The organism is Nocardia sp. CDC159 (assembly GCF_023740735.1).
GTDB lineage: Bacteria > Actinomycetota > Actinomycetes > Mycobacteriales > Mycobacteriaceae > Nocardia > Nocardia pulmonis.
Genome location: NZ_JAMRXH010000014.1, coordinates 1 through 56,176, shown reverse-complemented (window position 1 = coordinate 56,176; position 56,176 = coordinate 1). Strand labels below are relative to the sequence as shown.

The window sequence follows — 56,176 nt, the reverse complement described above, 5'->3', positions numbered from 1 at the left end:
ATTCGAGGTCTAGACTTGCGTCGACGGGTGCGAGCACCGACCACGGGGACGGATCTGATGACCGACAGCGACGCGCAACCGGAGATCGACCTCACCACAGTGGACTTCGAGCGTGGCTACCGCGACGGCACGCTGGTGGAGGGTGTCGTCATGGAGCGAATGCCCTGGGATACCGGGCAACCGCAGCCGATGCTGGTGGAATACGAAGCGGCGGGCCGGATTTCGGGCGAGGTGCTCGACGTCGGTTGCGGGCCGGGTGACAATGCCGTCTTCCTGGCCGGTCGCGGCTACCGGGTGACCGGACTGGATGCCGCGCCGACCGCCATCGAGATGGCGCGCGCCCGCGCCGCCGAACGTGGTGCGCAGGTCGAATTCGCCGTCGCCGACGCCACCGTGCTCGCCGGTTACGACGGCCGCTTCGACACCGTGGTGAGCAGCATGCTGCTGCACTGCCTGAATCCGGAGCAGCGCCGGGCCAATGTCGCCGCGCTGCACCGGGTGCTGCGCCCGGGCGGGCGGCTGGTGCTGTCCTGCTTCCCCGAGAATTCCATCGCGCGGCTGTATTCGCCGTATCCGGTCGCCGAAACCGAACTGCGCGAACTGTTCTCGGCTCCAGACTGGACGCTGGACGGCCTGCGGGCCGATCGGGTGACGGCCGTCGCCCCGCCCGCCGAGGCCTTGGCGGCGTTCCGGGCCGGCGGTTTCGACCCCGAGGTGAACGAGGCGGGGCAGATGCGGTTGCCGACCTGGGTGCTGGAGGCCACCCGGAACTGAGGGCGCGCCCGACCGGTCGGGTTGTCCATATTCTGGTCGGCATGAGTGTGCAGACCGACGGAATGGCCGGACCGCTGCCGCGCGGCAGGCATCGGCTCAGCCGGGCGGAGGTCGAATCGTCGCAGTATCAACGCCTGTGCGCGGCCGCGCTGGTCGTGGTGGGCGAACTCGGTTACGCCGCCACCACGGTCGCCGATATCGTGGCCCGCGCGCAGGTGGCGCGGCGCACGTTCTATGCCATGTTCGGTGGCAAGGACGATTGTTTCGCCGCCGCCTACGATTTCGGCATCGAGCTCGGCCTGCGACGCGTCGGGGAGACGATCGGTGCTTGGGAGACAAGCGATTTCGCCGCCCGGATCCGGCTGTCCTTCGAGGTCCATCTCGCGATGCTCGCCGCCGATCCTGCCGCGACCCGGGCGCTGTATGTGGAGGCCCTGGCCGCCGGTGGCCCGCTGACCGCGCATCGCGCTCGCGTTCACGACCTGTTCGCCGACTGTCTGATGGGTATCGTCCGCGCGGGCGTCGGCACCGGCGATCTGCCCACGGCCCCCGATCCCGGTCTGGTCGACATGCTGATCGGCGGGATCGACGACCGCATCCGGGCATGCCTGACCGAGCGGGGCGCGGCGGCCCTGCCGGAACTCGCCCCACTGTTCACCCACACCACCCTGGTCCTGTGCCGGGCCGGAGCCGTAGCGCGTTGACGCCGAAGGGGTTTGGCGTGTAACAGTTCTTCCTCGAAGGAGGACGTGACCTTCGATGAAACTCTTCGAACCACGCAATATCGCCGCGCTGCGGGCCACCGCCGCCGCACTCGCCGCCACCGTGTCGCTGACGCTGGTCGGTGGTTCCGCCGCGGCGGAACCACCGAAACCCTCGTCGGTCAGCTCGGTCACCAAACAGGGCCGCAGCTGGCATCTGAAGGTGTACTCGGCGGCCATGGGCACCGAGATCCCGGTGGAGGTGCAGCGCCCGGCGGACGAGTCGGCGCCCGCGCCGAATCTGTACATGCTCAACGGCCTGGACGGCGGTGAGGGCACCGCGAGCTGGAACGGTCAGACCAAGGCGCTGGAGTGGCTGGCGGACAAGCACGTCAACGTCGTGCAGCCGATCGGCGGCCGGGGCAGCTACTACACCGACTGGATCAGGGACGATCCGGCGTTGGGCCGCAACAAGTGGAAGACCTTCTTCACCGAGGAGTTGCCCCCGCTGCTGGACGCGACCCTGAACGCCACCGGACGCAACGCGCTGGTGGGCCTGTCCACCTCGGGCACCTCGGTGCTGCAACTGGCCGAGGCCAAACCGGGCCTGTGGCAGACCGTCGCGGCCTACAGCGGCTGCGCGCAGATCGCCGATCCGATCGGGCAGCAGTTCGTCAAGCTCTCCACCGAGACCTGGGCCGGTGGTGACACCCGGAATATGTACGGCCCGGCCGACAGCCCGCTGTGGGCCGAGAACGATCCGGTGCTCAATGCCGAGAAGCTGCGCGGCACCCTGCTCTACATCTCCAGCGGCAGCGGCATTCCGGTGATGGAGGACGTCAAGTACTACACCACCAACGCCCCGGGTCCCACCGGCGGCGTGAATCTCGCGCTCGGCATGATCATCGAGGCCGCGGTCAACGGCTGCACCGCCAACCTGAAGAACCGGCTCGACTCACTGAACATCCCAGCGACCTATCAGTTCGATCCGGTCGGCACCCACTACTGGCCGTATTGGGAACAGGCGCTGCACAATTCGTGGCCGCTGCTCGCACAGGGCATGGGTCTGACGGGTTAGAGCCGGGCCCGCGGTCGCTCGGCGGCCGCGGGGTCGGACTTGCGATAGGTGCGCGCGACCAGGGCGGCGCGCAGGTACCACAGGCCGCCGGGCTGGGTGGGATCCAGGCCGGTGAGCTGGCCGACGCGCTTGAGGCGATAGTCGACCGTATTGGTGTGCACCTGGAGTTGGCGGGCGGTGCGCTGGCGGGACAGGCCGGTGGCGAGGTGGCTGCGCAGGGTCTCGAGCAGATCGGGATGGTCGTCGAGCGGATCCAGCAGCGCGCCCAGCCGGTCCAGCCCGGGGCCGGGCCGGGTGAGCTGATATTCCATGGCCAGGTCGGCGAAGCGGTAGAGGCCCGGCGCGCTGCGCAGGCGCAGCACGGTATCGAGGAGTTCATGGGCGCGATCGGCGCCGTCCGGGATCTCGGCGGTGGCCGCGGTGATCACCGTCGCGGTCACCGGAACCTGTGCGGCATCGGACAATCGGCCGATCAGATCGTCGAGCTCCGCGTCGGCGATCGCGTCCTCGGGAACGAGTACGGTGCCACCGTCGACGCTCAGCAGCGACAGGGCGCGTCCGCCGCACCAGCGGGCCAGTTCGGTCTGCAGCCGCCTGAGCTTGCGGCGCGCGACGACCTTGGCGTCCACGCCCGGATGGGTCTCGTCGCGGTGGCGGGGCAGGCTCATCGCGAGCACCGCGTAGGCGGGGGCGATCTCGATACCGCTCTCGCGGGCCATGGTGGAGGTGGGGTGGCCCGACAGCAGCGCCGAGACCAGGGTGTGCACGGCCGTGTGATGTTCACTGACCGCCGCCTGATGCTCGCGCACATAGGCCAGCGCGACGGCCGGGGTGATGGTGTCGAGTACGCGCAGCAGTAACTGGGCCGGATCCGACGGCCGCTCATGCGGTTCGGCCTGGGTCAGCAGCAGATCGAAGGCCAGCTTGAAACCCTCGTGCACGGCGTGATGCACGGTGTCGATCGGGATGCCCTCCCGGGCCCAGCCCGCGGCCGCCTGCTGCAGGAATTCGACCTTGTCGTCGGGTTCGCGGCCCTCCAGCACGTCGATGGTCAATTCCAGGCAGACTCGGGTGACCGCGGTGATGTCCCCGCGTAACGCGTCCCCGGGCAGGGTCGCGCACGGCGCCACGTGTGCGGCGAAGTGGCCGACCAATTGCCGTGACAGGTTCCGGACATCGTGCCTTGCGCGTCCGTTCATGGAGGTGCTCCGCACTCGCGTCTTCGAGGAACACGAACGTTCCCAGTAGCGGCCAACCCTAGCGAGCGCGCCCATCGCCACGCAACCGTCCGGCATGAAAGTGACAGGGGTTTCGGGGGTTTCGGGCTAGTCGCCAGATTGTTGCGGAGCCGGGTACAGCCGGTGGATCGTCGGCGCGGCGGCCATACCCGCGTGCCGAACAGCTCGGCCAGTGGCAGGGTAGTGCGAACGCGGCGGTCGAGGCGGGCGCGGCGGGGCATGATGGGGCCATGAATGCCCACGAGGAACTCATCGACCTGGCCGAGAAGTATTGGGACACCGTGCTGGAGGCCGCCCCCAGCAGTGCGACGCTGCTCGGGGACCACCGGTTCGACGATCGGGTCGAGGATCTGTCGGAACAGGCCGAGCAGCGGTTGATCGGGGTGTATCAGGGCCTGCTGCAACGGGTTTCGGAGATCGATCCGGCCGCGCTGAGCGCCGAGGACCGGACCACCCGCAGCCTGCTGCGCACCGAACTCGCCGCGACGGTCGATCAGCTGTCCTGGCGGCCGCTGGAACTGGCGTCGGATCAGATGGACGGCGTGCATGCCCAGGTGCTGACACTGGCGTCGCAGACCAATGCGCCGACCCCGGCGAACGCCGAGGCGCTGGTACGGCGGTTCCGCCAGTTCGACGTCATGTTCGGGCAGGCCACCGAGCGGTTCCGGGCCGGACTGGCCGCGGGGCGCAGCCCAGCGCGCATCGTCATCCAGCGGTCGCTGCACCAGCTGGACGGATATCTGGCCTCCGATCCGGCGACCGACGCCTTCGTCACCTTCCCCGGACCGCGGGACTGGGACGGTGAGAAGCAGTGGCGCACAACGCTGTCGGAGGTCGTGCGCGATGTGGTGCGCCCGGCGGTGCGCGCCTATCGCGAGGTGCTGGCCGCGGAGCTGCTGCCCGCCGCGCGGCCCGACGACCGGGTGGGCCTGTGCTGGCTGGGCGGCGATGGTGAGGACATCTACCGCCGCCAGCTGCGCCGGCACACCACCCTGGACGACCTGGGCGCGGAGGAGATCCACGAGACCGGGCTGGCCGAGTTGGAGCGCCTGCGCGAGGAGTACGCGCGGATCGGGGCGAAGCTGTTCGGCCTGACCGATCAGGCCGAGATCTTCGCGCGGCTGCAGGGCGATCCGGAGCTGCACTACACCGGTGGCGAGGAGATCATGGCCGATGCGCGTGCCGCGCTCGCCGCCGCGAATGCCGAGATGCCCAACTGGTTCGGCCGCATGCCGAAGCAATCCTGCGATATCGTCCCGGTTCCCGAATTCCTCGCCGCGGATGCGCCCGGCGCGTACTACTTCCCGCCCGCGGCGGACGGTTCCCGGCCGGGCACCTATTTCGTGAATCAGTACGATCCGGCCAGCCGCCCCCGGTACCAGACCGCGGCGATCGCCTATCACGAGGCCATTCCCGGCCATCACCTGCAACTGACCATCGCCAATGAGCTCGATCATCTGCCGCGTTTCCAGCGGATGTCGTTCGCCAACACCGCCTTCGTCGAGGGCTGGGCGCTCTACACCGAGCGGCTCGCCGACGAAATGGGTTTGTACGCCGACGATCTGGCCCGGATCGGAATGCTGGCGGCCGATTCGTTCCGGTCCTGCCGACTGGTCGTCGACACCGGCCTGCACGCCAAGGGCTGGAGCCGCCAGCAGGCGATCGATTACATGGTCGCGAATGTGCCGATCGGCCGCACCGAGATCGAGAGCGAGATCGACCGTTACATCGCCATGCCGGGTCAGGCCGTCGGTTACAAGATCGGGCAGCTCGAGATCCGTGGGCAGCGTGCGCGGGTTGCCGAGCGGCTCGGAGATCGGTTCGATATCAAGGCGTTCCACGACGCCGTGCTCGGCGCGGGCTCGGTGAGCCTGCCGGTGCTGCGGGAGCTGGTCGCCGCGCTGTAGCGGGCCGGGAGTTGCCGGTCGCGGTCGCTCGACGGTGTGTCCGGATGCGGCAAACAGCCAGCGTGCGGTTCAATGTACTGGTACGACGAGTTCTGTCAGCATGCTCCGCCATAACAGCATCCGAGAGGACAACGAACGTGAGCATGGTTCTCGCCGCGGCACACGACGTGTACACGACGGTGGTGGCCCAGGTCGGAAACCCGACCCCGGAGACTCCGCCGGCCGCCGACAAGCTGCTCAAGATGGTCCGCTACTTCACCTGGTTCGTCCTGCTCTCCGGCGTCACCGCCGTCACCTACGGCGGCGGCAAATTCGCCTGGGAGAAGTGGAACGGCGGCGCTTTGGAATCGCCGAAGATGGTCGCCGGAGCCATGATCGGCGGCGCCACGGCCACCAGCGCCGGAACCATCATGAACGCGGTCATCGGGAGCTGATGCCGACCGGGGTGCCGGGATGGCGGTGGCCATCCCGGCACTGATCACCCGATGTTCCCGGCACTGATCACCTGAGGTTCCCGGCACTGATCACCTGAGGTTCCCGGCACTGATCACCTGAGGTTCCCGGCACGCTTTCGCCGGGATCAACCCAACATCGTCTGCATCTGCTGAATCTCCGCCTGCTGGGCGGCGATGATCTTCTGGGCGAGGGCCTTGGCGTCCGGATTCGCGCCCGAGGCGAGCTCGGTATTGCTCATCTCGACCGCCCCGCGGTGATGGTCGATCATCATCCGCAGCCACATTCGATCGAATTCCGGCCCCGAGGCATTCGCCAAAGCGGTCATTTGGTCATGCGACATCATGCCGCTCATGTCGTGGCCCATCGTGGCGGTCGGGGCGGGTTTGCCGAAGCCGCGCAGCAAATCCTCGATTTCGCGCATCTCGGGGGACTGGGCCTGCTCGACATTCGCGGCCAGTGCGATCAGCCGCTGATCTCGAGACCGCGTCGGCACCAGCTTCGCCATGTCCACGGCCTGCGCGTGATGTGGATACATCATCTGCAGGAACGACACGTCGGCGTCGTTGAAGTCGGTGCGCGCCGAGGCGGCGGACGAGCTCGCGCCGTGGCTCGTGCTGGGCATATTCGAGCCGGTGGTGTTGTCGGAATCGTTGTTGCCGCAACCCGCGACGAGCAGGGCGACGGCGATCCCGGTACCGGCCAGGGTGATTCGAGTACGTGAACCGAACATGATTGTGCTCCTGAGGAATTGGTGAATATCTGGGAAATGGGCGCGCGCGAGGGCGCGGTCCATCAGATCCGCAGAATCGACAACTCCGGTAGCGACAGGACGGTCCAGGGCGGCGCCCGGGTACGGCGGAACGAGCGGGTGGCCGCGCCCGATCCGGCGGTATCGCCGGGATGGACGCCGACCCAGGCCAGGAGCGCGAGCCCCAGCGCGAGGGCGAGCGCCGACAATACGAATACGCAACCGTGCATGCCCCCGTGGCCGGTTCCGCAGTCGTCGCAATCGGATCCGTGCGACGCGGCGGGGGCGGGCGCGTGGGCGGCGGGCTGCGCCGCGTGGGCGGCGTGGGCGGCGTGCCCGTGCGGCTCGGCAGACGCCGCGCCGTGCCCCGCCCCGAAGACGACCGCATGCATGATCATGACCCCGACGACCAGCACGAACAGCCCGAGCGCCCGCAGGCGTCCGGTCGGCCGGTTCGGATCGGTCACGCCGACAGTCTAGGGCGCTTCGCGAGAGTGCCGTCAGCGCGTGGCGACGTCGACCACGAGCCGGGCCGGATTCGTCAGCGCCGTCACCGAGAACGCCGGACGTTCGGCATTCACCCCGATGAACGACTGGGTCGTACCCTCGAAGACGTGCGTGCTGTACACCCCGGCAATCGTCGGCGCACTCGGATCGGTCGCCGGGTCCGACCCGGCGTATTCGGCAACGCCGCTGTCCCACGGGTAGGCCGAGCCCAGGATCTGCACCTGCAGGATCGAGCGCCCGGCCACCTCGATCGGCTTGCCGCTGCCGTCCTGCACGGCCCGGTCGGTGTACTGCACCCGCCAGCCCGGCTGGCCGATGCCGCCGAGTCGATAGACCACGCGATCGAACCCGTCGTGATGTCCGATGCGGATGTCGGCGACGGTCAGCCGCGCGTCGGTGGACGGCTTGCCCTGAACCGGCGTCGTGGCCGTGGGTTTCGCCTCGGTGGTCACCCCCGCTTCGGCCCCCGGCGGTTGCTGCGACGAGCCGTTCGAGCAACCCGTCAGCAGCGCGAACCCCGCGATCGAGATCAAGACCAGCCTGTTACGCATGGGGCAGATGGTATGCGGTGTAACCAGTGGGGTGGTCGCGACGACACGGCAACGATCTAGCACACTGTAGGTGTGTTGGAGGTCGAGGACGTGCTGAGCCGATTGCGGCGCTATCCGGATGTGGAGGCGGTGAACCTCTATGCCGTCGACGCCGCCGATCGGCTGATCCTCGACGTCGCGGCCGATGCCCTGGCCAAGGCGGGCAGCGGCCACGTCGCGGTCGTCGACGATGGTTACGGCGCGCTCACCCTCGGCGCGATCGCCGCGCACGATCTGCGCGACGTGCGGGTGCATCAAGACCTGTTGACAGGTGAATTGGCGTTGGCCAACAACGCCCGCGCGGTCGGCCTGGCCGATCGGTACAGCGCGCAGGCTTTGGGGCCGCGGCTGTTCGAGGATGTGAAGGTGGTGCTGCTGCGGCTGCCCCGGGCGCTGTCCGGACTGGCCGAGATCGCCGACGCCATCGCGCGGTACGCCGACCCCGATGTCGAGGTGTTCGCCGGTGCCCGCGACAAGTATCTGACCCCGGCCATGAACGACGTGCTGGCCGAATCGTTTTCGGAGGTGCGGGCCAGCCGCGGTCGGCAGAAGTCGCGAATCCTGTTGGCACAGGGGCCGAAGCTACTGGGCGAGCCGCCCTTTCCGGTGCGCAAGCTGATCGAGGAGCTGAATCTCGAGGTGGTGGCGCACGGCGCCGCGTTCTCCGGGCCGAAGCTCGATATCGGCACCCGCTTCCTGCTCGAACATCTGCGGCGGATGAAACCCGATGCCCGCGAGGCCATCGACCTCGGTTGCGGCACCGGCATACTCGCCGTCACGCTGGCCAAGGCCCGTCCGCACCTCAGCGTGATCGGCACCGACCAGTCCGCCGCCGCGGTCGCCTCGGCCCGCGCCACCGCCGCCGCCAACGACGTCGCCGATCGGGTGACCGTGCTGCGCGACGACGCCATGTCCGAGGTCGACGATCACAGCGCCGATCTGGTGGTGTGCAATCCGCCGTTCCATGTCGGGGCGGCGGTGCACACCGGTTCGGCCATCAAGATGTTCGCCGAGACCGGCCGCGTGCTGCGTCCGGGCGGCGAGCTGTGGACGGTCTACAACTCCCACCTCAACTACCGCGGCGTCATGGAGCGCATGGTCGGCCGCACCGATGTGGTCGGTCGCAACCGGAAGTTCACGGTGACTCGGTCGGTTTGCGGCCTGCACGACCTCCGCCGGGATTAGTCTGCTTTGCGACCGCGCGCTCGCGGTAGAGTCCAAATTGTCCGACTTCTGTCCGGTTCGGGAACTTGCTTCTCGTACCGGACGTTGGATACTCAGAACGGCCACGACCGACGTGGGCCGCGAACCTTCGGAAAGGCACGAGAACGGTGCGCACCTCAAGCAACCCGATCTTCAAGAACCTGCCGCAACAGCAAGGCGGTGGATACGCGGGATTCGGTTCGGCGGCTGCGGGCGCCGGACAATTCGCTCAGTACGGACAGCAGCCGTACGGATACGAGCAGCAGTACCAGCCCTCCCAGGCTGCCCCGGCCGCCCGGCCCATGACCATCGACGACGTCGTCACCAAGACCGGCATCACGCTGGGCGTGGTGACGGTCGCGGCGGTGCTGTCCTACGCTCTGACCGCGGCCAACCATGCGCTCGCCCCGTTGTTCGTCCTGGTCGGCGGCCTGGTCGGACTGGTGCTGGTGCTCGTCGCGACCTTCGGCCGTAAGCAGGACAATCCGGCCATCGTGCTGAGCTACGCGGCCGCCGAGGGCCTGTTCCTGGGCGCGCTGTCGTTCATGTTCACCAATGTCGCCTTCGGCGGCGTCGGCGGCTCGGGCCTGATCGCCCAGGCCGTGCTCGGCACCTTCGGCGTGTTCTTCGGCATGCTGGTCGTCTACAAGACCGGCGCGATCCGCGTGACGCCGCGGTTCACCCGAATGCTGTTCGGCGCCATGATCGGTGTCCTGGTCCTGATGCTGGGCAACCTGATCGCCGCGTTCTTCACCCCGGGCGGCTTCGGCCTGCGCGACGGCGGCGCGATCGCCATCATCTTCAGCCTGGTCTGCATCGCGATCGCGGCGTTCAGCTTCCTGCTCGACTTCGACGCCGCGGATCAGCTCATCCGCGCGCAGGCTCCGGAAAAGGCGGCCTGGGGCGTGGCCCTGGGTCTGACCATCACCCTGGTCTGGCTCTACACCGAGATCCTGCGGCTGCTGAGCTACTTCCAGAGCGAGTGATCGCGGATTCGACGCACTGACAACGGTGGCCACCGGGACGACCCGGTGGCCACCGGCGTATTCGGCGGATTGTGACAACGTTGGCGCGACTCAGTTCTCGAGCAGCGCCGCGGGCAGGACGTCGGTGGCCACATGATCGTCGCCGCAGTGTTCGGCCAGGCTCGCGATGCCCTCGGCGTTGTGCAGCCGCAGCGGCAGGATCTCCTGATAGGCGGGGGAGGCGTACCAGCCCTGCGCCGCTTCGTAATCCGGGAATTCGATGACGATGAAGGTGCCGTCGGCGGGTCCCTCGGCGACCTGCTGGCGCCCGCCGTGCACGATGAATCTGCCGCCGAACGGGGCCAGCGTGGCGTCGATCCGCCGCAGATACGTCACGATCTCGGCATTGCGGTCGACGTTGTGCAGGTGGGCGATGGCGTAGGCGGTCATTCTCGGCTCCTCGGGACGGAAGGGCTTGCTGCCCACGATGTTTCCGTGTCCGAGGAGCCGAGTCGATTACCTCGGGGGTAAGGCTCAGCTGAGCCGCTCGATGATCATGGCCATGCCCTGGCCGCCGCCGACGCACATGGTCTCCAGGCCGAACTGCTTGTCGTGGGTCTGGAGGTTGTTGATCAGAGTGGCGGTGATGCGGGCGCCGGTCATGCCGAACGGGTGGCCCAGGGCGATGGCGCCGCCGGAGACGTTCAACTTGTCCAGGTCCATCTTCAGCTCGCGGGCCGAACCGAGCACCTGCACCGCGAAGGCCTCGTTGATCTCGTAGAGGTCCAGATCGTCGATGGTCATTCCGGCGATCCGCAGGGCGCGTCGGGTGGCCTCGATCGGGCCGAGGCCCATGATCTCCGGGGACAGGCCGGATACGCCGGTGGAGACGATGCGGGCCAGCGGGGTCAGGCCGAGATCGCGAGCCCTGCTGTCGCTCATGATCACCAGCGCCGCCGCGCCGTCGTTGAGCGGACAGGCATTACCCGCGGTGATCGTGCCGTCGGGGCGGAAGACGGGCTTGAGCTGAGAGACCTTCTCGTAGCTGGTGCCGGGGCGCGGGCCGTCGTCGGTGGCCACCACGCTGCCGTCGGGCAGGGTCACCGGGGTGATCTCGCGCTCGAAGAAGCCCGACTTGATGGCCTCCTCGGCGCGGTTCTGCGAGCGCACGCCCCAGTGGTCCTGATCCTCGCGGGAGATGCCGGTGAACTGGGCGACGTTTTCGGCGGTCTGGCCCATGGCGATATAGATGTCGGGCAGCTGGTCGAGTTCGCGCGGATCCTGCCAGCCGTCCGAGCCGCCCTCGGCACGCTTGGCCGTGCGGACCTCGGCCTCGGCGAACTTGATGTTGTGGGTGTCGGGCCAGCCGTCGGAGGTGCCCTTCGGGAATCGCGACACCGTCTCCACCCCGGCGGAGATGAACACATCGCCCTCACCGGCCTTGATGGCGTGGAAGGCCATGCGGGTGGTCTGCAGCGAGGAGGCGCAGTAGCGGTTGACCGTGGTGCCGGGCAGATAGTCGTAGCCCAGCTGGGTGGCCACCACCTTCGCCATATTGAAGCCGCCCTCGCCGCCGGGCTGGCCGCAGCCGAGCATCAGATCGTCGATTTCGGCAGCCGCCAGGGCGGGCACCTTGTCCAGCGCGGCACGCACCATCTGGGTGGCCAGATCGTCCGGCCGCATGCTCACCAGGGAGCCCTTGGCAGCCCGTCCGATCGGGGAGCGGGCGTAGGACACGATGACGGCCTCGGGCATGAGGACTCCTTATGTCGGTGGCGAACAGCCAAGCGACTGCTCGGTGCAGCTATCTGGAATTCTCCTCCGAATTTACGTCGCGGCGATCGACTGGGGAACACCTGGTATGTCCCGATCGCTCGCCCGCAGTTCGCGCAGCAGCGCGGGTAGCAGATGACTCGCGGCGAGTTCGTAGCCCGCGGCCGAGGGATGAAAACCGTCGGGAGAGAACAGGATCTCGGGCGTGCTGCGGAAATCACGGCCCAGCAGATCGCCCATCGGCACCGGGCAGCCGCCCGCGGCCAGCGTGGCCGCCGCCTGCGCCCGGGCCAGCCGCACGCTCCAGCCGTGGACCACGGTGCGCAGCGGCTGCGGAATCGCCGCCACCGTGCCGAGATCCGGGCAGGTGCCGACCACGACGACGCTGCCCGCGGCGCGCAATCGCGTCACCGCCTGTTTGACCCGCTGCGCCGACCGCAGCACCGAATGCTGTTTGGTGATGTCGTTGCCGCCGATCAGGATCACCGCCGCGTCCGGCGGCGGCCCCGCCACGAACATCGCGTCCACCTGTCCGGCAAGGCCTTTCGAGGTGGCGCCCGAGATCGCCTTGGTACTCAACCGGATGCGCTGCCCGGTCGCCTCGGCCAGGCCGCGCGCGATGCGCACACCCGGAACCTCCTCGGCGCTCACACATCCGACACCCGCGGCGGTGGAGTCACCGAAGACCATCAGATGCAGATCGATGGGTACCCCGGTGCGCCACCGCTCGGGTGCCAGGCAGCCCGCGGTGTAGACCCCGTCGGCCTCCGGGGGTTTGGAGGTGTCGCGGCCGATCACCGTCCGCGCGGCCTGCGCCTGCGACGACAGCAATTTGTAGGTCGCCCACCACCCGGCCGTGGCGCCGGACCCCGCCACCACGGTCGCGGCTCCCGTCGCCGCGAACGTCCGCCACATCTTCCCCACGCCGCCACCTTCCGCCGCAGCCCTTCTCGCGTCGATTACGCCTGCATATATCGTGCCGGATCGATCGGTTGTGAGCAGCCGGGGAGAAGTTATTGCCCAGGTGGCGGCGGCGGGGGAGCCGGGACGTCGAAGGAGCCGCGGACGGGCAGGTGCGGGCCGTTGGTGGTGACGACGACCTCGATGTGGCCCGGGCCGGTGTCCTGGAGCATGGCGTAGAGAATGCTGCCGTAGAGACCGGCCACCACGTTGACGCGGTATTCGCCCGCGGCCCCGCTGGTCATGTTGCGCCAGGACACGGTCGTGTCCACCTCGCACAGCGGGGCCAGGGGGTAGTCGCCGGGGCCGACACCCGTCACCGGCAGCGCCTGCACGTTGAGCACGGCGCGGCCCGGAAGATCGGGGCCGGTGTCGGCCCACGTCCGAATGTTGCCCCAGCAGAATCCGCCGTAGAACAGGCTCGTCGTCTGGGGGAATTCGATGGTCTGTGCATGCGCGGGCGCGACGATCGCGGCGGTCCCGAGGGCTCCGATCACGACAGCGCGGGCGGTCTTCGGCATCCTCACGCGGGCGATGATAGGGCGGATTTCGTGCGGTATCGCGTTATGTGGTGGACGCCGCGCCGCATAGGGGACACGCGGGACGAATCGCACCCGATCCATGCGCCCGGGCCGATTCTGCGACGATGGGGTTATGCGCATTGCGAACCACGTCGTCGACCTGATCGGCAACACCCCGCTCGTTCGGCTCAACTCCGTGGTGGGCCCGGACTCCGGCCTGGTGGCGGCGAAGATCGAGTACCTCAACCCGGGCGGCAGTTCCAAGGACCGCATCGCGGTCAAGATGATCGACGCCGCCGAGGAGCAGGGACTGCTGAAGCCGGGCGGCACCATCGTCGAGCCCACCTCCGGTAATACCGGTGTCGGCCTGGCGCTGGTCGCCCAGCAGCGCGGCTACCGGTGCGTCTTCGTCTGCCCGGACAAGGTGAGCGAGGACAAGCGGAACGTGTTGCGCGCCTACGGCGCCGACGTGGTGGTCTGCCCGACCGCCGTGCCGCCGGACCATCCGGACAGCTACTACAGCGTCTCCGATCGCCTGGTCCGCGAGATCGAGGGCGCGTGGAAGCCCAACCAGTACTCCAATCCGGGCGGCCCGGCCAGCCACTACGAGACCACCGGCCCGGAGATCTGGCGCGACACCGAGGGCAAGGTCACCCACTTCGTCGCGGGCGTGGGCACCGGCGGCACGATCACCGGCGCGGGCCGCTACCTCAAGGAGGTCTCCGGCGGCAAGGTGAAGGTGATCGGCGCGGATCCGGAGGGTTCGGTGTACTCCGGCGGCACCGGTCGCCCCTATCTGGTCGAGGGCGTGGGCGAGGACTTCTGGCCCAGCGCCTACGACCCGAACATCCCCGACGAGATCATCGCGGTCTCCGATGCCGACTCCTTCGAGATGACCCGCCGCCTGGCCCGCGAGGAGGGCCTGCTGGTCGGCGGTTCCTGCGGGATGGCCGTGGTCGCCGCGCTGCGGGTGGCCGAGCGGGATCCGGATGCGGTGGTCGTGGTGCTGCTGCCCGACGGCGGCCGCGGCTATCTGTCCAAGATCTTCAACGACCGCTGGATGAGCTCCTACGGCTTCCTGCGCTCGCGCCTGGACGGCCGCACCGAACCGCTGGTCGGCGATGTGCTGCGCGGTAAGTCCGGCGCGCTGCCCGATCTGGTGCACACCCATCCGTCGGAGACGGTGCGCGATGCCATCGAGATCCTGCGCGAATACGGCGTCTCGCAGATGCCCGTGGTCGGCGCGGAGCCGCCGGTGATGGCCGGTGAGGTGGCGGGCAGCGTGAGCGAGCGGGACCTGCTGTCGGCGGTGTTCGAGGGGCGCGCGCACCTGACCGATCCGGTGTCCAAGCATATGAGCGAGTCGTTCCCGCTGATCGGTTCCGGCGAACCGGTGTCCGCGGCGACCAAGGCGCTGGAATCCACCGACGCGCTGATGGTGGTCGAGGACGGCAAGCCGATCGGCGTGATCACTCGCCACGATCTGCTCGGCTTCCTCAGCTCCTACTGACGGGCCCGATCGCAACGCACCCCGGCCGCCCGGCCGGGGTGCGTTTTTTGTTTCCAGATGGTAACAGCTGGGATGTAGCTACAAGCTCGGCAAAGTATTTCCAGGTGAGAGGGTATAAACACGGTCTGACGAATTCCCCTGATGATCAAGGGTAATCGCGCCATGAGGGCCGAATCACCCCGCTGAGTACCCTGGATAACTGAATCGTTACCGGAAGTTCATGGGCGCTGGCGATGATGGAGTCATATGACTCGGGGACAGGCTTTTGTGTGGGTACTTCTGACGGCCGCGGTGCTGGGTGCCGCGGAACTGCTCGGGCGCGTCGGTTTCCCGGCGCCCGCGATGATCGTGTCACTCGTCGTCGGCGCGGCGCTGGCGTTGAGCGGGCGCCTGCCCGCACCGCTGCCGCAGTCGCTGACCACCGGCGTCCAGGGCATGCTCGGGGTGCTGATGGGCAGCTATCTCGAGGTGTCGCTGCTGCGCGCGATCGGCTGGGACCTGATTCCGGTGCTGCTGGTCACCGTCGCCACGCTGGCGTTCAGCGTGCTGGTGGCGATCGTGTTCGCGCGCTTCACCGGGATGGACATCGCGACCGCGACGCTGGGCCTGATGGCGGGTGGTTCGGCGGCCGTGGTGGCCTGCGCGGACGAATTGGGCGCGGACGCCCGCCGGGTGGCCTTCATGCAGTATCTGCGGGTCGGCTTCGTGGCGCTCAGTGCGCCGGTGGTGGCCGCCGTACTCGGTGACGGTGACGGATCGGCGGAGGCGATCGCCAGCCGCGTCACGAATCCGGACCTGCCCGCCTGGATGGTGGTGGGCCGCGGTGATCAGGTGGCCGGCCTGTCCATCGCCATCGTCCTGTGTCTGGTGGGAACGCGGGTCGGGCGGTGGCTGCGCCTGCCGAACGCGGCGCTGCTCGGCCCGATGCTGCTGGCGATGGCGCTCACCGCGGCGGGGGTGAGCCACGGCTACGCGCCCACGCATCTGTTCAAGCAGCTGCTGTTCGTCTTCATCGGCTTCGAGGTGGGCACCCGATTCACCCGCGCGGTGGTGGTCGAGATGGCCCGGCTCATTCCCGCCATGACCGCCGCGGTCGTGGCGCTGTCGGGACTGGTGGCCGCGCTCGCGCTCGGCCTCGGCTGGTTCGTCGAGCTGCGACCCACGGACCTGTATCTGGCCACCACGCCCGGTGGTATCAACGCGGTGCTGGCCACCGCCGAGGATCTGACCGTGCACACCCCGCTCATCACGTGCGTGCAGAGCATTCGGTTGATCGTGATGGTGCTGCTGCTGCCGCTGGTGGTTCGGGTGCTGCGGACGCGCGTCCCGACGTCCGAGGTCCCCGGGCCGGATGCGGCGGTCGCCGCCACGCTGCCCGAGGCCGATGTATCCGATACGGCCCTGCCCGAGGCGGCGCTGTCGGCCCGACGCGGCTGAGGCGGATCGGGACTTTCGGCCGTTACCGTTCGGGACCTGAAGCCGTCCGAAAACGGACAAACGGCCATCGTCCAGCGTGACACGACGAGTTTTTACGTGATCCGTACCACTCGTTAGCTTCAGCTAAACAAGCTGTTCAGAGGCTTGCGGGCGGTGTAGGGCGACGAACCTACGGTGGCGTAGCACCATTTGTTCACCTTTCGGTCGGTTTAATGTAACCTGCCGCAATCATCCTGTGACCTCGTTCGAAACAGACCCCAGGTCTGAAAGCACGAGGAGTAGCCCAACGCGAATGCGGAACGCGGCCGACGCCGCCGGAATACCCGGCCATCCCTGATTCGGGCCGCGTCCATGGGGAGCGAGTCTCTCCCCGATCCCAGCACAACAGCATCCAGCGCTCAGGTGAGTTCCCCCGACGGGCTCGCCCTGGTTCAGCGCTGCCTGCTGCGGGCCGTCAGGCCGTCAGAGAGTAGGAACCACGTCGAATGTCGAAGTCCCCCAAGAGCAGTAGAGCCAAGGCGGTCGCACGCACCGCCGGATCCGCCACCCTGGCCCTGGCCGCCGTCGCCGCCATCTCGGGCGCGGCCGGACAGCGCTCGGAGGCCGTGGAGCCGGTCGCGCTGGCGTCGACGATCGCCGCCTCCGCACCCCAGGCGGTCCCCGCCGCCATCCCGGCTCCGATGCCCGCCCCGGCCCCGCTGCCCGTGCTCCCGCCGCCGCCCCCGCCCGCGCCGAGCTACCCGGACAACCTCGACGGCTGGATTCACCAGGCCCTCGATATCATGGCCGCGCACGGAATTCCGGGCAGCTACGACGGCATCCTGCGCAATGTGCTGCGCGAATCGTCGGGCGATCCGCGGGCGATCAACCTCTACGACTCGAATGCGGCAGCGGGCATCCCGTCCAAGGGCCTGCTGCAGGTCATCGATCCGACGTTCCGCGCCTATCATGTGGACGGCACGTCGTGGGACATCTACGATCCGGTCGCGAATATCGTGGCCGCCTGCAATTACGCGGCGTCGCGCTACGGGTCGATGGACAATGTCAGTTCCGCTTACTGACGCTGTCTAACAATCTTGCAGCAATATCGCCGCTAACTAGTGATTCGGGTGATCAACTCGGGGTATAACCGCCCTTGAAGCAGTTCTGGCAAACCGTCCGGATGGCAGATGGCGAAGGGATGGGCCGGTGCACACCTCCAGTTTGGCTATCGAATGGCAGCAGGGCGTCTCGAACGCGTGGAGTTCGGTCGCCACCTGGGTGCCCAAGTTCGTCGGATTCCTGGTGATCCTGCTCGTCGGCTGGATCATCGCGAAGCTGGTGGCGAAAATCGCCGACCGGATTCTGCGCCGAATCGGATTCGACCGCCTGGTCGAGCGCGGCGGCATCCAGGACATGCTGTCGCGGAGTCGATACGACGCCACCGACATCCTGGTGAAACTGGTCTACTACGCGATCATCCTGATCGCGCTGCAGATCGGCTTCGGGGCCTTCGGGCCGAATCCGGTCAGCGACATGCTCAACGGCATCGTCGCCTGGCTGCCGCGGGCCGCGATCGCGATCGTCATCGTGTGCATCGCGGGCGCGATCGCGCGGGCGGTCATGGATCTGGTCGCGAATATGCTCAGCGGCCTGTCCTACGGCCGCATGCTGGGCCGGATCGCCGCGGTGTTCATCTGGGGTGTGGGCATCATCGCCGCGCTCAATCAGATCGGCGTGGCCACCTCGGTCACCGTGCCCATCCTGATCACCGTGCTGGCGACCATCGGCGGCGTGCTGGTGGTCGGCGTGGGCGGCGGCCTGGTCCGGCCCATGCAACAGCGCTGGGAGGGCTGGCTGGAAACCGTCGAGGGCGAGATGCCGCAGTTGCGCGGCCACGCCGAGGCCTATCAGCGCGGCCGCGAGGACGCCGCGCGGCAGCGGCAGCTGGTCCGCGAGCAGTGGGCCCGCGGCGAGGGCCGTGGGCAGTGGGCCCCCGATGAAGGCCGCGAGGAGCGGTGGACGCCGGAAATGGCCAATGCCGGTTACGGTTCCGAGCAGATGGGCCGGATGGGCGGCGGCCAGCAGATGGGCGGCCAGCAGATGGGCGCCGGCATGAGCTACGGGCCGGTGAGCGGTCAGTTCGGCTACGGCCCCCAGTCCGGTATGCAACAGGGTATGCCGCACGGCGGGATGAACCGCGGCGATTCGGGTTACGACGGTCCTCAGCGCGGGGACTCGGGATACAACGGTCCCAACCGCGGAGATTCCGGCTACCAGGGTCCCAATCGGGGCGATTCGGGATACAACGGCCCCGGGTCCGGCGACTACAACGGCCCGAATCGCGGAAACGCCGGATACAACGGCCCGAATCGCGGGGACGAGGGCTACGGCGATCAACGCGGGCAGGGTAATCAGCAGCACCGGCGCTGAAATCCGAAGGGATCTACCGAATTCGCCTAAAGCGGCCGCGAATCACGCGGCCGCTCAGGCTTTCTCACGTTCAGGCCTGGATTCCGGCCAGCAGGCAGACCCCGGCCAGCCGCAACTGCAACCAATCGGCATCGCACCATTCGCCGGATCCCTGGGGTGTGCGCAGCGCCGCCCGTCCGGAATGTTCGAGCAGACCGCGGGCATATCCGGCGAGCAATACGCTGACCGGGACCGCGGCCGAATTCTCCACACCCAGTTCGAGAATGTCGCGCACGGCCGCCGCATGTTGATCCAGGGCCGCCGACACCGCCGGAATCTCCCGGGCGGCGGCCTGCGCCGGAACTCCGTGCGTCTTGTGCAGGCGAGTCAGGGTCTTGCGCGCCGACACTTCGAGCAACGCGGAGCCGAGCAAAAACACCAGGTGATACTAGCAATTCGGCAGCATCGGCAGCACTGTGACCTTGCCCAAGGTCAGCGGAAGGCCTTGGACCCGGTGAGCGCCTCGCCCAGCACCAGCTGATGCACCTCGGCCGTGCCCTCGTAGGTGAGCACCGACTCCAGATTGTTGGCATGGCGCAGCACCGGATAGTCCAGCGTGATGCCGTTGGCGCCGAGGATCGTACGGCATTCGCGGGCGATGGCGATGGCCTCGCGGGTGCTGTTGAGCTTGCCCGCGCTGACCTGCTCCGGCCGCAGCCCGCCCCGATCCTTCAGCCGTCCCAGATGCAGCGCCAGCAGCATGCCCTTGCCCAGCTCCACGGCCATATCCGCGAGTTTGGCCTGGGTCAGCTGATACGCCGCCAGCGGCTTGTCGAACACCTCGCGGGTGCGCGCGTAGTCGATGGCCGTGGTCAGGCAGTCCCGCGCCGCGCCCAGCGCGCCGAACACGATGCCGAAGCGGGCCTCCGACAGACAACCCAGCGGCGCGGCCAGGCCCGTGGCCTCCGGCAGCAGCGCGTCGGCGGGCAGCCGCACCCCGTCCAGGTCCAGCTCCGCGGTGATCGACGCGCGCAGCGAGAGCTTGTGATGCATCTCCCGGGCGGTGAAGCCGGGGGTTCCGGCCGGGACCAGGAAGCCGCGGATGCCCTCGTCGGTGCGGGCCCACACCACCGCCACATCGGCGACCGAGCCGTTGGTGATCCACATCTTCGCCCCGTCGAGCACCCAGTCGCTGCCGTCGCGCTTGGCGCGGGTGCGCATCCCGCCGGGGTTGGAGCCGAAATCGGGTTCGGTGAGGCCGAAACAGCCCAGTGCGTTGCCGGCCGCCAACTCGGGCAGCCAGCGCTGCTTCTGCTCCTCCGAGCCGTACTTGTGAATCGCGGTCATCGCCAGCGAGCCCTGCACCGAAACCATGCTGCGCACACCGGAATCCACGGCCTCGAGTTCCAGGCAGGCCAGCCCGTACTCGGTCGCGGAGGTCCCCGCGCATCCGTACCCCTCGAGATGCATACCCAGCAGACCGAGCTTGCCCAGCTCCGGCGCCAGCTCCCGGGCCGGGAACGTCCCCTGCTCGAACCACTCCGCCACATGCGGCCGCAGCCGCTGCTCCCCGAACAGCCGAACCGTGTCCCGGATCTGTATCTCGGTATCGCTGAGCAGGGAATCGATGGCGAAAAGTTCGTCCACAGTGGTCATACACGCCACATTATCGGTCGCCCGACCGACGCGACAGGACATCCGCGAGCCGACTCGGGAGGGACACCGGAAGAATTCCGAAGGGAGCGGCCTTAGGCTGGCAGCCATGACGGACGATCAGTTGGGGTTCTCCACACGGGCCGTGCACGCCGGATTCGATCCCGATCCGCAGACCGGGGCGGTCAACGTGCCGATCTATGCGAGTTCGACCTTCGCCCAGGACGGGGTGGGCGGGCTGCGCGGCGGCTACGAATACGCGCGCACCGGCAATCCGACCCGCACGGCGCTGGAGGCCAATCTGGCCGCGCTCGAATCGGGGCGGCACGGACGGGCCTTCGCCTCGGGGATGGCGGCCACCGACTGTCTGCTGCGATCGACGCTGCGGCCCGGCGATCATCTGGTGATTCCCAACGACGCCTACGGTGGCACCTTCCGGCTCATCGACAAGGTGTTCACCCAGTGGGGCATCGAGTATTCGGTGGCTCCGGTGTCGGATCCGGACCGGGTGCGCGCGGCGTTGCGGCCCAACACCAAGCTGGTCTGGCTGGAGACGCCGACCAACCCGCTGCTCAATATCGGCGATATCGCCACGCTGGCCGATATCGCCCACGGCGGTGGGGCAAAGCTGGTGGTGGACAACACCTTCGCCTCGCCCTACCTGCAGCAGCCGCTGCTGCTGGGCGCGGATATCGTGCTGCATTCGACCACCAAGTACATCGGCGGCCACTCCGACGTGGTCGGCGGTGCGCTGATCACCGACGATCCGGAACTGGACGCGGCCTTCGCCTTCCTGCAGAACGGCGCGGGCGCGGTGCCCGGCCCCACCGACGCCTTCCTCACCATGCGCGGGGTGAAAACCCTTGCGGTGCGGATGGATCGGCACTGCGACAACGCCGAGACCATTGCCGCCTTCCTGGCCGAGCATCCGGCCATCGCGCAAGTGATCTACCCGGGCATGCCCGAGCATCCGGGCTATCCGGTGGCGCAGAAGCAGATGCGCCGCTTCGGCGGCATGATCTCGGTGCGCCTGCGCGGCGGGCACCAGGCCGCGCACGACTTCTGCGCGCGCACGAAGATCTTCATCCTCGCCGAATCACTGGGCGGTGTGGAGTCGCTGATCGAGCATCCCGGGGCCATGACGCATGCGTCGACCGCCGGTTCCGAACTGGAGGTGCCCGCCGATCTGGTGCGACTGTCGGTCGGCATCGAGGACATCAGCGATCTGCTCGCCGACGTGGAGCAGGCGCTGGGCTGAATAAGGGGACGGGTCCGGCAACGGTGCTGCAATTCCGTTGCCGGACCCGCCGAATCCCGGGATCAGCTGTGGTAGGGCTCCGCGCTGACCAGCGTCACCTTCATGGTGTTGCCGTTGGGCAGCGTGTACTCGCGGGTCTCGCCCACCTTGGCGTCGATCAGCGCGCCACCGAGCGGCGAATTGGGCGAGTAGGTCTCCAGATCGGAGCTGCCCAGGCCCTCTTCGCGGGTGCCGATGAGGAACGTCTCGGTGTCGGTCTCGTCACCGTCGTAGTAGACCTTGACGACCGAACCCGGCAGCGCGACACCGGAAACCGACGGCGCGACACCCACCTTCGCGTTGTTCAGCAACTCCTGGAGCTGCCGGATGCGAGCCTCCTGCTGGCCCTGCTCCTCGCGCGCGGCGTGGTAACCGCCGTTCTCCTTGAGGTCGCCTTCCTCGCGGCGTTCGTTGATCTCGGCCGCGATGACCGGACGGTTGGCAATGAGCGCGTCGAGTTCGCCCTTGAGCCTTGCATGCGACTCCGGTGTGAGCCAGGTCACGTTCGTCTCAGTCATCTCGATCACTCCCTAGTAGTTGTTCCCGGCAAGCCGGGATTCCCTGATTCCGCCGCCCTACACCTCCGACGGAGGCGCACGACGGCAGTGGACGGCTAGAGCGATCCCTGGGGGATGTCCTCGAACCCCGAACCGACAGCGCTGGCCGCCAATGCAGCAAACACGGCTCCGAAGGCTCCGGAACCGTGTATCGGGCCATTTTAGCACGATTTACAAAAACCCAGGTCGGAGCGGTCTTTGCAAAGCATTTTGCCCTGTTGGCCCGGCATTTCCCGGCGAAGGGCGTGCCGGGAATGCCGGGACACGAGGGTGGGCGGAGTCAGCCCTTCAGATAGGGCGGGACCTTGCCGCTGCAGCCGTAGATGTTGCCGTTCGCCGGGCGGGCGGTGGTGCGGATGCGGACGGTGAGTTCGACCGTGCCGCTGGGCGAGGGCGGGATCAGCACCTCGCGGCGGCCGACCTCGGCGGTGTCGGAGTCCATGGCCCGGACAAAGCAGACGACCGGTTGGTCTGGATGTTTCCGGGTGACCTTGAAGCGGATGTCGAGCGTCGAATCGTCCACGATCGCGTACCCGAGCTGATCGGGCTCGATGTCCTGCGGGCCGAACTGGCGATAGCCCAGATAGGCCACGCCGAGGCCGAGCAGGACCACCACCGCACCGAGCGCGATCGCTATCCAGCGGCGGTCGCGGTGGGGTCCGGTGCCGTATCGATCGGCCACCCGGGCGGCGGCGTCGCTCATGATCAGGTCGCTCCCGGGGGGTAGGTCGGAACAAACGAAGGTCGAATGGAACTATAGGGAGTGCAGATCGGCGCGACCCGACGGGCCCGTAGGGCCCGGTTCGGCGGCGCGCCGCACGGACTCGACACCCGCGGCGGAAAGCGATGAGGTGAAGACGGTGAGCGACGAGGTGAATCAGGCGTGAGTGGACTTCGCCTCATGGCGGTGCATGCCCACCCGGACGACGAATCCAGCAAGGGCGCCGCTACAACCGCGAAATACGCCGCGGAGGGCCACGACGTGCTGGTCGTCACCCTGACCGGCGGCGAGCGCGGCTCGATCCTGAACCCGGCCATGGACGTGCCCGGCATTCTCGACCGCATCGACGAGGTGCGCCGCGAGGAGATGGCCGAGGCCGCCAAGGCGCTGGGTGTGCGCCAGACCTGGCTGGGCTTCGTGGATTCCGGCCTGCCCGAGGGCGATCCGCTGCCGCCGCTGCCCGAGGGCAGCTTCGCGCTGGTGCCGCTCGAGGAGGCCACCGAGGCGCTGGTGCGGGTCGTGCGCGAATTCAAGCCGCACGTGATGACCACCTACGACGAGAACGGCGGCTATCCGCACCCGGATCACATCATGTGCCACCAGGTTTCGGTGGCCGCGTTCGAGGCCGCGGGCGATCCGGAGAAGTTCCCGGACGCGGGCGAGCCCTGGACGCCGCTGAAGCTGTACTACAACCACGGCTTCAGCCTGCAGCGCCTGGAGATCTTCGCCGACGAGTTCGAGCGCATCGGCGAGCCGTTTCCCATGCAGGACTGGCTCGATCGCATCCGCAGCGCCGCCGCCGAACGCGGTGACGTCATGAGCCGGGTGACCACCCAGGTCGAATGCGCGAAGTACTTCCCGCAGCGCGACGACGCCCTGCGCGCGCACGCCACCCAGATCGATCCGAACGGCGCGTTCTTCGCCATTCCGCTGGAGATGCAGCAGCGGCTGTGGCCCACCGAGGAATTCGAGCTGGCGCGCACCCGGGTCCGTACCGCGATCCCGGAGAACGACCTGTTCGCAGGGGTGCGTGAGGCCCTGGCCGGCGAGGACGCCGATCGATGATGCTCGCGCTGCTCGCCCAACCGGCCACCAATCCGACCGGCCCCGAATTCGGCAAGGCGTCCCCGCTGGGCCTGGTCATCATCCTGCTCCTGCTGGCCGGCACGGTGCTGCTGATCCGCTCGATGAACAAGCACATCAAGGGCCTGCCCGCGGAATTCTCCCCGGAGCACCCCGAACCGGATCAGGAGGCGGACGAGGGCACCGAGGCGGGGGTGGTCCAGCGCGAGGGCGAGGGCGGCTCAGACCGCCCGGGTGACAAGTGCGTCGGCGAAGTGTCGTAACGCCGCCACCGCCTCGGGCGGGAAGGGCGCCCGGTTCAGCGCCCGCTGCGCCTGCATCCAGCGCTCGCGGATCATCTGCTCGACCCGCCGCCGCGACAGCATCGTCAGCAGTTCACGGCAGGTGGCCGCGCCGGTCTCGTCCAGTCGCGGATCGCCGACCAGGCGGCGCAGCCGCTCGGACTCGTCCGAATTCGCCTGGCGTAGTGCGAGAGCCAGCAGGACGGTGTGTTTGCCGTTGCGCAGGTCCTCGAGGTTCGACTTGCCGGTGAGCGCCGGATCGCCGTACACCCCGAGCAGGTCGTCCTGCAGTTGGAAGGCCTCGCCCAGTGGCCGGGCATATGCCGAAAGCGCCGGTGCCACATTGCCTCCCGCTTGGGCGAGGGCCGCGCCGAGCTGCAGCGGGCGCTCCACGGTGTAGGCGGAGGTCTTGTACCGGATGATCTCCATCGCCTGGTTCACGTCACTGGTCGGCCGCCCGGTGGTGAGCAGGTCGAGGTACTGACCGTAGCCGACCTCGTCGCGCATCCGATCGATCACCGGCAGCGCTGCCGCCAGCCGATCGTCGGAAAGCCCTGCGTTGTGCAGCAATTCGTCCGACCAGGCCAGCGCGAAGTCGCCGATCAGGATGGCCGCCGCGGTGCCGTAGCGGCGGTGCACCGTGGGCTGGTCGCGGCGGGTGTCGCTGTCGTCCACGATATCGTCGTGGATGAGCACCGAGGCGTGGAACATCTCCAATGAGGCTGCGGCGCGGACGATTTCGTGCGGTACGCCCGCCCCGCCCCCGGCCTGCCACCCGAGCACGCAGAACATCGGGCGAATGCGTTTACCGCCGGCGAACAGGAACGCCGCCACGGCCTCGGTGACATCGGCGGGTAGCCGTCGCTCGGTACCGGCGCGGGCCTTCTCGTGCAGGAAGTTCCGTAACACGGCATCGATGCGGGCCCGCACGGCCGCGGTGTCCAGCGGCGGGGAGGCCGTGGCGGTCACGGGCTCACCTCGGGGTGCTCGGACATGGCCATGGCCTCCTCCAGCAGCGCGTCGACGATGCGGTGTTCGGGCACGGTGCGAACCACCGTGCCCCGGACGAAGATCTGCCCCTTCCCATTGCCGGAGGACACCCCCAGATCCGCCTCCCGGGCCTCACCCGGCCCGTTGACCACGCAGCCCATCACCGCCACCCGCAGCGGATGCGGAAAGCCCTGGAACGCGGCCTCGACCCGGGCGGCGAGCTGGTGGATGTCGACCTGCACCCGCCCGCAGCCCGGACAGGACACGATCTCCAGTTGGCGCGGCCGCAGCCCCAGCGATCGCAGAATATGATTGCCCACCTTCACCTGCTGCTCCGGCGGCTCGGACACCGATACCCGGATGGTGTCGCCGATCCCCTCGGCCAGCAGGACGCCGAGGGCGACCGCGGATTTGATCGTGCCCTGCAGCAGCGGCCCGGCCTCGGTCACACCGAGGTGGATCGGATAGTCGCAACCGCGCGCCAGCAGCCGGTTCGCGGCGATCATGGTGCGCGGATCGTGGTGTTTGACCGCGATCTTCAGCTCGCGGAAGCCGTGCTCCTCGAACAGCGCGGCCTCGTGCAGCGCGGAGTCCACCAGGGCCGCGGCGGTCGGCCCGCCGTGGCGGTCCAGCATGCGCCGGTCCAGCGAGCCCGCGTTCACGCCCACCCGGATCGGCGTGCCCGCCGCGGTCGCCGCCCGCGCGATCTCCCCGACGCGATCGTCGAATTCCTTGATATTGCCCGGATTCACGCGCACCGCGGCGCATCCGGCGTCGATGGCGGCGAACACATAGCGGGGCTGGAAGTGGATATCGGCGATCACCGGCAGCGGCGATTTGGTCACGAGGGCGGGCAGGGCGGCCGCGTCCTCGGCGGTCGGGACGGCGACGCGGACGATATCGCATCCGGCCGCTGTGACCGCCGCGATCTGGCGCAGGGTGGCCTCCACGTCGGCGGTGCGGGTGGTGGTCATGGTCTGCACCGAGATCGGCGCATTCCCACCGACCGCGACCGGGCCGACCTGGATCCGACGGCACGGTCGGCGCGGTGGCGCGACGACGGGCAGACCGAGTTCGCTGATGCTCACGACGCTACCTCCTGCCGCTCGACGAGTTCGCGATGCGCCCGGTGTGCCGCCTCGGCGATGCCGGTCCCGGTGAGCCCGGCCTCGGCGAGCAGTTCGGCGCGGTCACCGTGGCGCAGGAAGCGATGCGGCAGGCCCAGCCCGCACACCGGCAGCGGACTCCCGGCCTCGATCAGCGCACGGCTCAGCGCCGCCGCGACGGCCCCGGCGCCGGTGTTGTCCTCGGCCACCACGATCAGCCGATGCCGCAGGCACGCGCCGATCAGCGCCTCCGGAACCGGCAGCACCCACCGCGGATCGATGACATCGGCCGCGATGCCGAGTTCGGCCAGCCGATGTGCCGCGTCGAGACAGGCGGCGGCCAGCGCGCCGATGCCGATCAGCAGGACCTCGCGCCGCGGCGCCCGATACAGCAGATCCAGGCCGTTGTGCCGCTCGGCCGCCGGGATGTCCGGCCCCACCGACGCCTTGGGGAAACGCAGCGCCGTGGGGCCGTCGTCGTAATCGACCGCCTCCCAGAGCAGTTCGCGCAGCCGGGCGGCATCGCGCGGCGCTGCCACCCGTAGCCGGGGAACCGTCGCGAGCAGGGTCAGATCCCACATGCCGTGGTGGCTGGGCCCGTCCGGACCGGTCACGCCCGCGCGGTCCAGTACGACGGTCACCGGCAGCCGGTGCAGGCCGATATCGAGCAGCAGCTGATCGAAGGCGCGATTGAGGAAGGTGGAATACACCGCGACCACGGGATGCGTTCCCGCCGTAGCCAATCCGGCGGCGCAGGCCAGCGCGTGCTGTTCGGCGATGCCGACGTCGAAGCAGCGGTCCGGGAAGTGTTCGGCGAATCGGGTCAGTCCGGTCGGACCCGCCATGGCGGCGGTGATGGCGGTGACATCGGTTCTATGCCTGCCGATTTCGACCAGTTCGTCACCGAAGACGCTGGTCCAGGAGGGTTTTGCGCGTTCGGCGCCCGGCCGGGGACGCGGCCCGGTGGTGTGCATGCGCTCGGCGTCGAGGCGGGCCGGCGCATGGCCGAGGCCCTTGACCGTGACCGTGTGCACGACGACCGGGCAGCCGGCGTCGCGCGCCCGGCGCAGCGCCGCTTCCAGGGCCGGGATGTCGTGTCCGTCGATCGGTCCCAGGTAGGCCAGGCCGAGCTGGTCGAATACGGTCGGCGTGGGATCGCCCGGCGTGCGCTCGCGCAGCCGGGCCAGATGGGCCGCGATCGCACCGGCGGTCGGCGCGTAGGAGTGACCGTTGTCGTTGAGCACGACGATCACCGGCCGCGCGGCCGCGCCGATATTGTTCAGCGCCTCGTAGGCCATCCCGCCGGTGAGCGCGCCGTCGCCGATCACCGCCACCACCGCGCGGCCGGGTTCCCCTTGCAACGCACGGGCTTTGGCGATCCCGTCGGCATAGCCGAGCGCGGTGGAGGCGTGGCTGTTCTCGATCACGTCGTGTGCCGACTCCGCGCGGCTGGGATAACCGGACAGGCCGCGCGATCGGCGCAGGTCCACGGTGAAATCCGGGCGGCGTCCGGTGAGGATCTTGTGCGCGTAGGACTGATGCCCGGTGTCGAAGAGCACCGTGTCGCGCGGTGACCGGAAGACCCGGTGCAGCGCGATCGTCAGCTCGACGACGCCGAGATTGGAGCCCAGATGCCCGCCGGTGCGCAGCACCGTCTCGATGATCAGCTCGCGGATCTCCGCGGCGAGTGCGGGCAGCTCGTGCCGGGACAGCTGCCGGAGATCCTCCGGGCAGCCGATACGTTTCAGTACGGTCATGATCTGCGCCTCGGGTGTGCTGGTGCGGCGAATGCTGGACGGGCAGCGGCAGTCACCGATAGCGCGGATTGGTGTTGTGCCATTCGAACGAGCCGGCCATCCACGAGCGCAGTCCGCGCAGATAGCGCCGCAGCTCCGGGACCGGGACGGCGAGCATGGCCCGGCGGGCGGCCTCGAAGTCGCGGACCACGCGGTTGTGCAGGTCCACCACGATCTCGGTGGCCTCCCGCAGCGAGCAGTCACGGTCGGCCGCGACCTGCAGCACCACATTGCAGACCGGATTCTCGTCGGCGGCATCCTTGGCCACCGACAGCAGATCGTTGACCAGCACCGCGGCGGTGCCCGCGCGAAAGGCCGCGTGCCGCACCGCGGTTCGGTAGAACAGCTCGTCGGGCAGCAGATATCCGGCGACCGGATCGATGAGCGTCATGGAGGTGTAGAAGCTGTCGTGCTGGCGGGCCGCGAGGTATTCCCAGGCCGGTAGGGTCCGTCCCGATTCCCGCCACGCGGCGTAGGCGTTCCAGGAGACGAACATCGCGGCGGTCGCGTAGCAGGCGCGCTGCACCTGGCCGGGGGTGGCGTGGCGCCGCAGATGCGCGAGGGCCGAATCGAACGCCCGGAACACCAGATGCCCGGACAGCGCCTCGTCCAGGCGCGCGCTGAACTCGCCCAGCGACGGCAGCGGGTCCAGGACCGCCATGACCAACGACAGCCGGGGCCCGAGCTCGGCGGAGATCGCGCCGCGGGCGGTATCGTCGGCGAACAGGTCGTCGGCCATCCACCAGGCCGTATTCATCTGGGCGGCCACCAGTAGGCAGTCGGGATCGTCGCATTCGCTGTGGGTCAGCATGACCAACCGGCCGTAGCCGATGCTCCGCAACTGCTCGGCGTCGTCGTCGCCGAGGCCCAAACCGCGCGCCCAGGTGGTCAGGCGAGTGTCGACCTCGGCGGCCAGGACGTCGTCGATGCGATCGGGCGGCGGCAGATATAGCGGCGGCGCGGACCCGTCGCCCCATTCCATTTCCCGGCAGGCGGGCGTGTCGTCGGCGAGTCGTGTTATCGGGTCGAGTAATCCGGACGAAGACGGGACGGTATCGACCTCGGCGGAAAATGCCGCGACCGTGCCTGTGCACAAGGGATCCGCGCTCGCGGGTGGACGGTGTGGCAGCCGGAGGGCGGACGCGCCCAGGCCGTAGGGGAGCGCGAGTGCCGCCGCAATGTTGTTGGAGGACAATGGATTGTGGTCGGTCGCTGATGTCATGAGCGGATCGTTCTCCCTCGTGGGTTCGACGATTCGAGCACAACTCGGTGCACGGCCCAGCGACCGAGTCGAATGTGATTTGTCCGACAGGCGAAAAGAGAATTACTGTGCGTATACCACGCCTGTCGAATTTTGTGTGCGGATTTAGCAGTCTGGTAAAGCTCTACCGAAGATCTGAAGCACTTTGACCCACACCAATGGTATTTCGTAGGCATCGCAGCCGTAAAGTGTTAATTTGCAGCAACTTTGACGCGCCGGACCGCGGGTGCCGCACGCCGATCGGCGCCCCCGCGCCTCGGCGCGGCAACTGCCTGCGGGTTTGTACCGCCAACAATGTCGACGCACTATTGCGGCACGATGAGTTCCCAGTGAAACCGACAGTGCGGTCGGTAGGCAGCTACCGATATGCGAATGATGCTGTGAGGCAACGCTCCTCGCGCCGTGCCACGAACCGTCCAGTCGCCTCCGACCCGATTCGCCCGGCGTCGCCGTCCTCAAAACCGCGGATCGTGGGTGCGGTGGCGGCAGATGTCGCAGTCACAGTCGAAGTAGCCGATGCCCGCGCTGCCGTGCGCGCCACGACGTTCGGCCTCTTCCAGATCGGCGAACCACGGTCGCCGCGTGGGGCGGGGTGTTGCGGTGTCCTTCATGCCCAAGACATACCCAGTTCGGCGGGCCGCACTGGTCACGGTTTCGATGTGCCACCCTGAAAGGGTGAACCTCCTCGGCGACGCCACCTCCCCGTACCTGCGTCAGCATGCGGACAACCCGGTGCACTGGCGGCCCTGGGACGCCGCCGCCCTGGCCGCGGCCCGCGAGCGGGACGTGCCGATCCTGCTGTCGGTGGGGTATGCCTCGTGCCACTGGTGTCATGTCATGGCGCACGAATCGTTCGAGGACGAGGCCACCGCGGCGCTGATGAACGAGAACTTCGTGTGTGTGAAGGTCGATCGGGAGGAGCGGCCGGATCTGGACGCCGTGTACATGAACGCGACGGTGGCCATGACGGGGCAGGGTGGCTGGCCCATGACCTGTTTCCTGACTCCGGGCGGGGAGCCGTTCTATTGCGGGACCTACTACCCGAAGGTGCCGCGCGGTGGGATGCCGTCGTTCACCCAGTTGCTGGCCGCGGTCACCGACACCTGGCGCAATCGCCGCGACGAGGTGAATCAGGCGGCCGGGCAGGTGGCCGAGGCGCTGCGCGCGCAGAGCGGTGGACTGCCCGAGGGGGAGATCGCCGTCGGCCCGGAGCTGCTGGCGCATGGGGTGGCGACGGTGCTGCGCGATGTGGACCAGCGCTACGGCGGATTCGGTGGGGCGCCGAAGTTTCCGCCGTCGGCGCTGCTGGAGGCGCTGCTGCGCCATTACGAGCGGACCGGCGACGCACAGGTGTTACAGGTGGTGTCGGGGACCGCCGAGGCGATGGCCCGCGGCGGCATCTACGACCAGCTGCGCGGCGGCTTCGCGCGGTATTCGGTCGACGCCGCCTGGGTGGTGCCGCATTTCGAGAAGATGCTCTACGACAATGCCCAGTTGCTGCGCGCCTACGCGCATCTGGCCCGTCGGGTGGCGGATCCGGCGCTGGCGCTGCGGGTGACCGAGGAGACCGCCGAATTCCTGCTCGACGATCTGGCCACCGCGACGGGCGGTTTCGCCTCGGCGCTGGACGCCGACACCCATATCGAACCGAATGCGCCCGGGGTGGAGGGGGCGACCTACGTGTGGACCCCGGCCGAGCTGACCGCGGAACTCGGACCGATCGAGGGGGCGTGGGCGGCAGAGGTTTTCGGCGTCACCACGGCGGGCACCTTCGAACACGGCACCTCGGTGCTCACCCGCTACCGCGATCCGGAGGACGGCGCGCGACTGGCGACGGTGCGCGACGCTCTGCGCCAGGCTCGATCCCGCCGTCCCCAGCCCGATCGTGACGACAAGGTGGTGACCGCGTGGAACGGCATGGCGATCACCGCCCTGGCCGAGGCCGGTGCGGCACACGGCCGCGCGGACTGGGTCGACGCCGCGATCCGATGCGCCCGATTCCTGTTGCGAGAGCATGTGTCCGGCGACCGGGTGGTGCGCGCCTCGCTGGGCGGTGTCGCCGGTGCCGCCCCCGGCGTCCTCGAGGATTACGCCTGGCTGGCCACCGGCCTGCTCGCGCTCTACCAGGCCACCGGCGAACCCGACTGGCTCACCCACGCTCAACACCTGATCGACAGTGCCGCAACCCATTTCGCCGACCCTGCCGACCCCGGCAGCTGGTTCGATACCGCCGACGACGCCGAGACTCTGGTCACCCGCCCGCGCGATCCGCTCGACGGGGCGACCCCCAGCGGCGCGTCGGCCTTCGCCGAAACCCTGCTCACCGCTTCGGTTCTGAGCGATCCGGACCGCGCTGTCCGCTACGGTGAGCTGGCCGCTCGCACGCTCGCACGCGGCGCGATCGTCCTGGCCCGCGCACCCCGCTCCGGCGGTCAGTGGCTGGCCGTCGCCGAGGCCGCCGTGCGCGGGCCCGTCCAGATCGCCATCGCGCTGCCCGGCCGTGGTGAACCCGCACGCGCTCAGCGTGATTCGGTCGCCGCCAGTGGTATACACGCCGCCCCTGGCGACGGCTCGCGGACGGCAGCGTCCGCCGCGGCCGGGGCGGAGCCGCCCGTCGCCGTCGAACCCGAGCAGGACCGCAATGGCGGCGCGGCTGCCCCGGCTCGCCCCGCCGAATCGGCATCGGGTGCGGAATTGGTCGCCACCGCACGGTGGTTCGCGCCGGGTGGGGCGGTAATCGTGGCGGGAGTGAAGGATTCGGCCCCGCTGCTGGTCGATCGGCCGCCCGTCGGCGGGCGGCCCGCCGCCTACGTGTGCCGCGGCTCGGTCTGCGATCTACCGGTCACCGATGCCGGGGAACTACGGGCCGCGCTGCTGCGGGTGTGACCGCCCGACCGGGTGCCGCGGTTGGTCTGCGACCTGCCGGCCGCCGATGCCGGGGAACCGCGCCACACTGCCGCGGGTTCGGTCACCCGCGACCGTGCATGTGGCTCGATCGCCGGCGTCGAAAAGCGTCGCGCCGGACGCCCGCGCGGGAGGGGGAGGCCCGGTTTGCCCGTTACCAGCGTCGATACGGCCGGACCGCAGTGATCTTGGTGCGATAGCGTGTTCCTATGACGTGTGGTTTCCTCCGGCCCGGTCGCTTGCCGAGGTGATTTCCGGACGGCAGGATTGGCTCGCCGAAGACAGGCCGAAGTCATCCGCCGACCGCATCCGCAGGAGATCGCGTGAGACTGCCACGACGTACGAACCGTTCGCTTCCGCCACTGCGGCGTGCCGCGCTCGCGACCCTGGCCGCCGCCGCGGCGGTGGCATCGATCACAGCCGCGCCCGCGTCGGCGCGGCCCATCGGGGCCTTCGATGTGGGCGGCGCGATCGAGGCCGAGTACGACCGGGCGGGCGGCTTCGCGACCTTCGGCAATCCGATCTCCCCGGAGTCGGACGCCGCGCGCGGTGGCCGCTTCCAGGTCTTCGAGAAGAACAATTCGATCTACTGGTCGGTGGGCACCGACGCCCATTTCGTCGGCGGCCTGATCCGCGACAAGTGGGCGGCGCTGGGCTGGGAGAACAGCCCGCTCGGCTATCCGATCACCGATGAGCAGAAGGCCCGCAAGGGCGACGGCCGCTACAACCTGTTCGACGGCGGCTCGATCTACTGGTCCCCGCGCACCGGCGCGCACGCCGTCTGGGGCGCGATCCGCGACATCTGGGTCAGCAATGTCGCCGAGGCCGGTCGCTACGGCTATCCGACCAGCGACGAATACGACTATCAGGGTGGCAAGGCGCAGGACTTCCAGGGCGGCAAGATCACCTGGCGTCCGTGACCGCCAGCGCCCCATCGGTTTCCGCGGTTGCCGCGGGCACATCGGTCCAGCACGCGGTCGGCTCCTTGCGGCCGCGCAGCTGAATCGTCTGGTAATGCGCCCATTTCGCGCTCTCCTGCGCGGCGGCGGCCTCGATCACGGCCTGGCTCACCAGGATTCGGCGATCCACGTGCTTGGCCTCCGCGGTGAGCCGGGACGCCTCGTTCACCGCGTCGCCGATCACGGTGTACTCCAGGCGAGTGTCCGCGCCGACGTCCCCGGCGAACACCAGGCCGCGCGCCACCCCGATGCCGATATCCAGCTCGCCCACCGCGAACACCTCGTCGCGGATTCGCCGTGCCGCCCGTAGCGCCGGAGTCGCGTTGTCGCGCAACGCGATCGGCGCGCCGAAGACGCACAGTGCCGCATCGCCCTCGAACTTGTTGACCAGTCCGCCGTTGTCCTCGGTTGCCGAAACCACCGTCGCCAGCAGGCGATTGAGCTTGGCGACGAATTCCCGCGGCGCGAGTTCGGTGGACAGCGCGACCGAACCGACGACATCGACGAACAGCGCCGTCACCACCCGCACATCACCGGTCAGATCGACCGATCCCGACAGCGCCCGCTCGGCGACCTCGGTGCCGACGTGGCGGCCGAACACCTCGCGCATCCGCTCGCGCTCGGCGAGATTGGCGGCCAACTCGTTCACCGAATGTTCCAGCCGCCCGATCTCGCTGGCGCTGCCGACCGGCACCCGCACGTCCAGATCGCCGCGCGCGATCCGATCCAGCGCCAGCCGCAGCGTGCGCAGCGGCGCGGCGACCGCGCGCGACAGCGTCGCCATGGTCAGCGCGCCGACCACGAGGCCGACCAGTGACATGTAGAGGGCCGTCCAGATCCGGTCCTCGGGCCGTGCGGCGGGATCGGCGAGCACCGCGATCAGCATGAGCAGCGGCATCGCCCCGGCCACCGCCCACGACACCACCAGCCGGTTGAGAACGGTGGAGCTCCAGTGCAGGGTCCCGCCCAGCACGGCGGAGACGATCGGGATCGCGGGCCGGATGAGCCGGTCCACCACCAGGAAGGTGAATCCGGCCGATTCGAGCGCGCCCAGGGTGAACATCGCGGCGACCACCGCGGTCGCCCGTGGCGGCACCACGTGGGCGAAGATGGCGGTCACGATGGCCACGCCGGGCAGCCAGACCGCCAGGGTTCGCGCGGTGATCGCGATCGGGACGTTCAGCAGCCGGCGCGCCTCCGCCTCGGTGGGCCGCCTGCCCTGATCGAGCCAGGCGAATACGCGCAGCCGATCCCGGACGGCCAGCACGATTCCCGCCAGTGCCCCCAGGGCCGGATAGATCGCCGCCTGCGCGACCGCGGTCCGCCAGTCCGGGCCGAGCCGTCCCAGATAGCCGCTGAGCCACAGTTCGGTGACGATCACCCCCAGGCCGCCGAGATTGCAGCCGAGCACCACGGCCGACAGGCCCCACGGCGCCCGCAGCGCCCACAGAATCAACCGCGCGATCATGGCGGCCAGCGGGTGGTGGCGTCGGAGAACACGAACCAGCAGCATAGAGCGCGGTTCACAGCAATACGACCAGCCACACCGCCACGTAGTGGCAGAGTGCGGCGAGAACCGTTGCCGCGTGGAAGAACTCGTGATGTCCGAAGGTCTCCGGCCACGGATTCGGCCATTTGGTGGCGTAGAGGATCGCCCCGCCGCTGTAGGCCAGGCCGCCGATGAGCAGCAGCACCATCGGCGCGACGCCCACATTGTGGGTCATGGTGGCCGCCACCGGCACGATCGCCCAGCCCAGCAGTAGATACAGCGGTACGCCCACCCAGCGGGGCGCGGTCGGCCACAGCAGCTTCAGCGCCACCCCGGCCAGCGCCCCGGCCCAGACCACGCTCAGCAGGACGGTCCCGGTTTGCCCGGGCAGTCCCAGCAGCGCGAAGGGCGTATAGCTGCCCGCGATGAACAGGAAGATCATCGAATGATCGGCCCGCTTCATATGCACGCGCGCCCGTTCGGTCCGCCAGTTCACCCGGTGATACGTCGCGCTGATCCCGAACACCCCGCAGACCGTCAGCCCGTACACCAGCGTTGACCAGGCGGCCGTCGTCGACACCGTGGCCGCCGCGCCGACCAATGCGAACACCGCCACCGCGGCGATGCCCACCGCATAGGTGTGGATCCACCCCCGCATGCGCGGCTTGAGCGGGATGCTCGCGATCTCCTCCAGCGCATCCAGCGCCGTCCGCGCGGGACCCGTTTCCGTCACGACCTACCTCCTGAGCAACCTACGGTACCGTAGGTTGGCAGGGGCAGCACTACAACGCCGGTACGCCTCCTGCTAGGCGTAGGGTGGACCGCCGTGGAGATTGCTAGTCGGGTGCGTAATCTGCCGTATCGCATCTACGAAGCGCGGCTGTCGAAACAGCTGGCGGGCAAACAACATCCACGCCACGTGGCGGTGGTGTGCGACGGTAATCGCCGCTGGGCCCGGGAAAACGGTTTCACCGACGTGACCCACGGGCACCGGGTCGGCGCGCTGAAGATCGCCGAGCTGGTCGGCTGGTGCGAGGCCGAGGGCATCGAGATGGTGACGGTCTATCTGCTGTCCACCGAGAACCTCAATCGCGCCGCGGACGAGCTGGAGACCCTGTTCGAGGTGATCACCGATGTCGTCGAGGAGCTCTCGGCGCCGGAGAAGAACTGGGGTGTGCGCATCGTCGGCTCGCTGGAGGGCCTGCCCGGCGAGGTCGCCCGGCGCATGCAGAAGGCCGCCGACGAGACCCACGGCCGGGGCGGCATCCACGTCAATGTCGCGATCGGCTACGGCGGGCGTCAGGAGATCGCCGACGCGGTGCGCTCGCTGGTCCGCCAGGAGATGGCCGCGGGGGAGACCGGCGAGGATCTGGTGCAGTCGATCACCGTCAACGCGATCGGCCAGCATCTGTACACCTCCGGCCAGCCCGATCCCGATCTGGTCATCCGCACCTCGGGCGAGCAGCGGCTGTCCGGATTCCTGCTGTGGCAGAGTGCGTACTCCGAGATCTGGTTCACCGAGGCGTACTGGCCGGAGTTCCGGCGGGTGGACTTCCTACGCGCGCTACGCGACTACGCGGCGCGCCACCGCCGCTACGGGATCTAGTCCGAGTGCCCGCTGCGGCGGGGGCGATTACCGTACCGTCGGTCATATGACCGAGAGCGAGGCCGGGCAGCGTGGCCGGGCGGACGCGCCGGACGCGGAGCAGCACCCGCCGTCCTACATCAGTTATGAGGAATTCGGGCGGCGCTTTCTGGAGTACGCCGCATCGGAGCAGCGCATCGCCGGTGCGTTCAATCAATTGACCGGCACCGCATTCGATTTCGGGCCGATCGGGGCCGGGCCCGGCAAACTGGCCAAGGTGTCGGCGCAGGTGCAACTGGGGGAGCCGCGGCTCACCCGGCAGCTCGGCACGCATATCGAATTCGATCTGGCCATCCCGCTGAGCCTGGACATGACGCTGGATCTGGCCGTGGACAAGCACCGCTACGAGGTCGAGGGCCACGTCCGCATACATCTGACCGTGCGCACGGCCGAACCGCTGCGCGTGATCATCGATATCGCCGAACCCCGCCCGGGCGACGTCCGCATCGATGTCGACACCGATACCAAACGCGGTCAGCTGGTTCGCATCGTCGCGGGCGTCGACCACGAAATCCGTCGTTTCGTGGCCCGCTATATCGCCAGGGAAATCCGCAAACCGCATATCGCCGCGGCGCGCGACATCGATGTGGCTACTCGCCTCGACGCGGCCTGGAAACTGTAATCACAACTTGCGCAGTCGAAGTCGATTGATGCTGTGATCGGCGTCCTTGCGCAGCACCAGGGTGGCGCGCGGGCGGGTGGGCAGGATGTTCTCCACCAGATTGGGGCGGTTGGTGGAGTTCCAGATCTCCTGCGCGGCGATCGTCGCCTCGCGGTCGTTGAACTTCGAGTAGTGATGGAAGTGTGAATTGGGATCGGCGAAGGCCGTCTCCCGCAGGGTGAGAAAACGGTTGATGTACCACTTCTCGATGTCCTCGATGCGGGCGTCGACATAGATCGAGAAATCGAACAGATCCGAGACCATCAGGCGCGGGCCGGTCTGCAGCACGTTCAGCCCCTCCATGATGAGGATGTCGGGCTGGCGCACGCAGTGGAACTCACCGGGCACGATGTCGTAGCGGATGTGCGAATACACCGGCGCGCACACCTCGGGCGCCCCGGATTTCACCTCGGTGACGAAGCGCAGCAGTTTGCGCCGGTCGTAACTCTCCGGAAAACCCTTGCGGTGCATGATGCCGCGACGGGTGAGTTCGGCGGTGGGATAGAGGAATCCGTCGGTGGTGACCAGATCCACCCTGGGGTGGTGATCCCAGCGGGCGAGCAGCGCCTGCAGCACGCGGGCGGTGGTGGATTTGCCGACGGCCACACTGCCCGCGATGCCGATCACGAACGGGACCTGATGATCCGGATGCGTTTCGCCGAGAAAGGTTGCGGTGGCGGCGAACAGGCGCTGCCGCGCGGCCACCTGCAGATGGATGAGCCGGGCCAGCGGCAGATAAACCTCGGCGACCTCCTCCAGATCGATCTGCTCGCCGAGGCCGCGCAGTCCGATCAGTTCTTCCTCGGTTAGCACCAGCGGAGTGGATTTCCGCAGCGTGCGCCACTGTTTCCGATCGAATTCCACATAGGGACTCGGTTCACTCATCCGTGCCACTGAGCACACCCCCGATTCGATGAGCACGGTGCCCCGGCCGACGGTCCTTGCATAGCCGAATTGTCCTCGCGGGCAAGGGGGCGATGTACGCCGGGTGTGATTACTCACGGGTAACAACGAGTGATATATGTCTCCCCGATAAGGTCGAGACCATGCAAGCGCATCCGCTCGTCACCGAATATCTGCGGCTCGGCCTGGCATTCGACCGCCTGGAATCCGGCTTCGTCGACGCGTACACCGGCGATCCGGCGCTGCGCCGGGCGGTGGAGTCCGCGCCCGCGCCGCAGCCACGCGAACTGGCCACGCGCGCAGCGGAACTGCGCAAGCAACTGCCCGAGTCGGGCCTGTCCGAGCAGCGCGGCGAATTCCTCGACGTGCATCTGCGGGCGCTGGAATGTTCGGCCCGCAAATTCGCCGGGGCGCGGATCTCGTTCATCGACGAGGTCAGGGACTATTTCGACGTCGAGATCGAGGCGGGCGACGTCGAGGACTACCGCGAGGCGCACCGGCAGATCGAGGAGGTGCTGCCTGGCGACGGGCCGCTGCTGGATCGGGTGGTCGCGCACCGCCGGGCCGACGAAATCCCGCCGGAGCGGCTGCGCGACTGCGTGGCGGCGTTCTCGGGCGCGCTGCGCGAGCTGGTGCGCGAGCGCTATCCGCTGCCCGAGCACGAGCGGGTCGAATACGAGGTGGTCGGCGACAAGCCCTGGTCCGGATTCAACTACTACCTGGGCAACTACCAGTCGCGGGTGGCCATCAACTCCGATCTCAAGCAGCACATGGCCCACCTGCCCGCGCTCATCGCGCACGAGTCCTATCCGGGACATCACACCGAACACTGCCGCAAGGAGGCCGGGCTGGTCGCGGCCGGGCAGGACGAACAGACGCTGTTCCTGGTCAACACCCCGCAGTGCCTGATGGCCGAGGGGTTGGCGGATCTGGCGCTGAAGTCGATCGTGGGCCCGAACTGGGGCCGCTGGGCGCAGGAGATTTACGCCGATCTGGGCCTGCGCTTCGACGGTGAACGGGCGGAACGATTTTCGCGCGCCTCGGCCAAGCTGCTCGGCGTGCGCCAGGACGCGGCGCTGCTGCTGCACGACCGCGGCCGCGATGCCGACGAGGTGGCCGAATTCCTGCAGCGCTGGGGACTGAACACCCCCGAGCGGGCGCGGCAGTCGCTGCGGTTCCTGTCCTCGCCGCTGTGGCGGGCCTACATCAGCACCTATGTCGAGGGGTATCGACTGCTCGGCGGCTGGCTGGACCGGGCCGCCGACGCCGACGAGCGCGCCGAGCGGTTCCGCCGGTTGCTGGACGAACCGCTGACCCCGGGGGCCGTGCGGCGCATGCTCTGAGCCGTCACATCGGCCAGCGGCAGCCGACCACCGCGCAGAAGACCGTGGCGAGGACCAGCAGCAGCTGTTCGAACAGGTTGGGCGGCGGGTTCATGGCGGCACCTCGAAAGATCAACAGGCGCACGATGATCCGCGCGCGCCGGGTGTGACACACCTTACTCCGCGACCGGTCCGGCCATGATGGCGTGGATGGGCGCGGCGTGCGGCCGTTGTCGCAGATCAGCCGGGTCGACACCGGACGGGGAGCACCATTCGGAACTGTCGCGCCCGCCACCTAGACTGTGCTGGTGACCCAGACGACCGCCGCCTCTGTCAACTCCCAGTCGCTCGCCGAACTCGATCCCGAGCTTGCCGCCGCGATGGCGGGCGAACTCGCCCGCGAGCGCGACACCCTCGAGATGATCGCCTCGGAGAACTTCGTGCCGCGCGCGGTGCTGCAGGCGCAGGGCAGCGTGCTCACCAACAAGTACGCCGAGGGCTATCCGGGCCGCCGCTACTACGGCGGCTGCGAGCACGTCGACGTGGTGGAGAATCTGGCGCGCGAGCGGGTCAAGGAGCTGTTCGGCGCGGAATTCGCCAATGTGCAGCCGCATTCGGGCGCCCAGGCCAATGCCGCGGTGCTGATGGCGCTGATGAATCCGGGCGACAAGCTGCTGGGCCTGGATCTGGCGCACGGCGGCCACCTCACCCACGGCATGCGGCTCAACTTCTCCGGCAAGCTCTACGAGGTGCACGCCTACGGGGTGAGCAAGGAGGACCACCGCATCGATATGGAAGAGGTGCGCAAGCAGGCTCTTTCGGTGCGGCCGAAGGTCATCGTCGCGGGCTGGTCGGCCTATCCGCGGCATCTGGACTTCGCGGCGTTCCGTGAGATCGCCGATGAGGTGGGCGCCTACCTCTGGGTCGATATGGCGCACTTCGCCGGACTGGTCGCCGCCGGACTGCATCCGTCGCCGGTGCCGCACGCCGACGTGACCTCCTCGACCGTGCACAAGACCCTCGGCGGTCCGCGTTCGGGCCTGATCCTGGCCAAGCAGGACTACGCCAAGAAGCTCAACAGCGCGGTGTTCCCGGGCCAGCAGGGCGGCCCGCTGATGCACGCGATCGCCGCCAAGGCCGTGGCGTTCAAGATCGCTGGGACCGAGGAGTTCAAGCAGCGTCAGGAGCGCACCCTGTCGGGCGCCAAGATCCTGGCCGAGCGGCTGACCGCGGCCGACGTCTCCGGCTCCGGCATCACCGTGCTCACCGGCGGCACCGATGTGCATCTGGTGCTGGTGGATCTGCGCAACTCGCAACTGGACGGTCAGCAGGGTGAGGATCTGCTGCACGAGGTCGGAATCACGGTGAACCGCAATGCCGTTCCGTTCGACCCCCGCCCGCCGATGGTCACCTCCGGCCTGCGCATCGGCACGGCGGCGCTGGCCACCCGCGGCTTCGGCGACACCGAATTCACCGAGGTGGCCGACATCATCGCCACCGCGCTGAAGGGCGGCGCCGATCTGGACGGGCTCAAGGCCCGGGTCTCCAAGCTGGCGGGCGACTTCCCGCTCTACCAGGGCCTGGAGGACTGGCGGCTGCTGGGCTGAGCGGTCAGCGTCCGGCGGCCCGGCGGGCCTCCGGGGCCACCGTCGATTCGGCGTAGACCGTCGAGCACGACAGGCGCATGGTCGTGACCGCAGTGTTCAGGTCGTTCAGCGAACGCTGCACGTCGTCCACCGCGCCGTCGGCCGGGGCCGCGCCCTGCACGGCCTGGTCGAGGTGCGCCAGCGCGGCGTGCAGCCGGTCGCCCGCATCGGCGACGCCGGAGTAGGCGCGCTTGGGGGCGGGCGAACTCATCGACGCCGTGGCCGAATCCAGGCTGGACTTGATGCGGGCCGCGAGGTTCGCGCCGGTGCCGACCCGGTTGCGCAGATCGGCGAGATCGCCGCGCTCGGACGCCGGGCCGATGCCGTTCAATTGATCCGACAGCTGCCCGAAGGTGCTCTGCAGTCCGCCGATCACCTGGGCGCCGGACGTGCAGTCGGCGGTGTCCGGATCGTCCGCGGCCTTGGGCGCGCTGCTGTGCTGGCTCGAGCACCCGGCGATCGCGGCGGCGCGCGCGAGGGGGAGGATCGCGAGCGCCCCCCCCCCGCCGGCCCCCAACACCGGGGCTCGGGGGGGGGCCCGCCGTTGGGGGGGTCGCGCGCCCCCCGCCGCCCGGCGTGCCCGAATCACGGTGTTACCGGCCATGATTCGGTTCTCCTTCGGTCAGCCGATGACGCTGCGCCAGGGGTCCATCAGCTCGTAGTACACGCTCTCGTCGAACCGGCCGCGCCCGATCAGGTCCTGCAGGACCGTGGCGGTAGCGGCCTGGCTGACCGCGGTGAGGGTGCCGATCGAGCCGAGCGACTGCAGCACCGCGGTCAGATCGCCCGCGCCCGAGCCGGGCGAAACCGCCTGGCCCACCACGAGTCCCGCGGTCTGCAGATTGCGCGAGCGGCCGAACTCCTTGGCCGTCTCGGCCGCGATCTGCATGGGCTGCGGATTGGCGCCCGCGCCGCCGCCCAGGCTGGAAAGCAGTCCGGCCAGGCCGTTCTCGCCCGAGGCGCCCGCGAAGGCGCCGAGTCCGGCCTCCATCTTCTTGGCGGCCGCGGCATTGAGCCGTTCGCGCTCCTCGGCGGTCAGCTGCGCCGCACGCTCCACCAGCGCCATGACCGCGCGCCACTGCGGGCCGTACAGGTACTCGAGGTGGAAGGTCGCGGCGGTCGCGTCGGGGTTGCCGTTGGTGTAGCCGTTGTCGGTGTAGCCGTTGGTATCCATGTCGACTCCTCGTGTAACTCAGCGGGATTGCGCGGTATTACAGGTGTTGCAGGAACGAGAGCAGGGCGTCCTGGATGCTCGGCATCAGGCCGAGGTTCAGTGCCAGGGTCGCCCCGATCCCCAGACGCAGGATCCGGTGGCGGTGCCACCAGCCGACCGTCCGCTGCGGATCGACCCGGCGGTGCCGTTCGATCGCGGCGGCGTCGGTGGCGTTCTCGGCGTAGTAGCCGTAGCTGATCGGCGCGGTGCTCGGGTCGAGCAGTCCGGCCGCGGGATCTACGACGCTTCCCTGATTGGCCGGGGTGCCGATCGTCACCATGCGTGGCTCCTTTCGTCACGGTCGGGAGCGCCCACCGCTACGCAGACCTGGAGCACGCGGCGGGAGTCGCAGGGCTGGATCGAGGCGTCGGCGGCCGCGGTGCCCACGAACGGAACCGTGGCGTGCACCGCCGGGGCCACCGGCGCGACCGACGGCTTGGGCTGGGGCGCGAGCAGTTTCGTCAACGACGCGATGACCTGGTCCAGATCGGCGTCGTCGGCGGGCAGGTCGTCGAGGAACTGTGAACCGTTCGGCGCCACGCCGCTGCCCTCGCCCGCCCGCGGGCCGAAGAAGTCGAGCACGGCCCGCGCGATCGAGATGAGGTACGACCGGAATTGCCTGCTGTTGCGCAGCGCCTCCTCGAGCGCGATCGCCGCGGCGACGGCCACGGCCAGCGCGGTCGCGCCCGCACCGGTCAGCACACCGGCGGTGAAGGCGGCCAGCGCGGTGAGCTTCACGGCCTCCAGCGCGAGCAGGCCACCGACGACGGCCGTGGTGAGCGCACCGGCCAGGAAGCCGAGCCCGAAGCCCAGCAGGGCGCCGAGCACCAAGCCGGTCAACAAGCCGAGCACGAAACCCGTGACGGCGGCGGCGCCCAGTGCGATCAGTAGGCCGTCGAACAGCAACTTCGCGCCGAGGGCGAGCGCGCCCAGCGTCAGCGCGCCGAGCACCAGCCCGCCCACCACCAGCACCGGCAGCGCCAGGGCGGCGAGCACGAGTCCGCCGATCACCAGCACCGGTAGCGCCAGGGCGGCGAGCGCGAGTCCGCCGATCACCAGCACCGGCAGCGCGATCAGCAGCGCGGCGAGCACGAACGGCGCGGCCGCCAGCGCGATGCCGAGCGCGATGAGGCCCAGGCCCGCGCCGACCACCAGCAGCTTGCCGAGGTTCATGGCCGTCGCCAGCGCCACCAGCGGGAGCAGCGCGACCGCGCCGACCGCGAGCAGCGGCCAGGTCAACGGGCACAGCGCCAGCAGCGCGCCGATTCCGGCAGCGCCGACCAGGAACCAGTTCAGCGGGCACAGCAGAATCCAGCCCAGCCCGCCCACGGTGAGCACGGCGCCGAGCGCGATCAGCCCCAGCCCACCGAGCACGGCCAGCACCGGCAGCACGACCGCCGCGAGCGCGGCCAGTCCCGCCAGCACCGCACCGCCGACGAGCAGCGCACCGATGGCCAGCGCACCCGCGCCCACGGCGATGACGGCCAGCTTGAACAGCAGCACCGCGCCGACGATCACCGCGCCGACCGCGAACAGCGGCCAGGTCAGCGGGCACAGCAGCAGGAGTGCGCCGATGATCAGCGTCGGCACCGCGAGCGCGGCGACCAGCCAGGTCAGCGGGCACAGCAGGAACGCCGCCAGCACCGCCGCGCCGAACGCCATCAGCGGCAGACCCACCGCGGCAAGCGCCAGCCCGCCGAGCACCAGCAGCACCGGCAGGGCGACCAGAGCCAGCGCACCGAGGACCAGCAGCACCGGCAGCGCGAGCAGTGCCAGCGCGCCGAGTACCAGCCCGCCCACGACGAGCGCGCCCAGCAGTAGCGCGCCGAGCACGAGGCCGCCGATGATCAGCACCGGCAGCGCGAGCGCGGCGAGCACCAGACCACCGATGAGCAGCGCGCCGAGCACGAGCGGGGCGAGCAGCGCCGCACCCGCGGCCAGGGCGGCCAGCGCCACACCGGCCTCGATCAGCTTCACGACGAACAGCGCGCCCAGGGCCAGCCCGGCGACGGCCACCACCGGCCAGGTCAGCGGGCACAGCGCGAGGAAAGCCAGCACGGGCGGGCCGAGCAGCAGCAACCCCCAGCACAGCGGGCACAGGGCGAGCGCGCCCAGCGCCAGACCACCCAGCAGCAGGGGCAGGCCGATCACCCCCAGGACCAGGCCGCCCAGCAGCAGTGCGCCGAGGATGAACGGCGTGGCGAGGATCGCGCCGAGGATGAGCACCGGCAGCGCGAGTAATCCGATCGCGCCGATCGCCAGCGCACCGGCGAAAAGCAGTGGCACGATGCCGATTCCGACCCCGAAGAAGCCGAAGCCGCCGATGATGAGGAATACGTCGTGGCTGATGAGGTTGTTGCCCGACAGCAGACCGCGGATGCCATGCAGCAGTGGTGTCAGCCGACTCGGATCGTCGAGCAGGCCCAGCACCGGCGTCACATAGCCGAGCAGCGGCGCGAATCCGGCGAGTGCGGGCGCGGCGAAGCCGAGCACGGCCGCCGCGACCGGTTCCAGACCCGGCAGCCGATGGTCGACCAGCCGGTGAACCTGATCGGTGAAGGCGTGCAGCGGATCGCCCGATGCGGCGGTCGGCGTGGCCAGGCCGCGGACCAGGTCCTGCAGGGCGGCGGCCGGGTTGTCGCCGTCCTTGGGGAAGCCGAAGGCGATGCGGGCCTGCTCGATCAGATCGTCGATCGGGGAGGGGTTTTCGCGGCGGCGCGAGCCCGCCTGTTCGGTGGCCGCGCTGACGAAGCTGAGCAGGTCGTCGACGGGTCCGCGCAGCGGCCCACTCGGGAACGTCCGGTCCGCCCAGTCGGCCAACCGGCCCAGATCCATCCGCGAGCCGCCGATCTGCGCGGCCACGGCGGCGAGATCACCGACGGGATTCGCGGCGGGCGCGGGCGCACCGGCGATGGGTGCGGCGGCGGACTGAACGAAGCCGCCCTGCCACGGCTCGGGCGCGGAGCCGGGGTGCAGCGAATCCGCGAGGGACTGCAGCGTGCCGCGCACCGGGCTGGCTTGATCGGGGACCGCGGCGTCGAGCGCGCCCTGGGCCATGCCCTGCACGTCGACTCCGGGCGGGGCGACCGAGTCGAGGGCCGCGCCGACCTGGGGCAGCTGGGCCTGAGCTCCGGCGAGGGCGTCGCCGACCGGGTCCGCTCCGACCGGGATCGGGACGGGCAGTCCCGGGATGTCGGCGCCCGCCCGGGCACCGGTCATCATGACCGTGCTCAGCGAGGCGAACGCCGCCGCGGCGTAGAGGCCGCGCCGATTGCGCTTGATTTCCTTGCGATGGCGAGCCGTGGGATTTTCGATGTAGCGCGTGCTATCGGAGTAATGCCTGGTCGACATGAGTAGAAACCTTTCAATTCGAAATTGCGAAACGAATGGTTTTCAGAATTTGGAGCCAGGAAAAACGCGCGATGATCAGGCGGGACCGGTTTCGTCGACGGCGCAGACCGCCCGCGAGGCGCCACCCTCCGGACCGATCGGCGCACCGATGCGGGTATGCGGCACTCCGCCCAGGTCGCGGCACCGGATGAAGGCGTGGGTACCGGTTCCGGCTCCGGGTTCGCAACTCACGGTGACCTGATTGGGTATCGAGTAATCGGCGGTACAACCGGCCGGTATCGGGTCCGCGGACGCCGACGAGGCGAGCAGGCCGGTTCCTGCGGCGGCTACTGCAAGGACCCCAGCAACCGCAGAGCAAATATTTTTACGGGTCATAGGGTCGATGGTCGAACCGATTTGGTCAGAAGGTCAATCTGACTTAGATCACACTCACAATAGTTGCAGGTGGAAACGCTTAAACAATTGCGTTTCACATTTTCGCCCTTGCATTGACGAATGGTCTGGATACCATGCGAAAGGCCCTGCTACCGGCCAAGACGCTGAATATTCGATGCGGCGAGAGAATTGCGTCAGCAAATCGCTAGCATTACGCCACCGTAGGTTCGACCGACTTTCGACTGTGGGGTGAGCGCCATGAAGGTGAACGCAGTGCAATCGCATCGCAGCGGGCGAGTCGTCGCCAGTGCGGCGCACTCCGACCGCGGGCCGACCCTCGGTGCGGTGCTCACGGCCCTGGCCCTGATCGTGCTGGTGGCGGCCGTCGGCATCTTTGTCACCGGCACCAAGCGCGATCGCGACCGGGCCGAGCAGGCCCGGGCCGCCGCGGAGGCGCCGCCGCCGGTCTATACCGATCACGGCACGCTGCGGTTCGGCGATCCCGCCGCGACCACCGTCTTCACGGTCACCACCGATTTCGCCTGCCCGTCGTGTCGCACCTTCGCGCAGACCAGCGATGCCACCCTGGCGGAGTTCGCCAAGGGGAGGCAGGTGGCGATCGAATACGATCCGGTGGCGATCGTCGACGCCAAGGACGGCTACTCCCTGCGCGCCGCGAATGCCGCCGCGTGCGTGGCGGCCTCGGCGAAGACCGCCTGGCCCACCTGGTACGGCCTGATGTTCGATCGCCAGCCCGCCAAGGACGCGACCCTGACCGACGATCAGCTGGTCGACCTGGCCACCCAGGCCGGGGCCAGTGCCCCCGAGGTCGGCTCCTGCATTCGCGGCCAGCGCTACCAGCAGTTCGTCACGGCCCATACGAACAGCCTCATCGCCGCGGGTCTCACCCACACGCCCTCGGTGCGCATCGGCGACCGGGTCGTGGAAAACCTCACCCCCGACGGTCTGCGTGCCGCCGCCGATCACGCGACGACGAAGTAGTCGCGCACAGTAGTACGGCCCGGCACCGCGGTGCCGGGCCGTACTACCGCGGTCATCAAAGATGCTGCAGCGCAGTCAACAAGGCGTCCTGAACGGCCGGGAGAAATCCGAGATTGGCCGCCAGCCCGACGCCCACGGCGGCCCGCAGCCGCCGATGCCGACTCCACCATCCGCTGCGCCGAGACCCGTTGTGGCACAACACGATCGTCTCGGCGTCGGTGGCATTCTCGGCGTAGTACCCGTAACCGATCGGCGCGCTGCGCAGATCCAGCAGCCCGGCACGGGGATCGACTATCGTCGGCCCGTGGGCCGCGGAACCGAGCCCGGAGGCGTTCATGGCAGCACCTCCACCAGCCGCTGGATATCGGCATCGCGGATCGAACCATCGGCGGGGTCGCGGTCCGCGAGCAGGGCCGCCAGGCGGGCCGACGACGCCACCGCCGGTCGCCGCCGCCGCGAGATCGACTGTGGCGGTGATGATTCGCCGTCGACCGGGCTCGCCGAGCGGTCGGTGCCCGCGGGCGGGAAGTCGGCCCGAGCCGCCGCTGCCGACCGCCTTGGTCGCGACACCGATTCGTATTCGAATTCGATCGTGGTCACAGCGACACCTCCACCAGCTGTCGGTCCGCGATCGCGTGTGTCGAACCGTCCGCCGCGTCGAGCCCGACCAGCGGCACATCGGCATGCGCGACCGGAGCCGCCGCGGACTGCTTCTGCTGCGGAGCCAGCCGGGCCACCAGTGCGGCGATGAACTGATCGAGCGGTGCGTTGTCCGGAATCAGATTGTCCAGCAACTGCGATCCGTCCGGCGCCGAGCCTCCGGTTCCCGCGGGACCGCCGAACGACGCCCGCAGCGCGGAAATCACATACGAACGGAACTCCGGGCTGAGCAGGAACGCCGCGATCACACCCGCGACCACCGCCGCGGCGACGAGCACGGCCAGCGCGGGTGCCCCCAGCGCCGTCAGCGCCGCCAACGACAGCGCCGCCACCGGCGCGCCGATCCCAATGGCCCCGAGCGCCAAGCCAATCGGCCCGCCCACAACCGCCGCGGCCAGTGCGCCGAGTCCGAAGACGATCGGTGCGCCGATGACGATCGCCGCGCCCAGGCCCAGCAGGGCGAGGGGTGCGCCGACCAGGAGTGCGCCGAACCCGATGAGAGCCGCGGCGGCGAGCGGCACGCCGATCAGCACGGCCGGGACGGCGAGGGCCGCGCCCGCGCCGAGCACGGCCAACGCGGCCGCGCCGACCGGGACGCCGATCACCAGCAGGGCGGCCAACGCGGCGAGGGTGACCAGGCCGAGCAGCGCCAGCGGCACTCCGATGCCGAGGAGCGGGACGGCCACCGCGGCCAGCAGCGCCGCGCCCACGCCGAGCACCGCCGCGGCCGCCGCGGCGAGCGGCAGTCCGATCACCACCGCCGCCGCGAGTGCGGCAAGGGTGAGCAGGCCGAGCAGGGCCAGCGGAATGCCGACGGCGAGTACGGGCAGCGCGAGCAGGCCCAGCAGGGCCGCACCGGCGAGGGCGACCGCTCCGATGCCGAGCGCGCCCACGACGGCCCCGGCCACCGCCGCCAGTCCCAGCAGCGGCACCAGCACGGCCAGCACCGCACCGCCGCCGACCAGCGCTCCGACGCCGAATACGGCCAGCGCCAAGGTGATCGCCGCACCGGCGATGATCCACCCGGCCGCGAAGTCGAGCGGCAGACTGATCAGCCAGAAGGTGAGCACCAGCGCCTTGAAGCCGAGGAACAGCCCGCCGAACAGCAGCGCCCCGAGGATCGGCACGCCGATCAGCCCGAGCACCTGAATCGCCACCGCGGCAAACGCACCCAGCAGTCCGGCCACCGCGAACGGCGCGAACAGCGCGGCGATCGCCAGCGCGAGGACCGGCGACAGCGCCGTGGACAGCACCGGCGCGAAGGGGCCCACGAGCAGGAACGGGAGCGTCAGCACCGCCGCCACGGCCAGTGCGGCCACGCCGACGGGCAGCATGGCCACGATCGCCAGGATGCCCAGCGCCGCGGTCAGGATCCAGCCCGCGGCGGTCACCGCACCCAGCAGTCCGAGCCCGGCGACCAGAGCCAGTAGCAGCGCCGCCGCCCCGACCACGAAACCCGCTGCCCCGACCGGGATTCCGATCAGCGCGAACGGCGGGAACAGCAGCGAGCCGATGACGAAGGCGGCCACGATGGCCCCCAGCGCGACGAATCCGCCCGCCGCCAGCAGCGGCATCAGCACCGCCACGAATCCGGCCAGCAGCGTGCTCACCAGCGCCATGCCGCCGAGGCCGCCCAGCACGATGAACAACTGTCCCGCCAGCAGCAGCGGGAGCGCGATCAGCGCGATCGGTGGATTGATCACGATCAGCGCCGCCAGGGTCAGCGTCAGCATGGCGAAGCTCAGCACGGTGATCCCGAGCCCACCCACGAACGCCACCGCGACCGCCGCGATCGCCCAGGCGAAGGCGCCCGCGATCAACACCGCGAACGGCGCGAAGGTGAAGACGAAATCGAGGGCGGCCAGGAACATGATGGTGGCCGAAGAGATGGCGAGGAACGCGGCCACCAGCGGCAGCAGCAGCGGAATGGCATAGGGCATGGTGATCATCGCGAGCACGCTCACCGCCGCCGCGGCCAGCGCCCACAGGCCCGCCTCGATCAGGAAGAGGCTGGTGCACACGGCGACCAGCACGCCCGCCAGGCCGAGTCCGCCGAACAGGAACAGCAGCCCCAGCGCGGTCGGAATGCCAACCAGCACACCGAAGATCACCGGCGCCAGCAGCGGCCCCACGATCGGCAGCGCGAACACCAGGAACAGCGTGGCCACGATTCCGGCCAGCACCGCGACTCCGGCGGCAATGGCTCCGGCGGCCGTGATCAGCAGCCCACCCGCGGCCGCGAGGAACCAGGCCGCCACCAGCGCGGCGAGCCGAATCGCCTCGGCGGCCAGGGCCAGCACGAGCAGTGCGCCCACGGCGACCGGGGCCACGATGGCCAGGGCCGTGATGCCGACGATGAACATCGCGGCGACGATGGCACCGGCGGCAATTCCCGCCGCCCCGAACAGGATGAGCCCCGCGAGCGCGACCGCCGCCAGAATCGGCAGGGCGAGCAGACCCCACGGCGTGAACAGCGAGGCGATGCCGATGGCGACCGTCAGCAGGGCGGCGACGACGAATGCGACGCCCAGCACGCCGAAGGTGGCCAATCCGGTGAGAATCGTTCCCAGCACCAGGATTCCGAGCGCGCCGACGGTGAACGCCAACGTCGCGGTCACGACGCCGAGCGGCGGGAACAGGATGGTCAGCACGAGGCCGAGCGCGAGTGTGACGGCCAGCGTGGCCAGGGTGCCGACGACACCGACGGCCAGCGTCACGGCGGCGGCCGCGATGCCGCCCACGACCACCGCGGCCAGGGCGATCAACGCCCCGCCGAGAATGACCGGCGCCAGTACCTGGAACGCCACGAAGGCGACGGGTGCCACCACGATCAGCACCGGAATCGCGACGATCGCCAGCACGACCAGCACCGGAACGGCAAGTGCGGCCACCACCAGACCGCCGATCACGAGAGCCCCGATGATCAGCGGCGCGGCGATGACCGCACCGACGACGACCAGCGCGCCTATGCCGATCGCGCCGATGGCCAGCGCACCGGCGAACAGCAGGGGCACGATCGCGATACCCGCGATGGCCGGAAGGGCGAGCAGCGCGAGCGAGGCATGCCGGGTGCCGATGAGGCCGTCCTCGCCGAGCAGCCCTCGAATGCCGTGCAGCAGCGGCGTCAGCGCCGCGGCCGGGTCCTGGATCAGGCCGAGAACCGGTGTGACATAACCGAGCAGCGGCGCGATGGCCGACATCGCCGGTGCGGCGAAACCGAGCACCGCCGCTGCGAGTGGAGCGAATTCCGGTGTGCTGCTCAATTTTTGGATGTTCGCGGCGAGCCCCTGCAGTGGATCGCCGGGGCCCGCGATGGAGCTCAGCAGCTCACGCAGGGCCTTGGTGACGTCGTCGCCACCCTGCGCGGAGTCGAAGATGTCGCGGGCGTGCCCGATCAGCTCGTCGATCGGGGACGACGGATCGCGTCGGCGGCCGCCGGCCAGCTCGGTGGCCTGGGCGACGAAGCCGAGCAGGTCGTCCACGGGTCCGCGCAGCGGTCCTGCGGGGAAGGTCTCGTCGGCCCAGCTTGCCAGCCGCCCCAGATCGAGGTTGCTGCCCACGATCTGCGCGGCGACCGCGGCGAGTTCCTCCACCGGGTTCGCCGCCTCGGGGCGGGCCGCGGTGGCGGGGGCGACGGCGGGCTGCAGGGGGAGTGCGGGCGCGGTCTGGGCGCGCAGCGGCTCGGGCGCGGATTGCTCGCCGGTATTCATTGTCCGGGCCAGCGCCTGCAGCGTGCTCTGCACCGTATCTTGAACGGGCGCGGGCGAACTCGGCGAGAGCGCGGCAGTGATCGCGGTCTGCGCGAGGCCGCTGACGTCGACTCCGATGCCGTCGCCGCCGGGTGTGAGGATCGGCAATCCCACACCGGGGGTTTCCGAGGTGGCCTGCTGCACCGGCGTTCCGGAGTCGCCGACGGCCGTGGTGCGTCCGGGTAGATCGAAGCCCGGCAGCAGTGGCTCACTGGGCTGTACCGGGTGCACGGGCGACTGCGCGGTGGCCTGTGGACCTGCCATCATCGCGCTGCTCAGCCCCGCGAAGGCGGCCGCGGCGTAGAGACCGCGACGGTTGCGCCGGATTTCCTTGCGATGCCGACCCTTGTTGGCAAGGCCGGTTTTTTCAGAAAGGGAACTTTTTGTAGAACGAGTGCGTGCTGCAGTCATCGAAAAAGCCTTTCCTTCGGATTTGTTTTCAGGCCACGCGGGTTTCCCCGGTCGCGCAGACGGCCCGCGAGCTGCCGCCTTCCGGTCCGATCGGAGTACCGATTCGGACATGTGCGAGGCCGCCAAGATCGCGACAGCGCACATATGCGTGGGTGCCGACCCCGGCGCCCGGCGCACAGGTCACGGTGATCCGGTCGGGGACCGAATAGTCGGCATCGCAGCCGCTCGGCGGCGGCTCGCCCCGGGCCGAAGCGGTGAGAATCAGAGGACCGGCCACGGCCGTGGACAGGATGCCAGCAACTATTGAGCATCGATGATTTCGCGTCATTGGCCGATCGTCGGGTCTCGTTGGCAACCGGTCAATTGGACGTAGATCACACTCCCCAAATAATGGGATCTACCTGCACAAATATCTGCATTTCAGATTTCTCTACTTGAATCGGAGAAACCCGTGTATACGATGCCTAGCCCTTCGCTAATGCCGATATGGCAAACAATCAGACATCTCCGTCATTGAGGTGGACGATCGACCTATTCCAGCCAGGCGAGCAATGCCGCGGTCACTTCGTCCGGTCGCTCCTCCATCACATAGTGGTCGGCCCCGGCAATGCGGGTCAGGGTCGCCCGCGGCAATCGCGCGACCAGATCCTCGGCGATGGTGAACGGAATGTACGGATCGCGATCACCCCAGATGACCGCGGTCGGGCAGGTGATGCGTCCGAGTCCGGCCACCAGCTCCGGCCGCTCGCGCACCTCGTAACCGTCGAGGAATCGAACGTATCGGCGGCGTCCGCCCGTCTCGTCGAACGCTCCGACGTAGTGGTCCAGCAGCTCGTCGTCGAAACAGCCAAGGCGCACATAGCGTTTCAATCCGATTCGGTTCGCCGTGCCGATCGGCGACCGCGCCAGCAACTCGCGCAGACCGGGTGTCCGCGCCGCCAGCGACAGCCCGGCGAACAGCTGATAGGCCGGTGCCGGGAAGGTGCGATGCGCCCGCGAGTTCAGAATCGCCAAGCGCCGCAATCGTTCCGGATGACGCTGGGCGAAACCGATTGGCGAGGAAACCGCCGTAGTCGTGCGCCGCCAGCTCGATCCGCCCGGGGGCGAGGGCATCCAGCAGCAGCCCGAGCCGCCGGACCTCCTCGTCGTAGGAGCAGTCCGCGTCCGGTCGCCGCTCGGATTCGCCCCAGCCGAACCAGTCCGGGGCGATCACCCGCCGCACGCCCGCGAGTGCGCCGAACTGATGCCGCCAGGCCCGGTGACTCTGCGGATATCCGTGCAGCAGCACCAGCGGATCACCCGCCCCCGCCTCGAGATAGCGCACCCGAGCCCCGTCGACCGTCGCCTCGTGCAACCGTGCCGTGGTCTCCCCTGCCATGGGGCAACCGTAGCTACCGGTGCGCGACCGGACATCGTCGCGCGGAAGGAGATTCGCTCCGACCTCGGTAGGACTAGGGCGTATCGCGCAGCAGCGGTCGCCAGCGGTCGACCGAGCCCTGCATATCGCGGCCGATGTTCTCCATGAATCGGCCCATGCCGCGCAGTCGGGCCGCGGGTTCGCTGCCGAGCAGGGCGGCGCCGCGCTGGGCGGCCTCGGCGAGCCGATTGGTGGAGCGGATACCGGCCACGGTCGAGCGGTACCAGGCGTCGTTGTCGAGAACGTAACGGTCCCGGCGCGTTCCGGGTTCGCGCTCGCGCCGGATCAGTTCATAGGACTCGAGCAGGGCGACGGCGGCGGAGACCGAGGCCGGACTCACCCGCAGCACGCGCGCCAGCTCCGCCGCCGTGCTGCTGCCGGTGTCGCTGAGGTAGATGCGGGCCAGGACGCGGGCGGGCATGCGGGGGATGCCGGTCTGCACCAGCAGCTCCGTCAGCTCCGCGATGAAGGCGGTCACCTCGGCGCTTTCGGATTCGTCTGCGGGGGAGCCTTTTTCGGCCGTGGCCGGGCGAACGCGACGGGCCCGCAGGGTGGCCAACCGGTGGGCGCGCTCCGGGCGGTACCGGCCGGGGCCGCCGTTGCGGCTGACCTCGCGGCTGACCGTGGATGTGGGGCGGCCCAGTCGGCGGGCGATCTCGGCGTAGCCGAGCCCCTCGGCGAGACCCGCCGCGATGAACCGGCGGTCGTCCTGGGTCAGCCTGTCGCCGGGCATCGGGGCTCCCGTCGGATCGGTGTGAACGGTCCGGAACAGTATGCGTTCAGCCGCACGGCCATTGCAACGCGAGCGCGTTGTCGTTGCATTGAGTCACAACATCGTTGCACCGAAGACGGCCAATCTACTGGCGGTTATGGCATTTTCGGCGATCGGATGCATTGTGAGATACATGAACGCAACGTAGCTTCGGATCACCCTGAAAACACAGATTCGAAGGTTGCCGACGATGACCGATACCGAACTCCTCCAGCTGCCCACCGCACCGTCGAGGGACCGTCCCTTCGACCCGCCCGCCGAACTGAGTGCCCTGCGTGAGCGCGCGCCCCTGACCCGCTTCCGATTCCCCGACGGCCATCGCGGCTGGCTGGCGACCGGTTACTCCGTCGTGCGCGCGGTACTGTCCGATCCTCGCTTCAGCAACCGCAGCGAGCTCGCCCACTATCCGCTCGCCGATCTGGGTCCGCTGCCTGCGGCGCGCCCGGGGGATCTGCTGCATATGGACGGTGCCGATCACGCCCGCTATCGAAAGCTGTTGGTAGGCAAGTTCACCGTGCGCCGGATGCGCCAACTTACCGAGCGTATCGAGGAAATCACCGCCGATTGTCTGAATTCCATGGAGCGCCAAGGCGGTCCGGTGGATCTGGTGGAGATGTTCGCCCGGCCGATTCCCGCGCTGGTGATCTGTGAGTTGCTCGGCGTGCCCTTCGCCGATCGCGCGCAGTTCCAGCGGCACGCGGATACCATGAGCGCTCCGGGCGCCACCGCCGAGCAGATCTACGCGGCGTTCACCGCCATCGGCGAGTACATCGGACAGCTGGTCCGCGTCAAGCGTGCCGAGCCGACCGACGATCTGCTCAGCGACCTGACCGATTCGGATCTGACCGACGAGGAACTCGCGGGGGTGGGCGCATTTCTGCTCGGCGCGGGGCTGGACACCACCTCGAATATGTTGGGGCTGGGCACCTTCGCGCTGCTGACCCACCCCGATCAGCTCGAGATCCTGCGCAACGATCCGGATCTGACCGATCGGGCGGTGGAGGAGCTGCTGCGCTATCTGAGCATCGCGCACACCGGTGGGCGGGTGGCCCTCGAAGACGTCGAGCTGTCGGGCGAGCTCATCGAAGCCGGTGCGACGGTGGCGATTTCGACGCACGCCGCCAATCGGGACCCGGCTCGATTCGACGATCCGGATGCCCTCGACATCCTGCGCACCGCCACCGGCCACCTGTCCTTCGGCCACGGCGTACACCAGTGCCTGGGGCAGCAGCTGGCCCGCGTGGAGATGCGCGTCGCCTTCCCCGCCCTGCTGTCCCGATTCCCCGGTCTGCGGCTGGCGGTGCCCGCCGACGAGGTGGAGCTGCGCGGCGGGGACTTCCACGGCGTGCTGCGGCTGCCGGTCACCTGGTAGGAGGCGAAAATCATGGAGCTCGGCGTGAATCGCGATATCTGCATCGGCGCGGGCATGTGCGCGCTGGTGGCCCCGGACCTGTTCGACCAGGACCCCGACGACGCCAAGGTGCTGCGCCTGGCCGAGGCCACCACCCCCGAACAGCGCACCGCCCTCGTCCGCGCCGTCGACGCCTGCCCATCGGGCGCCCTCCACTTGCTTCGCGGCGTGGAGGGCCAATGAGAAGGGGTGGTGTGGAGGGCCAATGAGAAAAGGTGGTGTGGAGGGCCAATAAGAAGGAGGTGGCGTGGTTGGCCAAGAGAAGGGGGTGGTGTGGAGGGCCGAGGGAGGTCTTCAGGTGCGATCCACCCACGGCCGCAATGTCTTTCCGGCCAGCTCCAGCGTGCTCGGCTCGTGGCCGTTGCCGACCATGTTCACGATCACGCCGTCGATGCCGTGGTCGAGGACCCGGCGCTGGATCTACTCGGCGACATCGTCGGGGTCGCCCGCGAATTGGCGGTCGGTCTGGGCGTCGTCGAGTTGTGACCGCTCCTGCTGCTCGCGCCGCAGCTTGCGCGCCCGGTCGCCGTCGGTGTCCACGAAGACGAAGGCCAGGAAGCTGGTCTCGAGCGTCTTCGGATCGCGGCCGACCTCCGCGCAGCGCTGATGCGGCGCATCGAGCTTGCGCGGAATCTCCGCGGCATCGCAGATGGGTCTAGGCCGTGTCTCGAAGTGATGCAGCGGCTGTGAGATTGGTTGGCGGGCTGGGATTTTGATAGTGGTGAGGTCTCCGGTAGTTGGTTGATCGACCAAGATTCAACTGAACACCGGAGACCTCGTGA

54 protein-coding genes and 1 pseudogene are annotated in these 56,176 nt (G+C 69.0%); 23 read left to right on the top strand and 32 right to left on the bottom strand.

Annotated elements, in window-relative coordinates; all coding sequences use genetic code 11:
* The first annotated feature begins 57 nt into the window (after positions 1–57).
* Genes NDR87_RS26805 through NDR87_RS26795 form a run of 3 tightly spaced genes read left to right on the top strand, consistent with a single transcriptional unit; the run spans position 58 to position 2,553 of the window.
* Positions 58–774 carry a class I SAM-dependent methyltransferase gene (locus NDR87_RS26805; protein ID WP_251915863.1) on the top strand — a complete coding sequence of 239 codons (717 nt, stop codon included), beginning with the start codon at positions 58–60 and terminating at the stop codon, positions 772–774.
* Between the two features lie 41 nt (positions 775–815).
* Positions 816–1,478 (top strand): TetR/AcrR family transcriptional regulator, encoded by a 663-nt coding sequence (locus NDR87_RS26800; protein ID WP_251915860.1) that lies wholly within the window; start codon positions 816–818, stop codon positions 1,476–1,478.
* 55 nt (positions 1,479–1,533) lie between these two features.
* A complete protein-coding gene (locus NDR87_RS26795) occupies positions 1,534–2,553 on the top strand; it encodes an alpha/beta hydrolase family protein (protein ID WP_251915858.1) in 1,020 nt (339 codons plus the stop codon).
* Here NDR87_RS26795 and NDR87_RS26790 read toward each other — a convergent pair.
* The gene (locus NDR87_RS26790) at positions 2,550–3,752 is read right to left on the bottom strand and encodes a CdaR family transcriptional regulator (protein ID WP_251915856.1); all 1,203 of its coding nucleotides are present in this window, start codon (positions 3,750–3,752) and stop codon (positions 2,550–2,552) included. The two genes, NDR87_RS26795 and NDR87_RS26790, sit on opposite strands and share 4 nt — an antisense overlap.
* A 269-nt stretch (positions 3,753–4,021) precedes the next feature.
* Between NDR87_RS26790 and NDR87_RS26785 the strand changes: the two genes are divergently transcribed.
* Positions 4,022–5,698 carry a DUF885 family protein gene (locus NDR87_RS26785; protein WP_251915844.1) on the top strand — a complete coding sequence of 559 codons (1,677 nt, stop codon included), beginning with the start codon at positions 4,022–4,024 and terminating at the stop codon, positions 5,696–5,698.
* Between the two features lie 143 nt (positions 5,699–5,841).
* Positions 5,842–6,132 carry a hypothetical protein gene (locus tag NDR87_RS26780; protein ID WP_251916119.1) on the top strand — a complete coding sequence of 97 codons (291 nt, stop codon included), beginning with the start codon at positions 5,842–5,844 and terminating at the stop codon, positions 6,130–6,132.
* A 146-nt stretch (positions 6,133–6,278) separates the two neighbouring features.
* Here the strand turns inward: NDR87_RS26780 and NDR87_RS26775 are convergent, their stop codons facing one another.
* The 3 genes from NDR87_RS26775 to NDR87_RS26765 all read right to left on the bottom strand — a co-directional run bounded on the left by NDR87_RS26775 (position 6,279) and on the right by NDR87_RS26765 (position 7,960).
* A complete protein-coding gene (locus NDR87_RS26775; protein ID WP_251915842.1) occupies positions 6,279–6,884 on the bottom strand; it encodes a DUF305 domain-containing protein in 606 nt (201 codons plus the stop codon).
* Between the two features lie 62 nt (positions 6,885–6,946).
* Positions 6,947–7,369 carry a DUF6153 family protein gene (locus tag NDR87_RS26770; protein WP_251915839.1) on the bottom strand — a complete coding sequence of 141 codons (423 nt, stop codon included), beginning with the start codon at positions 7,367–7,369 and terminating at the stop codon, positions 6,947–6,949.
* Between the two features lie 33 nt (positions 7,370–7,402).
* A complete protein-coding gene (locus NDR87_RS26765) occupies positions 7,403–7,960 on the bottom strand; it encodes a hypothetical protein (RefSeq protein WP_251915836.1) in 558 nt (185 codons plus the stop codon).
* 72 nt (positions 7,961–8,032) lie between these two features.
* On the opposite strand from NDR87_RS26765, the gene NDR87_RS26760 reads away from it, so the two are divergent.
* Positions 8,033–9,184, top strand: a complete 1,152-nt coding sequence (locus NDR87_RS26760) for a methyltransferase (RefSeq protein WP_251915833.1) — start codon at positions 8,033–8,035, stop codon at positions 9,182–9,184.
* Between the two features lie 146 nt (positions 9,185–9,330).
* Complete coding sequence (locus tag NDR87_RS26755) at positions 9,331–10,188, top strand: Bax inhibitor-1/YccA family protein (RefSeq protein WP_251915830.1); 858 nt, start codon at positions 9,331–9,333, stop codon at positions 10,186–10,188.
* Between the two features lie 90 nt (positions 10,189–10,278).
* Here NDR87_RS26755 and NDR87_RS26750 read toward each other — a convergent pair whose 3' ends face one another.
* From NDR87_RS26750 to NDR87_RS26735, 4 genes are all read right to left on the bottom strand, one after another.
* On the bottom strand, positions 10,279–10,617 hold the full coding sequence (locus NDR87_RS26750) for a DUF1330 domain-containing protein (protein WP_251915827.1): 339 nt from the start codon (positions 10,615–10,617) through the stop codon (positions 10,279–10,281).
* Between the two features lie 84 nt (positions 10,618–10,701).
* Complete coding sequence (locus NDR87_RS26745; protein ID WP_251915825.1) at positions 10,702–11,922, bottom strand: acetyl-CoA C-acetyltransferase; 1,221 nt, start codon at positions 11,920–11,922, stop codon at positions 10,702–10,704.
* 72 nt (positions 11,923–11,994) lie between these two features.
* Positions 11,995–12,855, bottom strand: coding sequence for an SGNH/GDSL hydrolase family protein (locus tag NDR87_RS26740; protein ID WP_251916117.1), 861 nt, complete (start codon positions 12,853–12,855; stop codon positions 11,995–11,997).
* Between the two features lie 98 nt (positions 12,856–12,953).
* Entirely contained in the window at positions 12,954–13,421 is a 468-nt protein-coding gene (locus NDR87_RS26735) for a hypothetical protein (RefSeq protein ID WP_251916115.1), read from the bottom strand.
* Between the two features lie 133 nt (positions 13,422–13,554).
* On the opposite strand from NDR87_RS26735, the gene NDR87_RS26730 reads away from it, so the two are divergent.
* The 4 genes from NDR87_RS26730 (at position 13,555) to NDR87_RS26715 (ending at position 18,780) form a co-directional block, all read left to right on the top strand.
* Complete coding sequence (locus NDR87_RS26730; RefSeq protein WP_251915822.1) at positions 13,555–14,931, top strand: cystathionine beta-synthase; 1,377 nt, start codon at positions 13,555–13,557, stop codon at positions 14,929–14,931.
* A gap of 267 nt (positions 14,932–15,198) precedes the next feature.
* Positions 15,199–16,368, top strand: a complete 1,170-nt coding sequence (locus tag NDR87_RS26725) for an AbrB family transcriptional regulator (protein ID WP_251915819.1) — start codon at positions 15,199–15,201, stop codon at positions 16,366–16,368.
* A 485-nt stretch (positions 16,369–16,853) separates the two neighbouring features.
* A complete protein-coding gene (locus tag NDR87_RS26720) occupies positions 16,854–17,429 on the top strand; it encodes a transglycosylase SLT domain-containing protein (RefSeq protein WP_251915817.1) in 576 nt (191 codons plus the stop codon).
* 127 nt (positions 17,430–17,556) lie between these two features.
* Complete coding sequence (locus NDR87_RS26715) at positions 17,557–18,780, top strand: hypothetical protein (RefSeq protein ID WP_251915814.1); 1,224 nt, start codon at positions 17,557–17,559, stop codon at positions 18,778–18,780.
* Between the two features lie 70 nt (positions 18,781–18,850).
* On the opposite strand, the gene NDR87_RS26710 is transcribed toward NDR87_RS26715, so the two are convergent.
* Together NDR87_RS26710 and NDR87_RS26705 are read right to left on the bottom strand one after the other, a co-directional pair.
* Complete coding sequence (locus tag NDR87_RS26710) at positions 18,851–19,198, bottom strand: DUF6401 family natural product biosynthesis protein (RefSeq protein WP_251915811.1); 348 nt, start codon at positions 19,196–19,198, stop codon at positions 18,851–18,853.
* 53 nt (positions 19,199–19,251) lie between these two features.
* Complete coding sequence (locus NDR87_RS26705; RefSeq protein WP_286014093.1) at positions 19,252–20,415, bottom strand: acyl-CoA dehydrogenase family protein; 1,164 nt, start codon at positions 20,413–20,415, stop codon at positions 19,252–19,254.
* Positions 20,416–20,521: 106 nt separating this feature from the next.
* On the opposite strand from NDR87_RS26705, the gene NDR87_RS26700 reads away from it, so the two are divergent.
* Positions 20,522–21,670: a cystathionine gamma-synthase gene (locus NDR87_RS26700; protein WP_251915804.1), complete on the top strand. Its 1,149-nt coding sequence runs from the start codon at positions 20,522–20,524 to the stop codon at positions 21,668–21,670.
* Between the two features lie 62 nt (positions 21,671–21,732).
* On the opposite strand, the gene greA is transcribed toward NDR87_RS26700, so the two are convergent.
* Both greA and NDR87_RS26690 read right to left on the bottom strand, forming a co-directional pair.
* Positions 21,733–22,227, bottom strand: a complete 495-nt coding sequence (greA, locus tag NDR87_RS26695; RefSeq protein WP_195110639.1) for a transcription elongation factor GreA — start codon at positions 22,225–22,227, stop codon at positions 21,733–21,735.
* A 319-nt stretch (positions 22,228–22,546) separates the two neighbouring features.
* Positions 22,547–22,969, bottom strand: a complete 423-nt coding sequence (locus NDR87_RS26690) for a DUF4307 domain-containing protein (protein ID WP_251915801.1) — start codon at positions 22,967–22,969, stop codon at positions 22,547–22,549.
* Positions 22,970–23,167: 198 nt separating this feature from the next.
* Here NDR87_RS26690 and mca point away from each other — a divergent pair, with 198 nt between their 5' ends.
* A complete protein-coding gene (gene mca / locus NDR87_RS26685) occupies positions 23,168–24,052 on the top strand; it encodes a mycothiol conjugate amidase Mca (RefSeq protein ID WP_251916113.1) in 885 nt (294 codons plus the stop codon).
* Complete coding sequence (locus NDR87_RS26680; RefSeq protein WP_251916111.1) at positions 24,052–24,333, top strand: hypothetical protein; 282 nt, start codon at positions 24,052–24,054, stop codon at positions 24,331–24,333. The genes mca and NDR87_RS26680 overlap by 1 nt, the downstream gene beginning before the upstream one ends.
* Here NDR87_RS26680 and NDR87_RS26675 read toward each other — a convergent pair.
* The 5 genes from NDR87_RS26675 to NDR87_RS26655 all read right to left on the bottom strand — a co-directional run bounded on the left by NDR87_RS26675 (position 24,292) and on the right by NDR87_RS26655 (position 30,115).
* Positions 24,292–25,320 carry a polyprenyl synthetase family protein gene (locus NDR87_RS26675; RefSeq protein WP_251915799.1) on the bottom strand — a complete coding sequence of 343 codons (1,029 nt, stop codon included), beginning with the start codon at positions 25,318–25,320 and terminating at the stop codon, positions 24,292–24,294. The two genes, NDR87_RS26680 and NDR87_RS26675, sit on opposite strands and share 42 nt — an antisense overlap.
* Positions 25,317–26,429, bottom strand: coding sequence for a flavodoxin-dependent (E)-4-hydroxy-3-methylbut-2-enyl-diphosphate synthase (ispG, locus tag NDR87_RS26670; RefSeq protein WP_251915796.1), 1,113 nt, complete (start codon positions 26,427–26,429; stop codon positions 25,317–25,319). Before ispG ends, NDR87_RS26675 begins: the two co-directional genes overlap by 4 nt.
* Complete coding sequence (locus NDR87_RS26665; RefSeq protein ID WP_286014092.1) at positions 26,426–28,204, bottom strand: 1-deoxy-D-xylulose-5-phosphate synthase; 1,779 nt, start codon at positions 28,202–28,204, stop codon at positions 26,426–26,428. Before NDR87_RS26665 ends, ispG begins: the two co-directional genes overlap by 4 nt.
* Before the next feature lie 52 nt (positions 28,205–28,256).
* Positions 28,257–29,465 carry a family 2 encapsulin nanocompartment cargo protein terpene cyclase gene (locus NDR87_RS26660; RefSeq protein ID WP_251915793.1) on the bottom strand — a complete coding sequence of 403 codons (1,209 nt, stop codon included), beginning with the start codon at positions 29,463–29,465 and terminating at the stop codon, positions 28,257–28,259.
* A 494-nt stretch (positions 29,466–29,959) separates the two neighbouring features.
* Positions 29,960–30,115 (bottom strand): hypothetical protein, encoded by a 156-nt coding sequence (locus NDR87_RS26655; RefSeq protein ID WP_251915790.1) that lies wholly within the window; start codon positions 30,113–30,115, stop codon positions 29,960–29,962.
* A 46-nt stretch (positions 30,116–30,161) separates the two neighbouring features.
* Here NDR87_RS26655 and NDR87_RS26650 point away from each other — a divergent pair, with 46 nt between their 5' ends.
* Positions 30,162–32,390 carry a thioredoxin domain-containing protein gene (locus NDR87_RS26650; RefSeq protein ID WP_251916109.1) on the top strand — a complete coding sequence of 743 codons (2,229 nt, stop codon included), beginning with the start codon at positions 30,162–30,164 and terminating at the stop codon, positions 32,388–32,390.
* Positions 32,391–32,731: 341 nt separating this feature from the next.
* Positions 32,732–33,328, top strand: a complete 597-nt coding sequence (locus tag NDR87_RS26645; protein WP_308212150.1) for a hypothetical protein — start codon at positions 32,732–32,734, stop codon at positions 33,326–33,328.
* Here NDR87_RS26645 and NDR87_RS26640 read toward each other — a convergent pair.
* Together NDR87_RS26640 and NDR87_RS26635 are read right to left on the bottom strand one after the other, a co-directional pair.
* Positions 33,312–34,880, bottom strand: a complete 1,569-nt coding sequence (locus tag NDR87_RS26640) for an adenylate/guanylate cyclase domain-containing protein (RefSeq protein WP_251915787.1) — start codon at positions 34,878–34,880, stop codon at positions 33,312–33,314. The two genes, NDR87_RS26645 and NDR87_RS26640, sit on opposite strands and share 17 nt — an antisense overlap.
* Before the next feature lie 10 nt (positions 34,881–34,890).
* Positions 34,891–35,514, bottom strand: a complete 624-nt coding sequence (locus NDR87_RS26635) for a hemolysin III family protein (RefSeq protein WP_251916105.1) — start codon at positions 35,512–35,514, stop codon at positions 34,891–34,893.
* Between the two features lie 168 nt (positions 35,515–35,682).
* Here NDR87_RS26635 and NDR87_RS26630 point away from each other — a divergent pair, with 168 nt between their 5' ends.
* Both NDR87_RS26630 and NDR87_RS26625 read left to right on the top strand, forming a co-directional pair.
* Positions 35,683–36,462: an isoprenyl transferase gene (locus NDR87_RS26630; RefSeq protein ID WP_251915785.1), complete on the top strand. Its 780-nt coding sequence runs from the start codon at positions 35,683–35,685 to the stop codon at positions 36,460–36,462.
* A gap of 46 nt (positions 36,463–36,508) precedes the next feature.
* Positions 36,509–37,123 carry a hypothetical protein gene (locus tag NDR87_RS26625; protein ID WP_251915783.1) on the top strand — a complete coding sequence of 205 codons (615 nt, stop codon included), beginning with the start codon at positions 36,509–36,511 and terminating at the stop codon, positions 37,121–37,123.
* Here NDR87_RS26625 and coaA read toward each other — a convergent pair whose 3' ends face one another.
* The gene (coaA, locus tag NDR87_RS26620) at positions 37,124–38,056 is read right to left on the bottom strand and encodes a type I pantothenate kinase (protein ID WP_251915781.1); all 933 of its coding nucleotides are present in this window, start codon (positions 38,054–38,056) and stop codon (positions 37,124–37,126) included.
* Positions 38,057–38,208: 152 nt separating this feature from the next.
* Here coaA and NDR87_RS26615 point away from each other — a divergent pair, with 152 nt between their 5' ends.
* Positions 38,209–39,408, top strand: a complete 1,200-nt coding sequence (locus NDR87_RS26615) for a DUF885 domain-containing protein (RefSeq protein ID WP_251915779.1) — start codon at positions 38,209–38,211, stop codon at positions 39,406–39,408.
* Positions 39,409–39,695: 287 nt separating this feature from the next.
* Positions 39,696–40,994 carry a serine hydroxymethyltransferase gene (gene glyA, locus NDR87_RS26610; protein WP_308212149.1) on the top strand — a complete coding sequence of 433 codons (1,299 nt, stop codon included), beginning with the start codon at positions 39,696–39,698 and terminating at the stop codon, positions 40,992–40,994.
* 4 nt (positions 40,995–40,998) lie between these two features.
* Here the strand turns inward: glyA and NDR87_RS26605 are convergent, their stop codons facing one another.
* The 5 genes from NDR87_RS26605 to NDR87_RS26585 all read right to left on the bottom strand — a co-directional run bounded on the left by NDR87_RS26605 (position 40,999) and on the right by NDR87_RS26585 (position 45,828).
* Entirely contained in the window at positions 40,999–41,553 is a 555-nt protein-coding gene (locus NDR87_RS26605; protein ID WP_251941230.1) for a hypothetical protein, read from the bottom strand.
* Positions 41,554–41,655: 102 nt separating this feature from the next.
* A complete protein-coding gene (locus tag NDR87_RS26600; RefSeq protein ID WP_251915775.1) occupies positions 41,656–42,207 on the bottom strand; it encodes a hypothetical protein in 552 nt (183 codons plus the stop codon).
* Positions 42,208–42,244: 37 nt separating this feature from the next.
* Positions 42,245–42,526 (bottom strand): hypothetical protein, encoded by a 282-nt coding sequence (locus NDR87_RS26595; protein WP_251915773.1) that lies wholly within the window; start codon positions 42,524–42,526, stop codon positions 42,245–42,247.
* A complete protein-coding gene (locus NDR87_RS26590) occupies positions 42,520–45,597 on the bottom strand; it encodes a hypothetical protein (RefSeq protein WP_251915771.1) in 3,078 nt (1,025 codons plus the stop codon). The genes NDR87_RS26595 and NDR87_RS26590 overlap by 7 nt, the downstream gene beginning before the upstream one ends.
* A gap of 75 nt (positions 45,598–45,672) precedes the next feature.
* Complete coding sequence (locus tag NDR87_RS26585) at positions 45,673–45,828, bottom strand: hypothetical protein (RefSeq protein WP_251915769.1); 156 nt, start codon at positions 45,826–45,828, stop codon at positions 45,673–45,675.
* Between the two features lie 402 nt (positions 45,829–46,230).
* On the opposite strand from NDR87_RS26585, the gene NDR87_RS26580 reads away from it, so the two are divergent.
* Positions 46,231–46,974 (top strand): thioredoxin domain-containing protein, encoded by a 744-nt coding sequence (locus NDR87_RS26580; protein WP_251915767.1) that lies wholly within the window; start codon positions 46,231–46,233, stop codon positions 46,972–46,974.
* Between the two features lie 55 nt (positions 46,975–47,029).
* Here NDR87_RS26580 and NDR87_RS26575 read toward each other — a convergent pair whose 3' ends face one another.
* From NDR87_RS26575 to NDR87_RS26550, 6 genes and pseudogenes are all read right to left on the bottom strand, one after another.
* Positions 47,030–47,311, bottom strand: a complete 282-nt coding sequence (locus tag NDR87_RS26575; protein ID WP_251915765.1) for a hypothetical protein — start codon at positions 47,309–47,311, stop codon at positions 47,030–47,032.
* Positions 47,308–47,574, bottom strand: a complete 267-nt coding sequence (locus tag NDR87_RS26570; RefSeq protein ID WP_251915763.1) for a hypothetical protein — start codon at positions 47,572–47,574, stop codon at positions 47,308–47,310. Before NDR87_RS26570 ends, NDR87_RS26575 begins: the two co-directional genes overlap by 4 nt.
* Complete coding sequence (locus NDR87_RS26565) at positions 47,571–51,650, bottom strand: hypothetical protein (RefSeq protein WP_251915760.1); 4,080 nt, start codon at positions 51,648–51,650, stop codon at positions 47,571–47,573. Before NDR87_RS26565 ends, NDR87_RS26570 begins: the two co-directional genes overlap by 4 nt.
* Before the next feature lie 675 nt (positions 51,651–52,325).
* A complete protein-coding gene (locus tag NDR87_RS26560; protein ID WP_251916153.1) occupies positions 52,326–52,808 on the bottom strand; it encodes an alpha/beta fold hydrolase in 483 nt (160 codons plus the stop codon).
* Positions 52,809–52,851: 43 nt separating this feature from the next.
* Positions 52,852–53,172, bottom strand: a pseudogene (locus tag NDR87_RS26555) (alpha/beta fold hydrolase); the annotation flags it as partial.
* A gap of 73 nt (positions 53,173–53,245) precedes the next feature.
* On the bottom strand, positions 53,246–53,944 hold the full coding sequence (locus tag NDR87_RS26550) for a helix-turn-helix domain-containing protein (protein WP_251915757.1): 699 nt from the start codon (positions 53,942–53,944) through the stop codon (positions 53,246–53,248).
* A 229-nt stretch (positions 53,945–54,173) separates the two neighbouring features.
* On the opposite strand from NDR87_RS26550, the gene NDR87_RS26545 reads away from it, so the two are divergent.
* Together NDR87_RS26545 and NDR87_RS26540 are read left to right on the top strand one after the other, a co-directional pair.
* Entirely contained in the window at positions 54,174–55,355 is a 1,182-nt protein-coding gene (locus NDR87_RS26545) for a cytochrome P450 (RefSeq protein WP_251915755.1), read from the top strand.
* A 12-nt stretch (positions 55,356–55,367) separates the two neighbouring features.
* Complete coding sequence (locus NDR87_RS26540; protein WP_251915743.1) at positions 55,368–55,577, top strand: ferredoxin; 210 nt, start codon at positions 55,368–55,370, stop codon at positions 55,575–55,577.
* Positions 55,578–55,814: 237 nt separating this feature from the next.
* On the opposite strand, the gene NDR87_RS37935 is transcribed toward NDR87_RS26540, so the two are convergent.
* A complete protein-coding gene (locus tag NDR87_RS37935; RefSeq protein WP_372494295.1) occupies positions 55,815–56,147 on the bottom strand; it encodes a hypothetical protein in 333 nt (110 codons plus the stop codon).
* Positions 56,148–56,176 lie beyond the last annotated feature (29 nt).

Excerpts from the sequence above, each read along its gene's own strand:
- NDR87_RS26805 (WP_251915863.1), top strand. The coding sequence starts at position 58 with ATGACCGACAGCGACGCGCAACCGGAGATCGACCTCACCACAGTGGAC.
- NDR87_RS26800 (WP_251915860.1), top strand. The coding sequence starts at position 816 with ATGAGTGTGCAGACCGACGGAATGGCCGGACCGCTGCCGCGCGGCAGG.
- NDR87_RS26795 (WP_251915858.1), top strand. The coding sequence starts at position 1,534 with ATGAAACTCTTCGAACCACGCAATATCGCCGCGCTGCGGGCCACCGCC.
- NDR87_RS26790 (WP_251915856.1), bottom strand. The coding sequence starts at position 3,752 with ATGAACGGACGCGCAAGGCACGATGTCCGGAACCTGTCACGGCAATTG.
- NDR87_RS26785 (WP_251915844.1), top strand. The coding sequence starts at position 4,022 with ATGAATGCCCACGAGGAACTCATCGACCTGGCCGAGAAGTATTGGGAC.
- NDR87_RS26780 (WP_251916119.1), top strand. The coding sequence starts at position 5,842 with ATGGTTCTCGCCGCGGCACACGACGTGTACACGACGGTGGTGGCCCAG.
- NDR87_RS26775 (WP_251915842.1), bottom strand. The coding sequence starts at position 6,884 with ATGTTCGGTTCACGTACTCGAATCACCCTGGCCGGTACCGGGATCGCC.
- NDR87_RS26765 (WP_251915836.1), bottom strand. The coding sequence starts at position 7,960 with ATGCGTAACAGGCTGGTCTTGATCTCGATCGCGGGGTTCGCGCTGCTG.
- NDR87_RS26750 (WP_251915827.1), bottom strand. The coding sequence starts at position 10,617 with ATGACCGCCTACGCCATCGCCCACCTGCACAACGTCGACCGCAATGCC.
- NDR87_RS26745 (WP_251915825.1), bottom strand. The coding sequence starts at position 11,922 with ATGCCCGAGGCCGTCATCGTGTCCTACGCCCGCTCCCCGATCGGACGG.
- NDR87_RS26740 (WP_251916117.1), bottom strand. The coding sequence starts at position 12,855 with ATGTGGCGGACGTTCGCGGCGACGGGAGCCGCGACCGTGGTGGCGGGG.
- NDR87_RS26735 (WP_251916115.1), bottom strand. The coding sequence starts at position 13,421 with ATGCCGAAGACCGCCCGCGCTGTCGTGATCGGAGCCCTCGGGACCGCC.
- NDR87_RS26730 (WP_251915822.1), top strand. The coding sequence starts at position 13,555 with ATGCGCATTGCGAACCACGTCGTCGACCTGATCGGCAACACCCCGCTC.
- NDR87_RS26720 (WP_251915817.1), top strand. The coding sequence starts at position 16,854 with ATGTCGAAGTCCCCCAAGAGCAGTAGAGCCAAGGCGGTCGCACGCACC.
- NDR87_RS26705 (WP_286014093.1), bottom strand. The coding sequence starts at position 20,415 with ATGACCACTGTGGACGAACTTTTCGCCATCGATTCCCTGCTCAGCGAT.
- NDR87_RS26700 (WP_251915804.1), top strand. The coding sequence starts at position 20,522 with ATGACGGACGATCAGTTGGGGTTCTCCACACGGGCCGTGCACGCCGGA.
- greA (WP_195110639.1), bottom strand. The coding sequence starts at position 22,227 with ATGACTGAGACGAACGTGACCTGGCTCACACCGGAGTCGCATGCAAGG.
- NDR87_RS26690 (WP_251915801.1), bottom strand. The coding sequence starts at position 22,969 with ATGAGCGACGCCGCCGCCCGGGTGGCCGATCGATACGGCACCGGACCC.
- mca (WP_251916113.1), top strand. The coding sequence starts at position 23,168 with ATGGCGGTGCATGCCCACCCGGACGACGAATCCAGCAAGGGCGCCGCT.
- NDR87_RS26680 (WP_251916111.1), top strand. The coding sequence starts at position 24,052 with ATGCTCGCGCTGCTCGCCCAACCGGCCACCAATCCGACCGGCCCCGAA.
- NDR87_RS26665 (WP_286014092.1), bottom strand. The coding sequence starts at position 28,204 with ATGACCGTACTGAAACGTATCGGCTGCCCGGAGGATCTCCGGCAGCTG.
- NDR87_RS26660 (WP_251915793.1), bottom strand. The coding sequence starts at position 29,465 with ATGACATCAGCGACCGACCACAATCCATTGTCCTCCAACAACATTGCG.
- NDR87_RS26655 (WP_251915790.1), bottom strand. The coding sequence starts at position 30,115 with ATGAAGGACACCGCAACACCCCGCCCCACGCGGCGACCGTGGTTCGCC.
- NDR87_RS26650 (WP_251916109.1), top strand. The coding sequence starts at position 30,162 with ATGTGCCACCCTGAAAGGGTGAACCTCCTCGGCGACGCCACCTCCCCG.
- NDR87_RS26640 (WP_251915787.1), bottom strand. The coding sequence starts at position 34,880 with ATGCTGCTGGTTCGTGTTCTCCGACGCCACCACCCGCTGGCCGCCATG.
- NDR87_RS26635 (WP_251916105.1), bottom strand. The coding sequence starts at position 35,514 with ATGCGGGGGTGGATCCACACCTATGCGGTGGGCATCGCCGCGGTGGCG.
- NDR87_RS26625 (WP_251915783.1), top strand. The coding sequence starts at position 36,509 with ATGACCGAGAGCGAGGCCGGGCAGCGTGGCCGGGCGGACGCGCCGGAC.
- NDR87_RS26615 (WP_251915779.1), top strand. The coding sequence starts at position 38,209 with ATGCAAGCGCATCCGCTCGTCACCGAATATCTGCGGCTCGGCCTGGCA.
- NDR87_RS26600 (WP_251915775.1), bottom strand. The coding sequence starts at position 42,207 with ATGGATACCAACGGCTACACCGACAACGGCTACACCAACGGCAACCCC.
- NDR87_RS26595 (WP_251915773.1), bottom strand. The coding sequence starts at position 42,526 with ATGGTGACGATCGGCACCCCGGCCAATCAGGGAAGCGTCGTAGATCCC.
- NDR87_RS26590 (WP_251915771.1), bottom strand. The coding sequence starts at position 45,597 with ATGTCGACCAGGCATTACTCCGATAGCACGCGCTACATCGAAAATCCC.
- NDR87_RS26580 (WP_251915767.1), top strand. The coding sequence starts at position 46,231 with ATGAAGGTGAACGCAGTGCAATCGCATCGCAGCGGGCGAGTCGTCGCC.
- NDR87_RS26575 (WP_251915765.1), bottom strand. The coding sequence starts at position 47,311 with ATGAACGCCTCCGGGCTCGGTTCCGCGGCCCACGGGCCGACGATAGTC.
- NDR87_RS26565 (WP_251915760.1), bottom strand. The coding sequence starts at position 51,650 with ATGATGGCAGGTCCACAGGCCACCGCGCAGTCGCCCGTGCACCCGGTA.
- NDR87_RS26550 (WP_251915757.1), bottom strand. The coding sequence starts at position 53,944 with ATGCCCGGCGACAGGCTGACCCAGGACGACCGCCGGTTCATCGCGGCG.
- NDR87_RS26545 (WP_251915755.1), top strand. The coding sequence starts at position 54,174 with ATGACCGATACCGAACTCCTCCAGCTGCCCACCGCACCGTCGAGGGAC.
- NDR87_RS26540 (WP_251915743.1), top strand. The coding sequence starts at position 55,368 with ATGGAGCTCGGCGTGAATCGCGATATCTGCATCGGCGCGGGCATGTGC.